General features: G+C 74.1%; 40 protein-coding genes and 1 pseudogene (2 of these 41 only partly in view). 27 read left to right on the forward strand and 14 right to left on the reverse strand.

The window, feature by feature from the left end:
- A protein-coding gene (locus ACZ5DC_RS25850) for an ABC transporter permease (RefSeq protein WP_468656462.1) crosses the window boundary here: on the reverse strand, positions 1–512 show its 5' portion. Its footprint begins 289 nt before the window's first position; only the first 512 of its 801 coding nucleotides appear in the window; its start codon is at positions 510–512; its stop codon lies off the left edge, out of view.
- A complete protein-coding gene (locus tag ACZ5DC_RS25855; protein ID WP_468656464.1) occupies positions 509–1,471 on the reverse strand; it encodes an ABC transporter ATP-binding protein in 963 nt (320 codons plus the stop codon). Before ACZ5DC_RS25855 ends, ACZ5DC_RS25850 begins: the two co-directional genes overlap by 4 nt.
- 230 nt (positions 1,472–1,701) lie before the next feature.
- Between ACZ5DC_RS25855 and ACZ5DC_RS25860 the strand changes: the two genes are divergently transcribed.
- From ACZ5DC_RS25860 to ACZ5DC_RS25905, 10 genes are all read left to right on the forward strand, one after another.
- Positions 1,702–3,483: a fatty acyl-AMP ligase gene (locus ACZ5DC_RS25860; RefSeq protein WP_468656466.1), complete on the forward strand. Its 1,782-nt coding sequence runs from the start codon at positions 1,702–1,704 to the stop codon at positions 3,481–3,483.
- Entirely contained in the window at positions 3,480–5,123 is a 1,644-nt protein-coding gene (locus ACZ5DC_RS25865) for an acyl-CoA dehydrogenase (protein WP_468656468.1), read from the forward strand. The genes ACZ5DC_RS25860 and ACZ5DC_RS25865 overlap by 4 nt, the downstream gene beginning before the upstream one ends.
- Positions 5,120–6,820 (forward strand): acyl-CoA dehydrogenase, encoded by a 1,701-nt coding sequence (locus ACZ5DC_RS25870; RefSeq protein ID WP_468656470.1) that lies wholly within the window; start codon positions 5,120–5,122, stop codon positions 6,818–6,820. The genes ACZ5DC_RS25865 and ACZ5DC_RS25870 overlap by 4 nt, the downstream gene beginning before the upstream one ends.
- Entirely contained in the window at positions 6,817–7,071 is a 255-nt protein-coding gene (locus tag ACZ5DC_RS25875) for an acyl carrier protein (protein WP_366752238.1), read from the forward strand. The genes ACZ5DC_RS25870 and ACZ5DC_RS25875 overlap by 4 nt, the downstream gene beginning before the upstream one ends.
- 2 nt (positions 7,072–7,073) lie before the next feature.
- Positions 7,074–28,151 (forward strand): non-ribosomal peptide synthetase, encoded by a 21,078-nt coding sequence (locus tag ACZ5DC_RS25880; protein WP_468656472.1) that lies wholly within the window; start codon positions 7,074–7,076, stop codon positions 28,149–28,151.
- Positions 28,148–29,386, forward strand: coding sequence for a cytochrome P450 (locus ACZ5DC_RS25885; RefSeq protein WP_468656474.1), 1,239 nt, complete (start codon positions 28,148–28,150; stop codon positions 29,384–29,386). Before ACZ5DC_RS25880 ends, ACZ5DC_RS25885 begins: the two co-directional genes overlap by 4 nt.
- Before the next feature lie 79 nt (positions 29,387–29,465).
- Complete coding sequence (locus ACZ5DC_RS25890) at positions 29,466–29,675, forward strand: MbtH family protein (protein WP_468656476.1); 210 nt, start codon at positions 29,466–29,468, stop codon at positions 29,673–29,675.
- A gap of 31 nt (positions 29,676–29,706) precedes the next feature.
- Positions 29,707–30,675 carry a TauD/TfdA family dioxygenase gene (locus ACZ5DC_RS25895; protein WP_468656478.1) on the forward strand — a complete coding sequence of 323 codons (969 nt, stop codon included), beginning with the start codon at positions 29,707–29,709 and terminating at the stop codon, positions 30,673–30,675.
- Between the two features lie 32 nt (positions 30,676–30,707).
- A complete protein-coding gene (locus ACZ5DC_RS25900) occupies positions 30,708–31,991 on the forward strand; it encodes a diaminobutyrate--2-oxoglutarate transaminase (protein WP_468656480.1) in 1,284 nt (427 codons plus the stop codon).
- A 49-nt stretch (positions 31,992–32,040) separates the two neighbouring features.
- The gene (locus tag ACZ5DC_RS25905; protein ID WP_468656482.1) at positions 32,041–33,387 is read left to right on the forward strand and encodes a SidA/IucD/PvdA family monooxygenase; all 1,347 of its coding nucleotides are present in this window, start codon (positions 32,041–32,043) and stop codon (positions 33,385–33,387) included.
- 185 nt (positions 33,388–33,572) lie between these two features.
- On the opposite strand, the gene ACZ5DC_RS25910 is transcribed toward ACZ5DC_RS25905, so the two are convergent.
- On the reverse strand, positions 33,573–34,226 hold the full coding sequence (locus ACZ5DC_RS25910; protein WP_468656484.1) for a LuxR C-terminal-related transcriptional regulator: 654 nt from the start codon (positions 34,224–34,226) through the stop codon (positions 33,573–33,575).
- A gap of 230 nt (positions 34,227–34,456) precedes the next feature.
- Positions 34,457–35,167, reverse strand: coding sequence for an HAD family hydrolase (locus ACZ5DC_RS25915; protein WP_468656486.1), 711 nt, complete (start codon positions 35,165–35,167; stop codon positions 34,457–34,459).
- Between the two features lie 404 nt (positions 35,168–35,571).
- On the opposite strand from ACZ5DC_RS25915, the gene ACZ5DC_RS25920 reads away from it, so the two are divergent.
- The 9 genes from ACZ5DC_RS25920 to ACZ5DC_RS25960 all read left to right on the forward strand — a co-directional run bounded on the left by ACZ5DC_RS25920 (position 35,572) and on the right by ACZ5DC_RS25960 (position 44,522).
- The gene (locus ACZ5DC_RS25920; protein WP_468656711.1) at positions 35,572–36,186 is read left to right on the forward strand and encodes a ScbR family autoregulator-binding transcription factor; all 615 of its coding nucleotides are present in this window, start codon (positions 35,572–35,574) and stop codon (positions 36,184–36,186) included.
- Between the two features lie 170 nt (positions 36,187–36,356).
- Complete coding sequence (locus tag ACZ5DC_RS25925; RefSeq protein WP_468656712.1) at positions 36,357–36,962, forward strand: ABC transporter ATP-binding protein; 606 nt, start codon at positions 36,357–36,359, stop codon at positions 36,960–36,962.
- The gene (locus tag ACZ5DC_RS25930) at positions 36,959–37,801 is read left to right on the forward strand and encodes an ABC transporter permease (protein ID WP_468656488.1); all 843 of its coding nucleotides are present in this window, start codon (positions 36,959–36,961) and stop codon (positions 37,799–37,801) included. Before ACZ5DC_RS25925 ends, ACZ5DC_RS25930 begins: the two co-directional genes overlap by 4 nt.
- A 114-nt stretch (positions 37,802–37,915) precedes the next feature.
- Positions 37,916–38,809, forward strand: a complete 894-nt coding sequence (locus tag ACZ5DC_RS25935) for a phytoene/squalene synthase family protein (protein WP_468656490.1) — start codon at positions 37,916–37,918, stop codon at positions 38,807–38,809.
- An 18-nt stretch (positions 38,810–38,827) separates the two neighbouring features.
- Positions 38,828–39,802 carry a polyprenyl synthetase family protein gene (locus ACZ5DC_RS25940; RefSeq protein ID WP_468656492.1) on the forward strand — a complete coding sequence of 325 codons (975 nt, stop codon included), beginning with the start codon at positions 38,828–38,830 and terminating at the stop codon, positions 39,800–39,802.
- A gap of 96 nt (positions 39,803–39,898) precedes the next feature.
- A complete protein-coding gene (locus ACZ5DC_RS25945) occupies positions 39,899–40,111 on the forward strand; it encodes a hypothetical protein (protein ID WP_468656494.1) in 213 nt (70 codons plus the stop codon).
- Between the two features lie 114 nt (positions 40,112–40,225).
- Entirely contained in the window at positions 40,226–40,498 is a 273-nt protein-coding gene (locus tag ACZ5DC_RS25950) for a hypothetical protein (RefSeq protein WP_468656496.1), read from the forward strand.
- 594 nt (positions 40,499–41,092) lie between these two features.
- Positions 41,093–43,531, forward strand: a complete 2,439-nt coding sequence (locus ACZ5DC_RS25955; RefSeq protein WP_468656498.1) for an SdrD B-like domain-containing protein — start codon at positions 41,093–41,095, stop codon at positions 43,529–43,531.
- 280 nt (positions 43,532–43,811) lie between these two features.
- Positions 43,812–44,522, forward strand: coding sequence for a hypothetical protein (locus ACZ5DC_RS25960; RefSeq protein ID WP_468656500.1), 711 nt, complete (start codon positions 43,812–43,814; stop codon positions 44,520–44,522).
- A gap of 4 nt (positions 44,523–44,526) precedes the next feature.
- Here ACZ5DC_RS25960 and ACZ5DC_RS25965 read toward each other — a convergent pair whose 3' ends face one another.
- Positions 44,527–45,864, reverse strand: coding sequence for a right-handed parallel beta-helix repeat-containing protein (locus tag ACZ5DC_RS25965; RefSeq protein ID WP_468656502.1), 1,338 nt, complete (start codon positions 45,862–45,864; stop codon positions 44,527–44,529).
- Between the two features lie 87 nt (positions 45,865–45,951).
- Between ACZ5DC_RS25965 and ACZ5DC_RS25970 the strand changes: the two genes are divergently transcribed.
- Positions 45,952–47,112, forward strand: coding sequence for a Dyp-type peroxidase (locus tag ACZ5DC_RS25970; RefSeq protein WP_468656504.1), 1,161 nt, complete (start codon positions 45,952–45,954; stop codon positions 47,110–47,112).
- Positions 47,113–47,189: 77 nt separating this feature from the next.
- Here the strand turns inward: ACZ5DC_RS25970 and ACZ5DC_RS25975 are convergent, their stop codons facing one another.
- The 5 genes from ACZ5DC_RS25975 to ACZ5DC_RS25995 all read right to left on the reverse strand — a co-directional run bounded on the left by ACZ5DC_RS25975 (position 47,190) and on the right by ACZ5DC_RS25995 (position 50,426).
- Positions 47,190–47,519 carry a MazG-like family protein gene (locus ACZ5DC_RS25975; protein WP_468656506.1) on the reverse strand — a complete coding sequence of 110 codons (330 nt, stop codon included), beginning with the start codon at positions 47,517–47,519 and terminating at the stop codon, positions 47,190–47,192.
- Positions 47,516–47,986: a DUF4240 domain-containing protein gene (locus tag ACZ5DC_RS25980; protein ID WP_468656508.1), complete on the reverse strand. Its 471-nt coding sequence runs from the start codon at positions 47,984–47,986 to the stop codon at positions 47,516–47,518. The genes ACZ5DC_RS25975 and ACZ5DC_RS25980 overlap by 4 nt, the downstream gene beginning before the upstream one ends.
- A gap of 145 nt (positions 47,987–48,131) precedes the next feature.
- Positions 48,132–48,839 carry a B3/B4 domain-containing protein gene (locus ACZ5DC_RS25985; protein ID WP_468656510.1) on the reverse strand — a complete coding sequence of 236 codons (708 nt, stop codon included), beginning with the start codon at positions 48,837–48,839 and terminating at the stop codon, positions 48,132–48,134.
- A 72-nt stretch (positions 48,840–48,911) separates the two neighbouring features.
- Positions 48,912–49,559: an FMN-binding negative transcriptional regulator gene (locus ACZ5DC_RS25990; protein WP_468656512.1), complete on the reverse strand. Its 648-nt coding sequence runs from the start codon at positions 49,557–49,559 to the stop codon at positions 48,912–48,914.
- A gap of 30 nt (positions 49,560–49,589) precedes the next feature.
- On the reverse strand, positions 49,590–50,426 hold the full coding sequence (locus ACZ5DC_RS25995; protein ID WP_468656514.1) for an EamA family transporter: 837 nt from the start codon (positions 50,424–50,426) through the stop codon (positions 49,590–49,592).
- A gap of 116 nt (positions 50,427–50,542) precedes the next feature.
- Here ACZ5DC_RS25995 and ACZ5DC_RS26000 point away from each other — a divergent pair, with 116 nt between their 5' ends.
- Positions 50,543–51,127, forward strand: coding sequence for a helix-turn-helix domain-containing protein (locus tag ACZ5DC_RS26000; RefSeq protein ID WP_468656516.1), 585 nt, complete (start codon positions 50,543–50,545; stop codon positions 51,125–51,127).
- A gap of 215 nt (positions 51,128–51,342) precedes the next feature.
- Here ACZ5DC_RS26000 and ACZ5DC_RS26005 read toward each other — a convergent pair whose 3' ends face one another.
- The 4 genes from ACZ5DC_RS26005 to ACZ5DC_RS26020 are packed head-to-tail and all read right to left on the reverse strand — an operon-like array spanning position 51,343 to position 53,645.
- A complete protein-coding gene (locus ACZ5DC_RS26005; protein ID WP_468656518.1) occupies positions 51,343–51,615 on the reverse strand; it encodes a hypothetical protein in 273 nt (90 codons plus the stop codon).
- 19 nt (positions 51,616–51,634) lie between these two features.
- On the reverse strand, positions 51,635–52,084 hold the full coding sequence (locus tag ACZ5DC_RS26010) for a hypothetical protein (protein WP_468656520.1): 450 nt from the start codon (positions 52,082–52,084) through the stop codon (positions 51,635–51,637).
- Positions 52,081–53,094, reverse strand: coding sequence for a metallophosphoesterase family protein (locus tag ACZ5DC_RS26015; protein ID WP_468656522.1), 1,014 nt, complete (start codon positions 53,092–53,094; stop codon positions 52,081–52,083). Before ACZ5DC_RS26015 ends, ACZ5DC_RS26010 begins: the two co-directional genes overlap by 4 nt.
- Positions 53,091–53,645 (reverse strand): cupredoxin domain-containing protein, encoded by a 555-nt coding sequence (locus tag ACZ5DC_RS26020; protein WP_468656524.1) that lies wholly within the window; start codon positions 53,643–53,645, stop codon positions 53,091–53,093. The genes ACZ5DC_RS26015 and ACZ5DC_RS26020 overlap by 4 nt, the downstream gene beginning before the upstream one ends.
- Before the next feature lie 534 nt (positions 53,646–54,179).
- Here ACZ5DC_RS26020 and ACZ5DC_RS26025 point away from each other — a divergent pair.
- From ACZ5DC_RS26025 to tatA, 6 genes and pseudogenes are all read left to right on the forward strand, one after another.
- Positions 54,180–54,779 (forward strand): sigma-70 family RNA polymerase sigma factor, encoded by a 600-nt coding sequence (locus tag ACZ5DC_RS26025; protein ID WP_366752265.1) that lies wholly within the window; start codon positions 54,180–54,182, stop codon positions 54,777–54,779.
- 25 nt (positions 54,780–54,804) lie between these two features.
- Entirely contained in the window at positions 54,805–55,602 is a 798-nt protein-coding gene (locus ACZ5DC_RS26030) for an anti-sigma factor family protein (protein ID WP_468656526.1), read from the forward strand.
- Between the two features lie 841 nt (positions 55,603–56,443).
- Entirely contained in the window at positions 56,444–56,986 is a 543-nt protein-coding gene (locus tag ACZ5DC_RS26035; RefSeq protein ID WP_468656528.1) for an ATP-binding protein, read from the forward strand.
- 2 nt (positions 56,987–56,988) lie between these two features.
- Complete coding sequence (locus tag ACZ5DC_RS26040) at positions 56,989–57,405, forward strand: hypothetical protein (RefSeq protein WP_468656530.1); 417 nt, start codon at positions 56,989–56,991, stop codon at positions 57,403–57,405.
- 64 nt (positions 57,406–57,469) lie between these two features.
- Positions 57,470–57,628 carry a hypothetical protein gene (locus tag ACZ5DC_RS26045; protein WP_468656532.1) on the forward strand — a complete coding sequence of 53 codons (159 nt, stop codon included), beginning with the start codon at positions 57,470–57,472 and terminating at the stop codon, positions 57,626–57,628.
- 2 nt (positions 57,629–57,630) lie between these two features.
- Positions 57,631–57,671, forward strand: a pseudogene (tatA, locus tag ACZ5DC_RS26050) (Sec-independent protein translocase subunit TatA); its annotated part runs 130 nt beyond the window's last position; the annotation flags it as partial.

Raw genomic sequence — 57,671 nt, forward strand, 5'->3', positions numbered from 1 at the left:
GCGGCGACCTGGACGTTGGGCGCGACGACCCCGATGAAGGCACCCACCCAGGACATGGCGAAGGCGAAGAGGACGAGCAGCGCGTAGCCCGCCAGGGCGTGCGGCACCCCGCTGTGCGGCCGCCAGCCCAGCGCGAGTCCGCACAGGGAGGTCACCAGCACGCCGGCGAAGCACGTGGCGAGGTCGGCGACGGTCCGGCCGAGCAGCAGGGACGCGCGGGAGATGGGCAGCGCCCGGAACCGGTCGACCATGCCCTCCTGGAGGTCCTTGGCCAGCCCGAGGGCCGTGACGGCGGTGCTGAAGGTCACCGTCTGCGCGAGCAGCCCCGCCACCATGTACTCGCGGTACGCCGCCCCGCCCAGGCTGTTGCCGAAGACGTACCCGATGAGCAGCGCGAACATGACCGGCTCGACCAGGTTGCCCATCAGGGCGGTCGGGGTGCGGCGCAGATGGAGGAGGTTGCGCCAGGCGAGGTCGGTGCCCTCGCGGCCGACGCGGATCAGCGCGTTCACCGCGTGACCGCCGGGTCGCGCCGGGCGGTCAGGGCCAGGAACACGTCGTCGAGCGTGGCACGGCCCAGCCCCACCTCCAGCGCCTCCACCCCCTCGTCCGCGAGGACGGACAGGGCCCGCGCCAGGGCGGACTGCCCGCCCGTGACGGCCGTCTCGACCCGGCGGGAGCGGCGGTCGACCGAGGGCGGGCCACCGCAGGCGGCCGCGGCCCGGACGGCCGCCGGCACCTCGTGGTCCTCGGCGACCACGATGACGAGCCGGCTCCCGGCGGCGGACTTCAGCGTGTCGCTGGTCCCGGCCGCGACGACCCTGCCGTGGTCGATCACCGTGATCCGGTCCGCGAGCCGGTCGGCCTCCTCCAGGTACTGGGTGGTGAGCAGCACGGTGGTGCCGCCCGCCGCCAGTTCGCCGACCGCGTCCCAGGTGTCGAGCCTGCTCTCGGGGTCCAGCCCGGTCGTCGGCTCGTCCAGGATGATCAGCGGGGGAGAGGCCACCAGGGAGGCGGCGAGGTCCAGCCGCCGGCGCATACCGCCGGAGTAGGTGTTCACCAGCCGGCCGGCGCTGTCCGCGAGCCGGAACCGGTCGAGCAGCTCCCCGGCCGTCCGCCGGGCCGCGCGCCGGTCCATGCCGCGCAGCCGGGCGACGAGGGACAGGTTCTCGGCCCCCGTCAGCAAGCCGTCGACGCTCGAGTACTGCCCGGCCAGCCCGGTCGCGGCACGCACCCGCGCGGGGTGCGCCACGACGTCCCAGCCGGCCACTCTCGCGTGGCCGGCGTCGGGGCGCAGCAGGGTGCTGAGGATGCGGACGAGGGTCGTCTTGCCGGCCCCGTTGGGGCCGAGCAGGGCGAGGATTTCGCCCGCGGATATGTGAAGGCTGACGTCCCGTAAAGCCCAGATGTCTTTATGCCTTCTTTGTATTCCCTCGACGACAACCGTCGGCCCGTCTTCTTTGGGATTCACGGGAGACCCACTCGTTTTCTGGTCCTTGCGTGCAGAAACGTGGTGCGGCCGGAACGTAGCAGGTTCCTTCCGGAAGGTGCAACCTGCAGGTGATGACGGGTCAGGTGCGGCGGAGACTAGTGATTTCCCTAGTTCCTTTCTGCATAGTCTCCAGTCGCCGGGGGCCGGTGTGATTCCGGGTGCCGGCACGGTCAGTGGACCTTTCCGAACATCAGGGTGGTGCTTTTCGCGTGAATGGCGGTCTGCTGTCCGGTGCCGACCTCGTGTCCGTTCTCAGGGAACGCGCGGGGAACGCCCCGGACCGGGATGCGGTCACCTTCGTGCGGGACCCGCAGGCCCGGGACCACGAGTCCCTCTCCTTCGCGGAGCTGGACGCACGGGCCCGCGGGATCGCGGTGTGGCTGGCGGGGCGTACGGAGCCCGGCGACCGGGTCCTGCTGCTGTACCCGCCGGGCACCGAGTTCACCGCCGCGTTCTTCGGGTGCCTGTACGCCGGGCTGGTCGCGGTCCCCGGCCCGCTGCCCGGACGCTACCGGCACGAGCGCCGGCGACTGGCCCGGATCGCCCGGGACGCGCGGGCCACCGTGGTGCTGAGCGACCGGCGCGGCCTGCCGGAGGTGGAGAAGTGGGCCGCCGACGAAGGTCTCACCCACCTGCTCCCGCACGCGACCGGCGAGACGGACGGCGCCCCCGGCGACTGGTGTCCCCGGGTGCCCGCCGACCCCGGCGCCCTCGCGCTGCTCCAGTACACCTCCGGCTCCACCGGCAGCCCCAAGGGCGTCATGGTCCGCCACCGCGACCTGCTGACCAACGTCGACGCCGTGGTGTGTTCGCTCGGACTGCGGCCCGGCCACCGCCTCGGCGGCTGGATACCCCTCTACCACGACATGGGCCTGATCGGCCTGATGCTGCCCGGCGTCCTGCGCTGCGCCGGCTACGTCCAGATGGACCCCATGACCTTCCTGCGCCGTCCGCACCAGTGGCTGGTGATGATGGACGCCTACGACGTCAACGGCACCGCCGCGCCCGACTTCGGCTACGACCTGTGCCTGCGCCGGGTCACCGGCGAACAGCTCGCCGGCCTCGACCTGAGCCGGGTGCACGCCGCCGTCGACGGCTCCGAACCGGTCCGCGCCGACACCGTGACCGGCTTCGCGGCACGCTTCGCCGCCGCCGGGTTCCCGTCCGACGCGCTCGTCCCCATGTACGGGCTCGCCGAGTCGACGCTGCTGGTCGCCGGCAGCGGCGGTCGCCCGCCGCTCGTGGCCGGCGTGGACACGGCCGCGCTGGAGGGCAACGTCCTGCGCCGTGCCGCACCCGGCGTCCCCGCCCGGCGTCTGGTGGGCTGCGGCACGAGCATCGGCCCGCAGGTCCGCGTCGTGGACCCGGACACCGGCGAGGTGCTGCCCGACGGCCGCGTCGGGGAGATCTGGCTGCGCGGGCCGAGCGTGACCGCCGGCTACTGGGACAACGCCGAGGCCACCGAGGCCGTGTTCGGCGCCGTCACCTCCGACGGACAGGGCCCCTTCCTGCGCACCGGCGATCTCGGCGGAGTGCTGGACGGCGACCTGTTCGTCACCGGCCGCCGCAAGGACGTCCTGGTCCTGCACGGCCGCAACATCCACCCGCAGGACATCGAGGCCGAACTCCGCGCCCAGCACGAGGAGCTGCGCGGGCTGCACGGTGCCGCCTTCACCGTCGGATGGGACGACGGCACCGGCCCCCGGGAGTCGGTCGCCGTCCTGCACGAGATCAGGGGGCACTGGGGCACCGCGCGGATGACCGAGCTGGCCGCGGCCGTGAAACTGACCGTGGCCCGGGAGTTCGGCGTGCCGGTCGCCGCGGTCGTACTGCTCAGGCCCGGCGGCATCCGCCGTACCACCAGCGGCAAGGTGGAGCGCTCCGCGATGCGCGCACGCTATCTGGAACGCGCCCTCGACCCCCTGCTGGTCAGCGAGGACCCCCACCTGACCGCGGCCCTGGACGCCCGCGCGCCCGAGGAGGCGCGGTGATCGGGGCGGCCGCACTCGAACGGCTCCTCGCCGGGCACGCGCCGGGCGCCTGGTCCGCCGAGGCGCTGGAAGCGCTGGACGCCCGCGAGGAGTTCCCCGCCGACGCCGTCGCGGTGCTGGACGCCGCCGGGCTGCCCGCCGGCTACGTCCTCACCCCGGACAGCGACTTCCCCGCGCTCGTCGGGCTGATCCGGACCGTCGCCCGGCGCGATCTCACGGTGGCCATCGCGCACGGCAAGACGTTCCTCGGGTCCGTACCCGTGTGGATCGCCGGCTCGCCCCGGCAGACCCGGAAGCTCGCGGAGCGGGTCAGCGCGGGGGACCCCGTGTGCTGGGGGCTGACCGAACGCGACCACGGCAGCGACCTCCTGGCGGGAGAACTCGCCGCCACCGCCACGGCGAACGGCGAGTGGCGGCTCGACGGCGAGAAATGGCTGATCAACAACGCCGGCCGGGCCCGGTTCGGCTGTGTGCTCGCCCGCACCGACCCCGCCGGCGGCGGCCGCGGTTTCAGCCTCTTCCTCGTCGACCGCGCACACCTGCCGCCCGACGCCTGGCAGGTGCTCCCCAAGGTCCGCACGCACGGCATCCGGGGCGCCGACATCAGCGGCTTCGTGCTGCGCGACGCCCGGGTCCCCGCCGACGCGCTGATCGGCCGGCCCGGCGACGGCATCACCATCGTCCTGAAGTCCCTCCAGCTCACCCGCACCGCCTGCGTCGGGCTCTCGCTGGGCGCCGCCGACCACGCCCTGCGGCTCGTCCGGGACTTCACCACCGGCCGCGCACTCTACGGACGCCCGCTCGCCTCCCTCCCGCACGTCCGCCGGACACTCGGCAGGGCCGCCGCCGCCGTGCTCACCGCTGAGGCCGTGAGCATCCTGGCCACCCGCTCGGTGCACGCCCTGCCCGGTGAGCTCTCCGTCACCTCCGCCATCGCCAAGGCGTACGTGCCCACCACCGTCCAGGACACGCTCGGCCGGCTCGCCGAGGTCCTCGGCGTCCGCGGCTTCCTCACCTCGCCGCCCGGCGGCGGCTTCGCCAAACTGGAGCGCGACCACCGCATCTGCGCCGTCTTCGACGGCAGCACCGTCGTCAACCGCACGGCGCTGCTCACCCAGATGCCCCGGCTGGGGCGGCTGCTGCGGCGGGGCACCGCCGACACCGCGGGAGTGCGCGCCGCGGCCGGCCCCGCCGTCCCGCCGGCCCCGTTCGACCCGGCCCGGCTCACCCTCGTCTCGGCCACCGGATGCAGCGTCGTACAGAGCCTGCCCGCCGCCGTCGAGGAGATCCGCGCGCGAGGCAACCCACGCCTGACCGCGCTCGCCGAGGCCGTACGGGAACGCGGCCGCGAACTGGCGGCCGACCTCGCCGGCTTCGTACCGGTCGGCGGCGGACTCCCCAGCACCGCCTTCACCCTCGCCGAACGCTACGAGCGCCTGTACGCGGCCGCCGCCTGCCTCCACCTCTTCCTGCACCGGCCCGGCCACGGCGCCGGGGCCCCCGACGAGGACGCCCACCGGCTGCGCGCCTGCCTCGCCCACCTCCTCGACCTGCCGGACCACCCGGCCTACGACGAGCTGGCCCAGACCCTCACCGACTGGGCCGGCCCCGGCTTCAGCCTCCTGGACGGTGCCCTGTGACCCCTCTCGTCCCCGAGCGCACCGCGGCTCTGGACCGTCTCCTCGGCGACCCCGCGGACCCCGCCAACCCCGTCGGAACCCGCGCGGTCCTCGAAGCGGACGAACGCGGGGAGACACTGAAGGCCGGCGAGCACGCCCTCGACGCCTACGGCCTCAACGCGGAGTTCGTGCCGCCCGAGTACGGGGGCCGGTTCACCCGGGCCGACCACCTCGTCGAGGTGATGCGCACCGTCTACCGCCGCGACCCCGTCCTCGGACTCGGCTACGGCGCCAGCTCGTTCATCGCCGGGGTCAACGTCTGGACCGCCGGGGACACCGGTCAGGCGGCGCGGGTCGCGGACCTGCTGCTCGGCGGCCACAAGGTCGCGGTGGCGTTCCACGAACTCGCCCACGGCAACGACATGGCCGGGACCGAGTTCACCGCGGCGGACGACGGCGACCACCTGCGGCTGAGCGGGCGCAAGGAGGTCGTCACCAACATCAGCCGGGCACAGGCCCTGGTCGTCCTCGCCCGGACCGACCCCCGGCCGGGCCCCCGCAGCCACTCCCTCGTGCTGGTCGACCGCACCGCCCTGCCCGGCGACGGCATCCGCGACCTGCCCCGGTTCGGCACCACCGGCATGCGCGGCCTCCAGCTCGGCGGTCTGGAGTTCGACGCCGTCCGCGTGCCCCGCTCGGCGGTCCTCGGACCGGCGGGCAGCGGACTGGAGACCGCCCTGAAGGCCCTCCAGATCACCCGCACCACCCTGCCCGCCATGGCCTCCGGGGTCCTGGACACCGCCCTGCGCACCGCCGTCGACCACCTGTCGTCCCGCACCCTGTACGGCGGCCCCGCCATCGGCATCCCGCACGTCCGCTCCGTCCTGGCCGGTGTCCTGGCCGACCTGCTGCGGGCCGAGGCGGTCGGCGCGGTCGGCACCCGCGCCCTGCACCTGCTGCCGCGGTCCGCGAGCGTCTACTCGGCGGTGGTCAAGTACACCGTGTCCAAGCTGCTGCTGGACGCCGTGGACCGGCTCGCCGAGCTGCTCGGCGCCCACTTCTACCTGCGCGAGGGCCCGAGCGCGATCTTCCAGAAGCTGCTGCGCGACCTGGCGCCGGTCGGCTTCGGGCACATCGCCCGGGCCGCCTGCCAGATGAGCCTGCTGCCCCAGCTCCCGCTGCTCGCCCGACGCTCGTGGACCGACGGCGCCCCCGCCCCGGACACGCTGTTCGCCCTGGACGCGGAGCTGCCGGCGCTGCGCCACGACCGGCTGGCCCTGCACGCCGGGGGCCGCGACCCCCTCGCGGCCTCGCTGGCGGCGGCGCTGGACGGACCCTGGGACGGCGCCGCCCGGCCCCTGCGGGCGGCCTGCGAGGCGGACCTGGCCGAACTCGGCGGACTCGCCCGGGCCTGCGCCGCGCTGCCCGTGTCGGAATGGAGCGTCGACGCCTCTCCCGCCGCCTACGACCTGGCCGACCGGTACAGCACGCTGCTCACCCGCATCTGCTGCCTCCAGGTCCAGCGCCACACCGGCGACCCCTTCCTGGCCGACCCCGCCTGGGTGCTGGCGGCCGGCCACCGCAGCCGCACGCCCTCCCCGCTCCCCGGTCCGGTCGAGGCCGCGCTCCTCGACGAACTCCTCGCCCGGCACCGCGATCACCGCTCCTTCGGCCTCGCCGCCCGCCCGCTGCTCCACCGAGAAGAGAACACACGATGAGTTCTGGCACCCAAGACGTCCGCGCCTGGCTGACCGGGCGGGTGGCGACCTATCTGCGCCGCACGCCCGAGGAGATCGACACCACCGTGCCCCTGTCGGAGTACGGGCTGGACTCGCTCACCGCGCTCGCCGTCTCCGCCGACATCGAGGACGAGTTCGGCCTCGTACTGCCGCCCGAGACGACCTGGGACCACCCCAGCATCGACCGGCTCGGCGTGGCGATCACCGCCCTCATCGAGGAGAAGGCCTGACCGTGGAGATGGCAGCAACCGCCGGCAGCGCGGGCCTCGCCCTGACGGCCGCCCAGCACGGCGTCTGGGTCGCCCAGCAACTCGAACCGGACTCCCCCATGTTCGTCTGCGGGGTCCACGTCGACACCACCGTCCCCCTCGACCCCCGGCTGCTCGACCGGGCGATCCGGCAGGCGGTGACGGAGACCGAGGCACTGCGGGTCCGCTTCACCGACGACGGACGCACGGTACGCCAGCACGTCGACCCGGCGATCGAGGGCGCGCTCACCGTCGTCGACCTGAGCGGCGAACCGGACCCGCGGGCCGCCGCGGACGCCTGGACCGAGGCCCGCCAGGCGGAGGCCCCGCCCGCGCTCACCGACGGTCCGCTCTTCTCCCACACCCTGCTCCGGCTCGGCCCCGGCCACGACCGGCTGTACTTCCGCTACCACCACATCCTGCTCGACGCCTACGGCCAGACGCTGTACGTGCGCAGGCTGCTGGACGTCTACGACGCGCTCGTCGCGGGCGACCGCCCGGCAGCCGCCGCCTTCGCGCCGCTCGCCGACATCGTCGCCGAGGAGGACGCCTACACCGGCTCCGCGCGCTGCGAACGGGACCACGCCTACTGGCTGCCCCGGTTCGCGGACCTGCCCGGCTCCACCGAGCTGGGCAGCGGACCCCCGACCCTGGCCCGCGCCCTGCCGCCGGTGACGGCACTGGTGCCCGCCGGCACCGCCGAGCGGCTGCGCGCCCTGCCCGGCGCCCGCTGGTCCCTGCCGGTGATCGCCGCCCTGGCCGCGTACACGCACCGCACGACCGGTGCGACGGACGTCGTCCTGCGGGTCTTCCTGGCGGCACGCACGACCCCGGACGCCCTCGCCACACCGGCGATGCTCGTCAACGACCTGCCCCTGCGGCTGACCGTCCGCCCCTCGGCCACCTTCACCGAACTCGTCGAACAGGTCCGCGCCCGGCTGGCCGAGGCCGTCCGCCACCAGCGCTTCCCCGGCGACCGCATCCGCCGCGAACTCGGCGCCGAGGGCCAGGGCGCCCTGGCCGGCCCCACCGTCAACGTGCTCTCCTTCGCACCCGGCCGGCTCCTGGCCGGCGGCGCCGAGGCCACCGCGCACCAGGTGGCCTCCGGCCCGGTCCGCGACCTCACGCTCAACGCCGTCGCCGACGACACCGCCTCCGACGGCATCCGGCTCACCCTGGGCGCCCACCCCGACCGGTTCACCCCGGCCGACGTGACGGCCCACCGGGACCGGTACACCCGGCTCCTCGCGGCCGCCGCCGAGACGCCCGCCGCGCCCATCGGCACCCTCGGCCTCCTCGGCCCGGACGACCCCAGCATCCTGGCCGGCTCCGACGACACCGCCGGCCCCCTCGACACCCGCTCGCTGGTGGAACGGATCGAGGCCCAGGACCCGGCCGCCGAGGCCGTGGTCTTCGAGGGCCGCAGCGTCAGCTACGGCGAACTCGACGCACGGGCCAACCGCCTCGCCCACGCCCTGCGCCGCCGCGGCGCCGGCGCCGAGTCCCGGATCGCCGTCCTGCTGCCGCGCTCCGTCGACCTCGTCGTCGCTCTCCTCGCCGTCCTCAAGGCGGGCGCCGCCTTCGTCCCCGTCGAGACGGGCTACCCCGCCGAGCGGATCGCCCACATCCTCGCCGACTCCGGCGCCGAGCTGGTGATCGCCGCCGACGACGTACCCGGCTTCGAGCGGATCGCCCCCGACGCGGGCGCCGACGAGCCGGCCGACCGCCCCGGCGTCCGGGTGCGCGGCGACAACGCCGCCTACGTGATGTACACCTCCGGCTCCACCGGCCGCCCCAAGGGCGTCGTCGTCCCGCACGAGGGCCTGCTCAACCGCCTGTCGTGGCTCCAGCGCGACCACCGGATGACCCCGGACGACCGCATCGTGCAGAAGACGCCGATCGGCTTCGACATCTCCGTGTGGGAGTTCTTCTGGCCCCTCGTCCAGGGCGCGACCCTCGTCGTGGCACGCCCCGAGGGCCACCGCGACCCGGCCTACCTCGCCGGGCTGATCCGCGAACAGCGCGTCACCATCGTCCACTTCGTGCCGTCGATGCTCGCCGCCTTCCTCGCCGAGGCCGGGTTCGGCCCCTCCGTACGGCTCGTCGCCTGCACCGGCGAGGCCCTGCCGCCCGAGCTGGTCCGCCGGTTCCACCAGCGCGTCGACGCCGAGCTGTGGAACCTCTACGGCCCCACCGAGGCCGCCATCGAGGTCACCTCGTACGCCACCGGACCGGACGACGAGACGGTGCCGATCGGACGGCCGGGCGCCCACACCCGCGCCTACGTGCTCGACTCGGGACTCAACCCCGTACCGGCCGGCGCGACCGGCGAACTCTACCTCGCGGGCGTCCAGCTCGCCCGCGGCTACCACGGCCGCCCCGCGCTGACCGCCGAACGCTTCACCGCCGACCCCCACGGCCCCGGCGGCTCCCGGATGTACCGCACCGGCGACCTCGCCCGGCTCCGCCCGGACGGCACCCTGGAGTACGCCGGCCGGGTCGACGACCAGGTGAAGATCGCCGGACAGCGAGCCGAACCCGGCGAGGTCGAGGCGCTGCTCGACGGCGCGCCCGGCGTCCGGCAGAGCGTCGTCGTGGCCCGGCGCACCCGCGGCGGCGCCCACCAGCTCGTCGCGTACGTCACCGGCGAACCCACGACCGATCTGCGGGCGTGGCTCGCCGCCCGGCTGCCCGCCTTCCTCGTGCCCGCCGCGGTGCTCACCCTCGCGGAGATCCCGCTCACCCCCAACGGGAAGGTCGACCGCAAGGCGCTGCCCGAACCCGCGGCGCCGGCGCCCGGCCGGGCGCCGCGCACCGAGACCGAGCGGATCCTGCGCGACCTGGCCGCCGAACTGATCGAACGGCCCGAACTCGGCGCCGACGACCAGCTGTTCGCCATGGGGATGGACAGCATCCACGCCCTGCGGCTGGCCGCCCGTGCCCGCGCCGCCGGAATCGGCCTCACCCCGCAGGACGTCTTCGCCCACCCCACCGTCGAAGCCCTCGCGGCCCTCGCCGAGGCGGTCCCGGCCGCCCCCGGGACACCCGCCGCGCACACGGCGAGCCCCAGCGCCCGCCTGACCCCGGCGGACGTCCCCCTCGTCGCCATCGACCAGCGAGAACTCGACCGCTACCCCGGCGCCCAGGACGTACTGCCGCTCTCCCCGCTCCAGGAAGGTCTGCTCTTCCTCGCCCTGTACGAGGACCACGACCCCTACGTCGGCCAGCTCGTCCTCGACATCGAGGGCGGCTTCGACCCGGCCCGCATGCGCGAGGCCGCCGCCGCCCTGCTGCACCGCCACCCGCTGCTGCGCGCCGGCTTCCGCAGCCGCTCCGCCGGCGCCCCGGTGCAGGTCGTGCCCGCCGAGACCACCGTGCCCTGGGAGGAGCGGGACGAGGAGCCGGCCGCGTTCCTCGCCCGCGACCGCGCCCGCGGCTTCAGCGTGCTGCGCCCGCCGCTGCTGCGCTTCACCGCGCTCGGCACCCGGCTCGTGGTGACCCACCACCACCTGCTGCTGGACGGCTGGTCCCTGCCCCTGCTGGTCCGGGAGCTGTTCGAGCTGTACGGCGGCGCCGACCTGCCCGCGCCCGCACCCCACCGCGCCTACCCCGCCTGGCTCGCCGGGCGCGACCGCGCCGCGTCCACCGCCGTGTGGCAGGAGGAACTGGCGGGCCTGCCCGGCCCCACCCTGCTCGCGCCGGCGCGGCGGACCCCGGACGGCCACGCCGAACACGAACTCGTCCTCGACGAGACCGTCACGGCGGACCTGACCGCGGCGGCGCGCCGCCGCGGACTCACCCTCAACACCGTCGTCCAGGGCCTGTGGGCGCTGCTGCTGCGCGAGTTCACCGGCCGCGACGACGTCGTCTTCGGCGCGACGGTCTCCACCCGCCCCGCCGACCTGCCCGGCGCCGAGTCGATGATCGGGCTGTTCATCAACACGCTGCCGGTGCGGGTGCGTATCGACCCCGGCGCGCCGCTGGCCGAGCTGCTGGCCTCGGTGCAGGCCCGGCAGGCCGTCCTGGCCGGGCACGCGGAGGCCGGCCTCGCCGACCTCACCCGTTCCGCCGGCGTGGACGAACTGTTCGACACCGTGCTCGCCTTCGAGAACTACCCGATGGACAGCGGCACGCAGGCCGGCGGGCTGCGGATCGCCGGCGCCGACCTCCTCCTGCACTCCCACTACCCGCTGTCGGTCGCCGTCTTCCCCGGCTCCGCCCTGCGGCTGCGCTTCTCCTACCGCACCGGGGCGTTCACCGCCGGCGCCCTGGCGGTCCTGGCCGGCCGGCTGGCCCGGCTCGCCGCCCTCGCCGCCGAGGACCTCGGCCGGCCGGCCGGTGACCTCGCCGTGGTCACACCCGAGGACCGGCACGCGGTGACCGGCGGCGACCGCGCCGCGGAGCCGGCCCTCCGGCGCGGCGCCACCGCCGCTCCCGCCGCCACGCCGGCACCGCGCACCGGTGCGGAGGACCGCCTGCGCGCGGTCGTCGCCGAGGTCCTCGGCCTGGACGACATCGCCGTGGACGACGAGTTCTTCGCCCTCGGCGGCACCTCCATCCTCATGATCCGGCTGGTGCACCGGGTCCGCGACGAGTTCGGCGTCGGCCTCTCCCTGCGCGAGGTGTTCGCCGCGCCGACCGTGGCGGGCCTCGCCGCCCTCCTGGCGGACGGCTCCTCGGCCTCCTCCACGATCGTGCCGCGCGAGCGGCCCGAGCGGATACCGCTGTCCTTCACGCAGGAACGCATGTGGTTCCTCCAGCGCCTCCAGGGCGGCAGCGGCACCTACAACATCCCGCTCGACATCCGCCTCAGCGGACCGCTCGACATCACGGCGCTGGAGGCCGCGCTCACCGATCTCGTCGACCGGTACGAGGCCCTGCGCACCGTCTACCCCGAGGACGCGCACGGCCCGCACCAGGTCGTCCTGGCGCCGGGCAGCACGGGCTTCGCCCTGGAGGTGATCCACGACCCCGCCCCCGACCTGACGGCCCGGGCCGCCCGCCCCTTCGACCTCACCACCGAACTCCCGCTGCGCGCCACCCTCTTCGACCTCGGCGGGGACGAGTACGCCCTGCTGCTCGTCGTGCACCACATCGCCACCGACGGCTCCTCCATGCAGCCGCTCGCCGCATACCTCTCCGCCGCGTACACCGCCCGCCTCACCGGCGAGACGGCCGCCCTGCCGGCGCCGGCCGTGGAGTACGCCGACTTCGCCCTCTGGCAGCGCGACACGCTCGCCGCCGAACTGCCACGGCAGATCGCCTACTGGAGCGAGGCGCTCGCCGGACTGCCCCAGGAGGTCACCTTCCCGGCCGACCGGCCCCGGCCCGCGGTCGCCACCCACCGCGGCGACCACGTCGGGTTCCGCGTGGAGCGGGAACTGTACGACCGGATGCTGGACCTCGCCCGCCGCACCCGGACCACGCCGTTCATGGTGCTCCAGGCCGCCGTCGCACTGCTGCTGACCGCCCACGGCGCCGGCGAGGACATCCCCCTGGGCGGAGCGATCGCCGGCCGGCCGGACTCGGCACTGGACGGGGTCGTCGGCGTCTTCATCAACACGCTCGTCTACCGCTTCGACACCTCAAACGACCCCGCCTTCACCGAACTCCTCGCCCGCGTGCGCGACACCGGCCTGGCCGCCTACGCCCACCAGGACGTGCCCTTCGAGCGGCTGGTGGAGGACCTCGCCCCGGAGCGGTCCCGCGCCCGCCACCCCTTCTTCCAGGTCATGGTCGCCTGGCTGGACTTCTCCGAGGCCCGCCTCACCCTGCCCGGGGTCGACGCCGGCACGGCCCCGGTCCTCAGCGGCACCTCCAAGTTCGACGTGCACTTCGACTGCGTCGTCGACGCCCGGTCCGGCGGCCTCGACTGCCGGCTGGAGTACGCCACCGACCTGTACGACCGGGAGACCGCCGAGGCCTTCGTCACCCGCTTCCTGCGCGTGCTCGACGCCGTCACGGACGACCCCGCGCGGCGGATCTCCGAGGTCGACCTGCTGGACGACGAGGAACGCGCGCTCATCCTCCACGGCTGGAACGACACCGCGAGCACGATGGACTCGGCGTCCGTCGTCGAGCTGATGGAGTCCCAGGACCCGGAACTGCCCGCCGTGGTCTTCGAAGGGGAGCGCGTCACCTACGGCGCCTTCAACGCGCGCGTCAACCGGCTCGCCCGCGCCCTGCGCCGGCGCGGTGTCGGCCCCGAGACCCGGGTCGCCGTCATGCTGCCCTACTCGGTGGACCTCGTCGTGGCGCTCTGGGCCGTCATCAAGGCCGGCGCCGCGTACGTGCCGATCGACACCGGGTACCCGGCCGACCGGATCGCCTACATCCTCCGCGACTCCGGCGCCCGGCTGATCCTGGCCGAGCACGACGTCGAGGGATTCGAACGGATACCGGTCGACGCCGGGGACGAGTCCGCCGGCAACCCCGGGATCACGGCACACGGCGCGAACACCTCGTACATCATCTACACCTCGGGCTCCACCGGCCGCCCCAAGGGCACCCTCAACACCTACGAGGGCATGACCAACCGGTTCTGGTGGATGCAGCAGGACCTGCACCTCGGCCCCGGGGACCGGGTGCTCCAGGCCACGCCGACCGGATTCGACGTCTCGGTGTGGGAGGTGTTCTGGACGCTGTCCCGCGGCGCCGCCCTGGTGGTGCCCCGGCCCGGCGGCCACCGCGACCCCGTCTACCTCTCCCGGCTCATGCACGACGAGTCCGTCACCGTGCTGCACCTCGGCGCCTCCCGGCTCGCCGCGTTCCTCGCCGAGGCCGAACTGCCCGCCTCGGTCCGCGCGATCGAGTCCGGTGACGAGATCATGCCGGCCGAGCTGATCCGCCGCTTCCACCAGGTCTCCCGCCACCCGGACCCGGTCCTCACCAACGCCTACGGCCCCACCGAGGCCGCGGTGGACGTCACCCGGTGGCCGACCCCCAAGGACCCCGGGACCGTGCTCATCGGCGGTCCGGTGCTCAACACCCAGGCCTACGTGCTCGACCGCATCCTGCGCCCCGTCCCGCCGGGCGTGACGGGAGAGCTCTACCTCGGCGGCGTCCAGCTCGCCCGCGGCTACCTCGACCGCCCCGCCCTCACCGCCGAACGGTTCGTGGCCAACCCCTATGGCACGCCCGGCAGCCGGATCTACCGCACCGGCGACCTGGTGCGCTGGACCCGCGGCGGCGAACTGGAGTACTTCGGCCGCGCCGACGACCAGGTCAAGCTGCGCGGCCAGCGCATCGAACTGGGCGAGATCGAGTCCGCGATGCGGGCGCACCCCGGCGTGGCCCAGGCCGCCGCCGCCGTCCACGACCAGCGGCTGGCCGGCTACCTCATCACGTCCGCCCCCGTCGACCACGAGGAACTGCGGGCCCGGCTCACGGCCGAGCTGCCCGAGTACATGGTCCCGCCCGTGTTCCTGGAACTCGACCGGTTCCCGCAGCTGACCAGCGGCAAGCTGGACCGGCAGGCGCTGCCCGTGCCCGACTTCACACCGGCCGCGGGACGCGCGCCGCGCACCCCGCGCGAGGAGCTGCTGTGCGGGCTGTTCGCCGAGGTGACCGGGGTACCCGAGGTCTTCCTCGACGACGACTTCTTCGCCCTCGGCGGCCATTCGCTGTCCGTGGCCCGGCTCGCCAACCGCATCCGCACCGTGCTCGGCGCCGACATCGAGCTGGTCACCCTGTTCGAGGCCACCACGCCCGCGCGGATCGCCGTCCGCCTCGACGGCGCCGCGCCGCGCCGGCCCGCCGTCACGGCCCAGCCGCGCGGCGAGCGCCTGCCGCTGTCCTACGCCCAGGAACGCCTGTGGTTCCTGCACCGCTACGAGGGCCCGTCCGCCACCTACAACCTGCCCGTCGCGCTGCGGCTCACCGGTGACCTCGACATCGCCGCCCTCGACGCCGCCCTCGGCGACGTCGCCGCCCGGCACGAGGCGCTGCGCACCGTCTTCGCCGAGGACGAGCAGGGCCCGTACCAGGTCGTAGGGGACTCCGTGCCGCCGCTCACGGTCCTCGCCACCGACGCGGCCGGGCTCGACGGCCGGCTCGCGCAGGCCGTCCAGGTCCCCTTCGACCTGGCCGCCGAACCCCCCATGCGCTCCACCCTGTTCGACCTCGGCTCCGGCGACCACGTGCTGCTGGTGGTGCTGCACCACATCGCCGGTGACGCCTTCTCGATGGCCCCGCTCGCCGAGGACCTGATCGCCGCCTACACCGCGCGCCGCGAGGGCCGCGCCCCGCACCGGACACCGCTGGAGGTCCAGTACGCCGACTACGCGGTGTGGCAGCGCGCGGTGCTGGGCTCGGCCGACGACCCGGACAGCGAGATCTCCCGCCAGCTCGGCTTCTGGACCGAGGCCCTCGCCGGACTCCCGGAACAGCTGGACCTGCCCACCGACCGGCCCCGGCCCGCCGTGGCCAGCCACCGCGGGGACACCGTCGCCTTCACCGTGCCGGCCGAGGTGCACACGGCCCTGACGGCGCTCGCCCGCGAGCACCACGTGACACCGTTCATGACGGTCCAGGCCGCCCTGGTCACCCTGCTGCACCGGCTCGGCGCCGGCGACGACATCGTCATCGGCTCGCCGGTCGCCGGCCGCCCGGACGAGGCCCTGGGCGCACTGGTCGGGTTCTTCGTCAACAACCTCGTCCTGCGCACCGACCTGTCGGGCAACCCCTCCTTCACGGAGGTCCTCGCCCGGGTCCGGTCGACCGACCTGGCCGCCTACGCCCACCAGGACGTGCCCTTCGAGCGGCTCGTCGAGGCGCTGAACCCGGCCCGCTCCACGGCCCGGCACCCGTTGTTCCAGACCAACCTGAACTGGGTGGACGCCGAACTGGAAGAGGTCGAGGACCTCGCCGGACACCTCCCCGGTCTCGACGGCCGAGTGCTCCCGCTCACCTCGCCGACCGCCAAGTTCGACCTCGCGTTCTTCGTGAACGAGCGGCGCGGGGGCGGGCTGACGGGCTTCCTGGAGTTCGCCACCGACCTGTTCGACCGGGAGACCGCCCAGCGCATCACGGAACGGTTCGTCGACCTGCTCAGCGCCGCCGTCACCGCGCCCGGCACGCCCATCGGCGACCTCGACATCGTCGGCCCGGCCGAGCGCCGGCAGCTGCTCACCGAGTGGAACGCCACCGCCCGCGAGCTGCCCGCGACCACGCTCACCGCGCTCGTCGAGACCCAGGCGGCCCGCACCCCGGACGCCCTCGCGGTCGTCTTCGGCGCCACCGGACTGACGTACGCCGAACTCGACGCCCGCGCCAACCGGCTGGCCCGCCGGCTCATCGAACTCGGCGCCGGCCCCGAGCGGTTCGTCGGCGTCCTGCTGCCCACCTCCGAACAGCTCCCCGTCACCCTGCTCGCCGTGCTCAAGTCGGGGGCGGCCTACCTGCCGCTCGACCCCGCGCTGCCCGAGGAGCGGATCGCGTTCATGCTCGGTGACATCGCCCCCGTCGCCGTGGTGACCACACCCGACCGGGCCGGCCGGCTCGGCGCGATCCCCGCCGTGCTGCCCTACGACCCGGCCGTGACCGCGCAGCCGGCCACCGCGGTCACCGGGGTGCCGGCCCTGCCCGGGCACGCCGCGTTCGTCATCTTCACCTCCGGCTCCACCGGCAGGCCCAAGGCCGTCGTCGTCGAACACCGCTCGCTGACCGCCTACCTGGCCTGGGCCACCGACACCTACCGGAGCCTGCGCGGCCGTGCCCTGGTGCACTCCCCGATCGCCTTCGACCTCACCGTCACCGGCCTGTGGGGACCGCTCGTCACGGGCGGCTGCGTGGAACTCGTGCGCTGGAACGCAGCCGGACCCGACACCGAGTACGGCGTCACCCGTCCCGACTTCGTCAAGGCCACCCCGAGCCACCTGACCCTGCTCGGCGCGGTCGCCGACAGCTACTCCCCGAGCGGACAGCTCGTCCTCGGCGGGGAGTCGCTGCTGGGCGAGGCCCTCGACACCTGGCGGGCCGGCCACCCCGGGGTGAGCGTGCTCAACGAGTACGGCCCGACCGAGACCACGGTCGGCTGCACCGTCTTCCGCATCGGACCGGGCGACAGCCTGCCCCCGGGCGTCATCACCATCGGCACCCCGGTGTGGAACACCCAGGTGTACGTGCTCGACGGCCGGCTGCGCCCCGCCCCGGTCGGCACCCCCGGAGAGCTGTACGTCGCCGGCGACCTGGTCACCCGCGGCTACCACGACCGGCCCGGCCTCACCGCCGGCCGCTTCGTGGCGAACCCCTACGGACCCGCGGGTTCCCGGATGTACCGCACCGGAGACCTGGCCCGCTGGACCAGGGCGGGTCTGCTGGAGTTCGTCGGCCGGGTCGACGACCAGGTGAAGATCCGCGGGTTCCGCATCGAACTCGGCGAGGTCGAGGCCGCGCTCGCGGCGGCACCGGAGATCGCCCGGGCCGCGGTGGTGGTCCGCGAGGACCAGCCCGGCGACCGGCGGCTCGTCGCCTATGTCGTGCCCGAGCCGGGAGCGCGCGCCGACACCGGGGCGCTGCGCGCCGGCGTGGCCCGCACCCTGCCCGACCACATGGTCCCGGCCGCGCTCGTCGTCCTCGGTGAACTGCCGCTGACCGGCAACGGCAAGCTGGACCGCAAGGCACTGCCCGCACCGGACCGGAGCCTCCCGCCCGCCGGCCCGGCCGCCCCGGACGCGGCGGCCGGAACGGCGACGGACCCGGCGGGGGAGCGGGCCGCCGCGGACCCGGCCGAGGAGCGGGTCGCGGCGCTCTTCGCCGAGGTGCTCGGCGTACCCGAGGCCGGGGCCGAGGACAACTTCTTCCTGCTCGGCGGGCACTCCCTGCTCGTCGCACGGCTGGTGAACCGGATCCGCGCGGAGTCCGGCGTCGAACTGTCCATCCGGGACGTGTTCGAGAACCCCACCGTCGCGGGGATCGCCCGGCTGCTCAAAGCCGCCCGGGACGCCCGGCCGCCGCTCGTGGCCAGGGAACGCCCCGAGCGGGTGCCGCTGTCCACGGCCCAGCGGCGGATGTGGATCCTCGACCGGCTCCAGGGACCGTCCGACACGTACACCATCCCGATCGTGCTGCGGCTGACCGGCGACCTCGACACCGACGCGCTGCGGGCGGCCTTCGCCGACGTGGTGGACCGGCACGAGTCGCTGCGCACCGTGATCGCCGAGGACGCCGAGGGCGCGCACCAGGTCGTCGTCGACGGCCCGGCCCCGTTCACCGTCACCGCCTGCCCGGCCGGCCGGCTGGACGGGGAGATCGCCCGTGCCGCCGCGCTCCCCTTCGCCCTCGACCGCGAACTGCCGGTCCGCGCCACCCTGTTCGACACCGGCGGCGGCACGTACACCCTGCTGGTGGTGCTGCACCACATCGCCGGAGACGGCGGCTCGATGGGCCCCCTGGCGGCCGACCTCGCCACGGCCTACGCCGGGCGGCTGGCCGGCACCGGCTCCGGACTCGCGCCGCTGCCCGTGCAGTACGCGGACTACGCCCTGTGGCAGCGCGAACTGCCCGGGGACCGGCTCCCGTTCTGGACCACGGCGCTCGCCGGCATCCCCGAACAGACCGACCTGCCCACCGACCGGCCACGGCCCGCGGTCCTGTCCCCGCGCGGCGACACCGTCGACTTCACCGTGCCCGCCGACCTGCGCGCCCGCGTGGAGCGGCTGGGACGCGCACGCGACGCGAGCCCCTTCATGGTGCTCCAGGCCGTCCTCGCGCTCCTGCTCAGCCGCCTCGGGGCGGGCGACGACATCGTCATCGGCAGCCCGGTGGAGGGGCGGCCCGAGGCCGCGCTGGAAGGACTCGTCGGCCTCTTCGCCAACACCCTGGTGCTGCGCGCCGACGTCTCCGGCGACCCCACCTTCGAGGAACTCCTCGCCCGGGTACGGCGGTTCGACGTCGACGCCTACGCGCACGCCGACGTGCCCTTCGAGCAACTGGTCGAGGCGCTCAACCCGGCGCGCTCGCGGTCCCGGCACCCGCTGTTCCAGGTGATGCTCACCCTGAACGCCGAGACGGCGCCGCCGGTCCTGCCCGGCCTGACCGTGCGGCTGGGCCAGGCCCCCTCCGGCGCGGCCAAGTTCGACCTGTCCCTGACCGTGTCGGAGCACGGCGGGCAGTGGGACGCGGTCCTGGAGTACGCCACCGACCTCTTCGACCGCGCCACCGTCCGGTCCTTCGCCGACCGCTACCTGCGGCTGCTCGCCGCGGTGACGGACGACCCGGCCCGGCCCGTCCACGCCCTGCCGCTGCTGACCGCCGCCGAGCGGACCGAACTGCTCGTCACCCGCAACACGAGCCCCCGCCGGGACCCCGGCCTTTCGCTGCCGGAGAGGTTCGAGGCGCAGGCCGCCCGCACCCCCGACGCCGTCGCGGTCGTCTCCTCGTCCACGACGCTCACCTACGCCGAACTCGACGCGCGGGCCAACCGGCTGGCCCGGCACCTGGCCGGCCGGGGCGCCGGCCGCGGATCGGTCGTCGCCGTCGTCCTGCCGCGCACCCCCGACCTGCTCGTGGCCCTGCTGGCGGTCCTCAAGACCGGAGCGGCCTACCTGCCGGTCGACGACACCTACCCCGCCGGCCGCGTCGGCCTCCTGGTCCAGGACGCCGGCGCACGGGTGACCCTCACCCCGGACACCTTCCCGGCCGGCCTGGACGACCACCCCGGCACACCGCTCGGCGTCCGGCCGCACCCGCGCGACGCCGCCTACCTCGTCTACACCTCCGGATCGACCGGACGCCCCAAGGGCGTCGTCGTCGAGCACGCCGCGCTGGCCGCGTACCTGGACGAGGCGACCGCCCTGTACCCGGCCGCCGCCGACGAGGCGCTGGTCCACTCCTCGATCGCCTTCGACATGCCGGTCACCGTGCTGTTCACCCCGCTCGTCACCGGCGGCCGGGTCCGGTTCGCCGCGCTGGACGAGGACACCCCGCGCCCCGGCCTGCTCAAGATCACCCCGAGCCACCTGCGGCTGCTGGAGACGCTGCCCGACCGGGCCGGTGCCGCCACGGACCTCGTCATCGGCGGGGAGGCGCTCGACGCCGAGCCGCTCAGGCGCTGGCGCGCCCGCCACCCGGACGCCGTGGTGACCAACGAGTACGGGCCCACCGAGACGACCGTCGGCGTCGTCGTGCACCGCGTCGAACCCGGCGACCCGCTCGCCGACGGGCCCGTCCCCATCGGCCGCCCCACCGGCGGCGCGCGGGTGTACGTCCTCGACGCGTACCTCCAGCCCGTGCCCGACGGCGTCTGGGGAGAGCTCTACCTCGCGGGCGACCAGGTGGCCCGCGGCTACGCCGGACGGCCCGGCCAGACCGCGGAACGGTTCGTCGCCGACCCCTTCGGCCCCGCCGGGAGCAGGATGTACCGGGTGGGCGACCGGGCCCGCTGGAACGCCTCGGGCCTCCTGGAGTACGGCGGCCGGGCCGACGACCAGGTCAAGATCCGCGGCTTCCGCGTCGAGCCCGGCGAGACCGAGGCGGCGCTGCTGGCCCTGGACACCGTCGCCGAGGCGGCGGTCGTGGCCCGCGAGGACCGCCCCGGCGACCCGCGCCTGGTCGCCTACCTCGTCGCCGCCGGCCCCGGCGTGCCGGTCGGCGACCCCCGCCCGGCGCTCGCCGCGACCCTGCCCGCGCACCTGATCCCGTCCGCCTTCGTGGTCCTCGACCGGCTCCCGCTCACCCCCAACGGCAAGCTGGACCGGCGCGCCCTGCCCGCCCCGGACACCACCGCGGCCGTCCCCGGCGGCCGGGCCCCGCGCACGCCCGCCGAGGAGATCCTGTGCGCGCTCTTCGCCGAGGTGCTCGGCATCGCCGACGTGTCGATCGACGACGACTTCTTCCTCCTCGGCGGCCACTCGCTGCTCGCCACCCAGCTGGTGAACCGCGCCCGGAACGCGCTCGGCGCACCGATCCGGCTCGGTGACCTGTTCGACACCCCGACGGTCGCCGGGCTCGCCGCCGGCCTCACCCCGGGCGGCACGGTCGAGCGCTTCACCCCGGCCCCGCGCCCCGACCGGCTGCCCCTGTCCTACGGCCAGGAACGGCTGTGGTTCCTGCACACCCTCGACGGCCCGTCCGACACCTACAACATCCCCGTCGTGCTGCGGCTGTCGGGCGCCCTCGACCCGGCGGCACTGCGCGCCGCCCTGGGTGACCTCGTCCAACGGCACGAGATCCTGCGCACGGTCTACGCGACCGACGCCCGCGGCAGCCACCAGGTCATCCTGCCGCCCGGCCACGGCCTGCCCGGGCCCGCCGTCACCGACGTGGACGAGGACACCCTGCCGGCGGCCGTGAGCGAGGCGGTGCGCCACCGCTTCGACCTCGCCCGCGAACTCCCGCTCCACGCCCGGCTGCTGCGCACCGCGCCCGACGAGGCCGTCTTCGTCCTGGTCGTGCACCACATCGCCGCCGACGCCGTCTCCATGGCGCCCCTCGCCCGCGACCTCGCCACGGCCTACCGGGCCCGGCACGCCGGTCACGCCCCCGACTGGGAGCCGCTGACCGTCCAGTACGCCGACTTCAGCCTGTGGCAGCGCCGGGTGCTCGGATCCGACCAGGAGCCGGACAGCGAGATCTCCCGCCAGCTCCGCCACTGGACCACCACGCTCGCCGGTGCTCCGGAACTGATCGCCCTGCCCACCGACCGGCCCCGGCCGGCCGTCGCCTCCCACCGCGGCGGCACCGTACGGTTCCCGGTCCCCCGGGCGCTGCACGAAGCGCTCACCGGACTCGCCCGCGACACCGGTACGACCCTGTTCATGGTGCTGCACGCCGCGTTCGCCGCGCTGCTGGCCAAGCACGGCGCCGGCGACGACGTCGTGCTCGGCGCCCCGGTGGCCGGCCGGACCGACGAGGCCGCCCACGATCTCGTCGGTTCCTTCGTCAACACCCTGGTGCTGCGCACCCCGCTGGGCGGCGACCCCACCTTCCGCGCACTGCTCGACCGGGTCCGCGCCGTCGACCTGGACGCCTACGCCCACCAGGACGTGCCGTTCGAGCGCGTGGTGGAGGCGCTCAACCCGGTGCGCTCCACCGCCCACCAGCCACTGGTGCAGGCGACGATCATGCTGAACAACACCGCCCGGCCCGTCACCCTCGACCTGCCCGGCGTCGCCGTGCGGGCGGAGGAACCGGTCGCGCCCGCCGCCAAGTTCGACCTCTCGCTGTCGTTCGCGGAGGCGGCCGACGGCGGCCTGGACGGCGGCCTGGAGTACGCGGTCGACCTGTTCGACGAGGACACCGTCACCGAGCTGACCGCCCGGCTGGTCCGCCTGCTGACCGCCGTCGCCCACGGCTCGGCCGGCCGGCCGCTCAGCCGCATCGACGTCCTCTCCGGCACCGACCGGCGCCACGTGCTGCACACCTGGAACGGCAGCCCGCGCCAGGCCCCGGCCGACACGATCACCACCCTCTTCGACCGGCACGTCCGCAGCACCCCGCGGGCCGTGGCCGTGGTGGCGGACGGCACCGCGACGACCTACGCCGACCTCGACGCGCGCGCCGAACGGCTGGCCCGCAGGCTGCGCGCCCTCGGGGTCGGCTCCGAGACGCCCGTCGCCCTGCACCTGGAGCGCTCCCTGGCGCTCGTGGTGGCGACACTGGCCGTGCTCAAGGCGGGCGGCGTCTACGTACCGCTCGACACCCGGTACCCCGCCTCCCGGCTGGAGCGGATCCTCACCGCCACCGGCGCCGCCGCCGTGCTGACGCACTCCCGGGCGGCACGGCTCGACCTCGACCACGGCCTGCCCCTGATCGACGTCGACGACCCGGGGCCGGACGACGGCGCACCGGACGAGGCGGACGGCACCGCCGCACCGGCCGGCGCGGCCCACCCGGAACGGCTCGCGTACGTCATGTACACCTCCGGGTCCACCGGCACCCCCAAGGGCATCGCCGTCACCCACCGCGACGTGGTCTCCCTGGCACTCGACCCCTGCTGGGAGGGCGGCGCGCACCGGCGGGTGCTGATGCGCTCGCCGCACGCCTTCGACGCCTCCACCTACGAGCTGTGGGTACCGCTGCTGACCGGCGGCCGGGTCGTCGTCGCTCCGCCCGGCGACCTCAGCCTCGACGCGCTGCGCACCCTGCTCACGGCCGAGGAGGTGACCTCCGTCTTCCTCACCACCGCGCTGTTCAACGTCATCGCGGACGAGGACCCGCGGTGCCTCGCCACCCTGCGCGAGGTGTGGACCGGCGGTGAGCAGGTCTCCCCGGCCGCGTTCCGCCGCGCCGTCACGGCCTGCCCGGACACCGGCTTCGTGCACGTCTACGGGCCGACCGAGACCACCACCTTCGCCACCGCCTACCGGGTGCCCCGCCCGTACGCGCTGCCCGGCACCGTCCCCGTCGGCCGCCCCCTGAGCGGCATGCGGGCCTACGTCCTCGACGCGGCACTGACCCCGGTGCCGCCCGGCGCCCCGGGCGAGCTGTACCTCGCCGGGCTGGGCCTGGCCCGCGGGTACACCGGCGCGCCGGCCGCCACCGCCGAGCGGTTCGTCGCCGACCCGTTCGGCGCCCCGGGCAGCCGGATGTACCGCACCGGGGACATCGTCCGCCACACCCGCGACGGGCAACTGGAGTTCACCGCCCGTGCCGACGGCCAGGTGAAGATCCGCGGCTTCCGCATCGAACCGGGCGAGATCGAGGCCGTCCTCACGGGCCACCCCGGCGTCGGCCGCGCCGTCGCCGCCGTCCGCGAGGACGCCCGGGGCGAACGCGCCCTGTACGCCTACGTCGTACCGGCACCCGGGCACCGGCGGCCGGAGCGGGAGGAGCTGCGGACCCTGCTGGAGTCCGCCGTGCCCGGCTACATGGTCCCGGCGGGCATCGTCGTCCTCGACGAACTGCCGCTCACCCCCAACGGCAAGGTCGACCAGCGCGCGCTGCCCGCACCCGAACGGGCCGCGCACCCCCGCGGCCGCCGCCCGCGCCGGCCCCAGGAGGAGATCCTGTGCCGGCTGTTCGCCGAGATCCTCGGCGTGCCGTCGGTCTCGATCGACGACGGCTTCTTCGAACTGGGCGGCCACTCACTGCGCGTGACCCGCCTGGTCAGCCGGGTCCGCTCGGTGCTCGGCGTGCAACTGCCGGTGCGCGACGTGTTCGAGGCCCCGACACCGGCGGGCCTGGCCGCCCGGCTCGACCGGGCCGCCGACGCGCCCCCCGCGCTGCGGGTGCTGCCGCGGCCCGACCGCCTCCCGCTCTCCTTCGCACAGGAACGGCTGTGGTTCCTGCACCGCTTCGAGGGCCCCTCGGCGACGTACAACATCCCGCTCGCCCTCCGGCTCCACGGCCCCCTGGACACCGACGCCCTGCGCGCCGCGCTGCGGGACCTGGCCGGCCGGCACGAGTCGCTGCGCACGGTGTTCGCCGAGGACGGCGACGGCTCGTACCAGGTGGTGCTGCCCGAGGCGGCGGCCGTGCCCGCACTGACGGTGACGGACGTGACCGCCGCCGAGGTCCCCGAGCGGCTGGAGCGCGCCGTCGCACACGCCTTCGACCTCACCACCGAGATCCCGCTGCGCGCCGAGGTCTTCCGGCAGGGCCCCCAGGAAGCGGTGCTGCTGCTGCTCATACACCACATCGCCGGGGACGCCGAGTCGATGGGCCCGCTCGCGGACGACCTGTCCACCGCCTACCGGGCCCGGCTGTTCGGCGAGTCCCCGCAGTGGACACCGCTGACCGTGCAGTACGCGGACTACGCCGTCTGGCAGCGGCACGTCCTCGGCGACCTCGACGACCCGTCCGGCCCCGGCGGCGCACAGCTCGCCCACTGGCTGACCGTCCTCGCCGGCGCCCCCGAGGAACTGGAGCTCCCCACCGACCGGCCCCGGCCCGCCCGGCCCTCCGGCTCGGGCGCCGCGGTCCCCCTCGACCTCCCCGCCGGCCTCCACCGCCGCCTCGCCGCACTGGGCGAGGCCGAGGGCGCCACCGTGTTCATGGTGCTCCACACGGCCCTCGCCGCGCTGCTGACCCGGCTCGGCGCCGGCACCGACCTGCCGATCGGCGCGCCGGTCGCCGGCCGGGCCGACGAGGCGCTCGACGGCCTGGTCGGGTTCTTCCTCAACACCCTGGTGCTGCGCACCGACACCTCCGGCGATCCGACGTTCCGCGAGCTGCTCGCCCGGGTCCGCCGCACCGACCTGGACGCCTACGAGCACCAGGCGGTGCCGTTCGAACGGCTCGTGGAGGCGCTCAACCCGGCCCGCTCACCCGCCCGCCACCCGCTGTTCCAGGTGATGCTGTCGTTCCGCAACAACGCCCGGACGGACCTGTCGCTGCCGTCCCTCACCGCCGAACCGGTCCAGGCCCAGCTCCCCGCCGCGAAGTTCGACCTGTCGTTCAGCCTCACCGAGGGCTTCGGACCGGCCGGCGAGCCCGACGGGGTGCGCGGCGAGGTGCAGTACGCCTCGGCGCTCTTCGACGAGGAGACCGTGCACGCCCTCGCCCAGCGGCTCCTGCTCCTCCTCGACCAGGCCTGCGACGACCCCGACCGGCCGCTGAGCGCGCTGGACGTCCTGCTGCCGGGCGAGCGGCAGCGGCTGCTCCAGGAGTGGAACGGCACCCGGCGCGAGCGCCGGACGGCCACCCTCGCCGACCTGTTCGAACAGGCGGTGCGGGCCACCCCCGACGCCGTGGCCGTCCGCGCCGACGGCACGCACCTGACCTACCGCGAGCTGAACGCCCGCGCCAACCGGCTGGCGCACCTGCTCATCGGCCTCGGCTGCGGCCCGGAGTCGGTGGTGGCGCTCGCCCTGCCCCGCTCCCTCGACCTCATCGTCGCCGCGCACGCCGTCACCAAGGCGGGCGCCGCCTACACCCCCGTCGACCCCGACGACCCCGCCGAGCGGACCGCCCGCGTCTGCGAGGACGCCGCCGTGGCGCTCGCCGTCAGCACGACCGGGCACCGCGGCCGGCTGCCCGCGGCGCTGCCCGCGCTGCTCCTGGACGACCCGGACACCGCGACCGCGCTCGCGGACCGGCCCGACACCGATCCCGCCGACCGCGACCGCACCGCCCCGCTGCTGCCGGACCACCCCGCCTACGTCATGTTCACCTCCGGCTCGACCGGCCGCCCCAAGGGCGTGGTGGTCTCCCAGCGTTCCGTCGTCAACCACCTGGGCTGGCTCCAGGACACCTACCGGCTGACCCCGGACGACCGCGTCCTGCAGAAGACACCCATCGGGTTCACCGTGTCGGTCTGGGAGCTGTTCTGGCCCCTGCAGACCGGCGCCTGCACGGTGGTCGCCGAGCCCGGCGGCCACCGCGACCCCGACTACCTCACCCGCATGTTCACCACACACGGCATCACCACCGTCCACTTCGTGCCCTCCATGCTCGACGTGCTCCTGGCCGAGACGGACCCGTCCCGGCTGGCCGGGCTGCGCCGGATCTTCGTCGGCGGCGAGGGACTCACCCGCGACCTGTACGAGCGGTTCACCGCCGCGTCCGGGGTACCGCTGCACTACAAGTACGGCTCCACCGAGGTCACCTGCGACGCCACCGTGTGGGACCCGCGGACCGATCCGGGCGCCCGGCCCGCCGTGACGATCGGCGTGCCCCTGCACAACACCCGCGTGCACGTGCTGGACGCGGCCCTGCGGCCCGTCCCGCCCGGCGTCCCCGGCGAGCTGTACGTCGCCGGCGACCAGGTCGCCCGCGGCTACGCCGGCCGCCCCGCACTGACCGCCGAGCGGTTCGTGGCCGACCCGTTCACCCCCGGCGGGCGGATGTACCGCACGGGCGACCTGGTGCGCTGGGACAGGGCCGGCCGGCTTCACTTCGTCGGCCGCTCCGACCACCAGCTCAAGGTGCGCGGCGTCCGGGTCGAGCCCGCCGAGATCGAGGCCGTCCTGACCGAACACCCCGCGGTCACCCGCGCCGCCGTCGTCCTGCGCGACGAGGCGCTGGTCGCCTATGTCACCGGCGACGCCACCCCCGACGAACTCCACCGCCGGCTGGCCTCCCGCCTGCCCGGGCACCTCGTGCCGCGCTCGGTGGTCGTCCTGGCCGACTTCCCGCTGACCACCAGCGGCAAGCTCGACCGCGCGGCCCTGCCCGCGCCCCGGGACGCCGCCCGGCCGGCCCCGCGGGCCCCGCGCACCGAGGAGGAAGCTGCCCTCTGCGGCCTCTTCGCCGAACTGCTCGGCGTCACCGAGGTGGGCATCGACGACGACTTCTTCGCCCTCGGCGGACACTCCCTGATGGCGGCGAGGCTGGCCGGCCGGATCCGCGCCGAACTGGGCCACCAGGTCTCGGTCCGCACCCTCTTCGAGGCCCCGACCCCCGCCGCGCTCGCCGAGGCCCTGCACACCGGCGACACCGCCGGAGCCACCGGTGTGCTGCTGCCGCTGCGCACCGGCGGCCCGGGCACCCCGTTGTTCTGCGTCCACCCGCTGGGCGGCCTGGGCTGGGCCTACCGGGCGCTGATCCCGCACCTGGACGGCCGCCACCCGGTGTACGGACTCCAGGCGGCCGGCTTCGACGAACCCGCGCCCCTGCCGTCCGCCGTCGCCGAGATGGCCGCCGGCTACCTCACCCGGCTGCGCGAGGTGCGGCCGAACGGCCCCTACCGGCTGCTCGGCTGGTCCTTCGGCGGGCTGGTCGCGCAGGAGATGGCCGTCCAGCTCCAGGACGCGGGCGAGGAGGTCGAACTGCTGATGCTGCTCGACGCCTTCCCCCGGGACCTCGGCGCCGCCCAGCCGACACCCGAGGAGGTGCTCGAAGGAGTGCAGGTCCCCGACGAGCTGCTCGCCGCCTTCACCGAGGACCAGCTCACCCATCTGAAAGCGGTGTTCCTGAACAACAGCGCGATCGCGGGCCTGCACGCGCCCCGCACCTTCCACGGCGACGTCGTGTTCTGCGCCGCGACCGACCTGGAGGAGGGCGAGTCGCGCCGCCGGCCCGCCCTCTGGGCCCCGTACGTCACCGGCCGGATCGAGGTCCACGACGTGGAGGCCACCCACAACACCATGCTCACCGAGCGCCCCGCCGCGGCCGTCGGCCGGCTGCTCGCCGACGTCCTCGGCGCCCTCGACGCCGCGGGAGAGCAGGAGCACGTGTCATGACCCCCGTGACGACACCCGTCCGCACCCCGCTGCCGCCGTCGGCGCTGCCCGGCCTCGACCTCGCGGACCCCGCGACCCACGCCCGCCACGACCTGTCCGAGATCTGGCGCACGCTCCGCGCCGAGGACCCGGTCCACCGGCACCGGCCGGCCGGGGGCGGCCCCGCCTTCTGGGTGGTGACGCGGTTCGCGGACGCCACCGAGGTCTACCGCGCCCCCGACCGCTTCACCTCCGCACGGGGCAACGTCCTCGCCTCGCTCCTCCAGGGCGGCGACTCGGCCTCCGGGGTGATGGCCGCCGTCACCGACGGGCCGCGCCACCGCGAACTGCGCAGCGTGCTGCTCAGGGCGTTCTCGCCGCGCGCCCTGAGCGCAGTGGTGGAGAGGGTGGAGCGGGCCGGCCACGACCTGGTCGCCGCGGCCGTCGGCCGCCCCGAGTGCGACTTCGCCGAGGACGTCGCCGGGCACCTGCCCCTGAAGGCCATCTGCGACCTGCTGGACGTCCCGGAACAGGACCGCGCCTTCCTGCTGCGCCTCACCAGGACCGCGCTCAGCTCGGACGCTCCCGACCAGTCGCCCTTCGACGTCTGGCAGGCCCGCAACGACATCCTCGCCTACTTCGGCGAGCTGGCCGCGAGCCGCCGGGAGCGACCGGGCACCGACGCCGTCAGCGTCCTGGCCACCGCGGAGACCGACGGCCGGCCGCTGACCATGGACGAGGTCGTCGCCAACTGCTACAGCCTCATCCTGGGCGGCGACGAGACCAGCCGGCTGTCCATGATCGGTGCCGCGCTCGCGTTCGTCGAACACCCCGCCCAGTGGCGGGCGTTCAAGAACGGCGAGGTGTCCCTCGACGCCGCGGTCGACGAGGTGCTGCGGTGGACGACACCGGCCCTCCACTTCGGCCGCACCGCGACCGCCGACACCCGGCTGAACGGCGTCCCCATCGCCGCCGGCGACATCGTCACCGTGTGGAACGCGTCGGCCAACCGGGACGAGGCGGTCTTCACCGAACCCGACCGCTTCGACCTCGCCCGCACACCCAACAAGCACCTGTCCTTCGGACACGGACCGCACTACTGCGTCGGCGCCTACCTCGGCCGGGCGGAGATCGCCGGCCTGCTCAGGGCGCTGCGCGAACAGGTCGCGCGGATCGAACTCACCGGAAGACCCGAGCCCATCTACTCCTCCATGCTCAGCGGCTTCAGCTCGCTGCCCGTGCGGCTCGTCGCCTGACCGCCGCCCTGGCCGCACCGCACACGCCGGCGACCGCACCACCCCGGCACCACCTCCCCACGGAACAGGAGACACCACCATGACCAACCCCTTCGAGGACCCCGACGCCACCTATCTGGTCCTGGTCAACGACGAGGGCCAGCACTCGCTGTGGCCCGAGTTCGCGGCCGTGCCCGACGGCTGGGTGCCGCGGTTCGGCCCCGACGGCCGCACGGAGTGCCTCGCGTACATCGAGCGGGAGTGGACCGACATGCGCCCCCAGAGCCTGATCGAGGCGATGGGCGCATGACAGCGCGTCGACACCGGGCGGGAGGACCGAGGTGACGGCCACCGAACAGCGCGCGGCGGAGCTGACCGGCCCCGAGCTGGCGGACCTCGCGCGGATCGCACAGGGCCTGCTGGACCGGGCGCCGGGCCGGGTCGACGACCCGGCCTGGGTCGCCGACGCCCGCCGCGCCTGGGAGGAGACCCCCGGCCGGCTGCGCGGACGCGTACGGGAGTTCCGCCGGGACTCGGGCGCCGACGGCAGACTGCTGCTCAGCGGACTGCCGATCCGCCCCGAGCGGCTGCCCGGCACCCCCACCGTCATGGGCTCGGCGCAGCGGACCCCCGCGCTGCCCGCGGCGCTGCTCCTGCTGCTCGCCCACGGACTGGGCGACCCCGCCTCGTTCGCCGCGGAGAAGAACGGCGCCCTGGTGCAGGACGTCGTCCCCGTGCCCGGCCAGGAGGAGTTCCAGGGCAACGCGGGCTCGGTGGAGCTGACGTTCCACACCGAGAACGCCTTCCACCCGCACCGGCCGGACTACGTCCTGCTGCTCTGTCTGCGCACCGACCACGAGGGGCAGGCGGAACTGCGCACCTGCTGCTCGCGCCGGGTGCTGCCCCGGCTGACGGACCGCACCCGCGAGGCGCTGGCCCGCCCCGAGTTCGTCACCGACCCCCCGCCCTCCTTCGGCGGGGGCGGCACCGGAAGCCTGCACGGCGTCCTCACCGGCGACCCGCAGGACCCCGACCTCTGCTACGACGAGTCGGCCACCCGGGCCCTGACCCCCGCCGGCCGCGCCGCGCTCCAGGAGCTGAGCGCGGTGATCCGGACCAGCTACGACGGTGTGCGGCTGCGCGCCGGGGACCTGGCCGTCGTGGACAACCGCGTCACCCTGCACGGCCGGTCCTCCTTCGTCCCGCGCTTCGACGGAGGGGACCGCTGGCTCCAGCGGACCTTCGCCTTCACCGATCTGCGCCGGTCCCGGGACCACCGCCCGGCCGACGGAAACGTGCTGGTGAAGTGAGCGACGAAAGCGAAGGACAGGGAGTGCCGAGCATGACCGAGCCCGACCCGACCACCGTGTTCACCCGTCACGAGTCCCGTGTGCGCAGCTACTGCCGCGGGTTCCCGGCCGTGTTCGAGCGCGCGTCGGGGCACCACCTGTGGGACGTCGAGGGACGGCGGTACACCGACCTGCTGTGCGGCGCCGGCGCGCTCAACTACGGTCACAACCCGCCGGACATGGTCGCCCGGGTGATCGAGCACCTCGCGGGCGGCGGACCCGTCCAGTCCCTGGACCTGCACACCACCGCGAAGGCAGAGTTCCTCACCCGGCTCGCCGAGTCGGTGCTGGCACCGCGCGGTATGGACGACTACGTCGTGCAGTTCCCCGGCCCGGCGGGCACCCTCGCCGTCGAGGCGGCCCTGAAGCTGGCCCGCAAGGTGACCGGACGCTCACGGGTCATCGCCTTCCGGGACGGGTTCCACGGCGTCTCCCTGGGCTCCCTGGCCGCCACCTCCTCACCGCTGCTGCGGTCCGCGGCCGGCACCGCGCTGCACGACGTGACGATCCTGCCCCGCGACGACGAGCGCGACCGGCAGGCCTCCCTCGACGCGCTGGAGCGTGCGCTGCGGCCCGCCCCCGGCACGCGGGCACCGGCCGCCGTGCTGCTGGAGACCGTGCAGGGCGAAGGCGGCCTGAACGTGGCGAGCCCCGCGTGGCTGGCCCGGGTGCGGGAACTGGCGGACGACGCCGGCGCACTCGTCATCGTCGACGACATCCAGGCCGGCTGCGGCCGTACCGGCACCTTCTTCAGCTTCGAGCACGTCCCCGGGCTGCGGCCCGACCTGGTGTGCCTGTCGAAGTCGCTCGGCGGGATGGGCCTGCCCATGGCGGCCCTGCTGATCAGCCGCGACAAGGACGTCTGGGAACCGGGCGAGCACAACGGCACGTTCCGCGGTCACAACCTCGCCTTCGTGGCGGGGACGGTGGCGCTGGAGTACTGGTCCGACCCGCGGTTCACCGGCCAGGTGGCCCGGCTCACGGAGGCGGTCCGCGCCTCGCTCCGGGACATCGTCGCGCGGCTTCCCGAGGGCGCCGCCCAGGTCGCCGGACGCGGCGCGATGAGCGGGCTGCGCTTCACCGGGCCCGAGCCGGTCGAGGACGTGCGCCGCGCGTTGTTCCAGGCCGGGATCATCGCCGAGAGCGCGGGGGAGGGGCGGGTGCTGAAGTTCCTGCCGCCGCTGACGATGCCCGTCGCCGACTGGGAGGAGGTGGCGCTCACCATCGGCGACGTCGTCGTCAAGACCGTCGACACGGCCGTCCACCGGGCCGCCTGACGGCCGGTCACCCCCCCACGCACACACACGACACAGACGAGGACCCACTGTGACCATCGACAACGGCCGCACGGCGCAGGACACGCTCCACGACGTCATCGGCGTCGGGTTCGGCCCGGGCGGCATCGCGCTGGCCGCCGCCCTGGAGGAGGAGGCGCCTGACATCGACTGCCTCTTCCTGGAGAGCCGCGGTGAGGCCGCCTGGCAGCCGGGCATGCTGCTGCGCGGCTCCGACACCCAGCACCACCCCAGCCGCGACCTCGCCACCCTGCGCAACCCGCGCAGCCGCTACACCTTCCTGAACTACCTGCACGAGACCGGCCGGCTGCTGGCCTTCCTCAACGTCCCGGCACACTTCCCGCTGCGCCGCGACTACGCCCGCTACGTGCGCTGGGTGGCCGAACAGCTGTCCTCGTCCGTCGCGTACGACCGCAGGGCCACCACCGTCTCCATCGCGTCCGACCCGGTCCCGCACTACGTCGTGGGCACCGCGTGCGGCCGGACGTACCGGGGACGCGCCCTGGTCGTAGGCACCGGCCGGACCCCGTACGTCCCCGCGGACTTCCGGCCCCACCTCGGCGACCGCGTCTGCCACAGCAGCGAGTACACCTGGCGGCTGGAGAAGCGGCGGGCGGCCGAGGGCGGCCCGCTCGACGTCGCGGTCGTCGGGGCCAGCCAGAGCGCGGCGGAGATCGCGCTCGACCTGCACTCCGCCGCCTCGGGCGACCGGGTCCACGCCGTCATGCGCGGCTTCGGCTACCGGCTGAAGGACACCAGCCCCTTCTCGGAGGAGGCCTACTTCCCCGAGTTCACCGACTACTACTTCAACGCCTCCCGGGAGGCCAGGGCCGACCTGAGCGCCCAACTGCGCCCCAGCAACTACTCCTCCGTCGACCAGGACGTGCTGGAGAGCCTCTACGTACGGCGCTACGAGGACGCTGTCGACGGCGAGGAGCGCATCGTGCTCCACCGCAACCACGAGGTCACCGGCGTCGAGACCGGTGAGGGCCCGGTCCGGCTGGCCCTGCGCGAGCGCCACACCGGGGAGGTGAAGGAGGTCACGGCCGACCTGGTGGTCCTCGCCACCGGCTACCGCGACCTCGGCCCCGCCGAACACGACGAGCCGTACCCGGAGATCCTCGGCCCGGTGGCCGACGGGCTGGCCCTGGACGACACCGGTGTGCTGCGCGTGGAGCGGGACTACTTCGTGCCGCCCCGGCCGGGAGCCGGCGCGCTGCCGCCGCTGTTCCTCAACGGCCTGTGCGAGAACACCCATGGACTCGGCGACGCCGGCTCCTTCAGCCTGCTGTCACTGCGCGCCCGCACCCTGCTGGAGGGTATCCGGCACCGGCTGGGCGCCGGGCGGACGGCGGCCGGCGGCGGCACGCGCGACTGACCGGCCGGGCACGTCCCCGGGGACGGCCGGAGCAACGAAGGCGGCCGGAACGACGAGGGCGGCCGGAAGACGAGGACCGGTGCGTTTCGGGCCGGGCCGGTCCTCGCCCGGCGACCGGGGCGACGCACCACCACGCCTCACCGGTGGAGCCGGGCCCGTGGGGGCCCGGCCGTACTCCTGGGCGGTCAGGAGGCGATGAACTCGGGCTGTACGCGAGGGGGCCACTCGCCGACCGCGAAGACTCCGAGGGCGTAGCCCTTGGAGATGAGCGCGGGCCGGTTGGACACCTTCATCTTCCGCAGGAGGGACGCGACGTGGTACTCGACGCCGCCGCGGCTGAGGAAGAGCCGCGCGGCCAGCTGGACGGTCGAATCGCCGGCGGCGACGCCCTCGAGGACGCGGGCGTGCACGGGGCTGAACAGCTTCTGCCGCGCGGGGGCCACGTCGGGTCTGCGGGTGCCGTCGGGCCGCAGGAGCACCACGATGACCTCCACCCGATCGCTGGCGCTGCCGCGTACGGCGACGCCCGTCAACTCGGCCTGGAACGGCTTGCCCCCGGCGTCCACGACGATCACCTCGTCCGCGAAGCGCGCACTCCGTCCGTCGGCGAGCCGGCCGAACTCGCGGCGGCACCTCTCCCGCACACCCGGGTGCAGGTAGTCCAGGACGTCCCGGCCGAGGACGTCGGCGGGCGACGCGCCGATGTGGCCGCAGAACGGGCCGTTGGCCGCCGCGATGCGCAGTTGGGGATCGAGATGGGCGATACAGATGCCGGACTCCACGAAGACCGACCGGCAGATGTCACTGAAACGTTCCGTGGTGCGGTGGTCGGGTACCACCGTGGTTAATTCCTGGGAAGCGTGACCGGAGTTCACCATGATCGAGAGCGGCCTCTCCTGCCCTGGGAACGGGCGCGATGTGCGGTACGGGGAGCTTCCGGTGCCGACGCCTGCCGCACTCGGAAACGTGTTCGCCAGGCTAATCGGCAGGGGGCCGGAAAGATTGCTCCCCGGTGCACGGTCACTGACCCCAAAGCGCACGAACGGCCCGCCCCACGGCGGCGCTCTCCCTAGGGCTCCGGCGCCGGACCCGGGATGCCGGGGGAGTGGGCCCAGGCCAGCAGTTCGGGGGTGTCCAGTGCCGGTAACCACAGGTCGGCCCGGACGGCGCCGTCGCCCGGTGGCCGGGGGCCGACGCCCAGGACCCGGAGTCCGGCGCGGCGGGCCGCCTCCACGCCGGTCAGGGAGTCCTCGACGGCCAGCGCCCGGTGCGGGCGGACACCGCAGAGCCGGGCCGCCTCGGCGTAGAGGTCCGGGTGCGGCTTCGGACGCAGGCGGTCCCCGCTGTCGGGCGCGACGATGTGCCGGAAGTGCGTGCGCAGCCCGGCCCGTTGCAGGCTGCCTTCCACCACCACTCTCGGGCAGTTGCTGGCCACCGCCAGCGGCAGCCGGGCGGAGAGCAGCCGGACGATCCGGACCGCCCCCGGCATCGTCACCGGGTCGTCGGTGACGAGCTCCAGGAAGTGGTCGAGGAGCGCGGCCGTCAGGCCTTCCGCCAGTTCCGGCTTGTGCACCGACCGCGCCATCAGCCGGCCGCAGTCCTCGTAGTGCAGGCCCGCGGCCTGCTCAGCGAACCCGGGCGGCGGCTGGAGCCCGTACTCCCGGAAGGCGCGGTTGCGGGCCTCCCGCCAGTGGCGTTCGCTGTCCATCAGGGTGCCGTCACAGTCGAAGACGACGGCTTCGGGCGACCATTCGAGAAGATCGTGGGCCGTGGTGTTCACGAGGGCCTCCTACGCGTCCGTACGCATGGCATACGTCTTTCGCGGCCATCCGCAGGAAACGGGAAAGATAGTGGCGGCTACGTTATTTCCGTCACGTCACCTCGGGCAATGACACTATTCAGTGACTCGACGGCACCCGGATCCCGGCGTATGGCCGCGCGCCGGCGACAGCGTGCGGCCGGCGATCGGGGAGCGTCAACACTGGTTCCACCGCACACCAGTTGGCACACGCACGCGGCCGTGCCGCACCCGGCACGGACCGGTGCCCTTTACCACTCGACCGCATTCCCTCTCGAAAGAAATGCGCAATTTACCGCACGCGTGTGACCTGTTTTGCGCCAGGCGTACGCTGGCGCACTAAATTCATGGCCGGCGGAAGAAACCGAGCGAGGGCGGACGGTACGTTGCAGGAACGGGCCAAGGCAACCCGTAGATCACTGCTGGAAGCGGCTGCCCAGCTCTTCGCCGAACAGGGGTACGCGGCCACCAGCGTCAACGACATGAGCGCCCGGTCGGGCCGCACCAGCGGCGCCGTCTACTTCCACTACGCCGGCAAGGAGGGCATCGCCGTCGCCGTCGTCCAGGACCGGTTCGCCTCGTGGTCACAGCTCTCCGCACGCTACGCGGACGAGGCGGTCCCCCCGGTCGAGCGGCTCGTCGCCCTCAGCTACGACATCGCCCGTGCCCTCGCCGAGGACCCGGTCACGCGGGCCGGCGCCCGCCTGTGGGCCGAGCGCGCCACCATCAACGCCCCCCTTCCCGACCCCTTCGCGCTGTGGACCGCCGCCGCCACGCGACTGCTCGCGCAGGCCCGGCTCGCCGGCCACCTGCACGCGCACATCCGCCCCGCCCGCACGGCCCGGACCTTGGTGCGCGCGTTCTTCGGCCTCTGCGCCCTCACCGAGGCGCTGGAAGGCACGGCCGTCCTCGCCGACCGCCTGACGGACTGGTGGCAGCTCACGCTCCCCTCCCTCCGCCCGCACCCACCGCGTGACGAGGACCTGCCGACGGGGCGGTGACGCCCGGCGACCGCGACTCCCGGTGGCCGCGTTTACGACGACGCGTTCACCCGTGCGAGCTAACCGGCCGTCCCGGCTGTGCTTTTGACCATATGGGATGCCTAACCTGGGTGTGCCAGCGGGGAGTCGGCAGCGAGGGCGTCGCACGGTCCGCGGGCTTGGGGGGTGCGGTGGAGGTCAGCGGTGTGCGGCACGCGTACGGCCGTCGTGAGGTCCTGCGAGGCGTGGACCTCCTGCTGCGGCCCGGTGTGCTGGCCGGGATCGTCGGGGAGAACGGTGCGGGCAAGTCGACGCTGCTGAGGATCCTGTCCGGCGAACTGCGCCCGCAGCACGGCACGCTCCGCCATGGAGGCCGCTTCGGCTACTGCCCGCAGGACGTGGTGATCAACGACGCGCTCACCGTGCGCCAGCACCTGGAGTTCTTCCGCGTCGCGCGGGGGCTGCCGGACCTGCGGCATGCCGGGGACGTCATGGACGCGCTGCGGCTGACGGAGTACGCCGACGAGCGTGCCGGCCTGCTCAGCGGCGGGACCCGGCAGAAGCTGAACCTGACCCTGGCCCTGATGCACGACCCGCAGGTGCTGCTGCTGGACGAGCCCTACCAGGGTTTCGACTGGGACACCTACCAGCGCTTCTGGGACCTGGCGGCACGCCTGCGTGACGCGGGCCGCTCCGTCCTCGTCGTCTCGCACCTGGCCTACGACGCCGAGCGCCTGGACGAGCTGTGGCGGCTGAAGGACGGTGTCCTGCACCCCGGGACGGTGGTGCCGGCGTGAGGCGACACCTGCGTCTGTTCGTCACGGCAGCCCGCTTCGACCTCATCGAGCACGCCCGCAACAGACTCGCCACCGTCCTGGTCGCCCTGTTCATCCCCTCCTGGATCAGCCTGGCCCACGCCGTCATCCCCGCCAGGACCGTGACCTTCAGGCTGCGCGCGACCGGCCGGCTCCTCGAGCCCGCGGGCAACCAGATCACGCAGATCACCGGTGCCATCAACGCCGTCACGCTGATCACCGGGTTCATGATGTTCGCCGTCACGTTCAACGGCGGACGCTTCGACCGCCGCCTGGCCATGGCCGGCTACCCCCGCGCCCACCTCGTCCTCGCCAAGACCGCTTCGCTCACGCTGGCCTCCGCCACCATCGCCGCCTATGCCACCGCGGTGATCTGCACCGCCTGGAGCCCGCGCCAGCCGGTGCGGCTCGCCGCGGCCCTGTTCTGCGGAGCCATGACCTACGGAGCCCTGGGCGTCGTCTTCGGCTCCCTTCTGCGCCGGGAGGTGGAGGGCATGTTCGCCCTGGTCATGACCAGCCTCGTCGACGTCGGACTGCAAAGCCCCCTGGCCGGCGGCGGCACCGGAAGCGCGGCCGTACGGTTCCTGCCCACCTACGGGACCATGCAGGCCGCCACCGCCGCGGGCTTCACCCGCACACCCCTGCCCGGCGAACTGGCCGTCCAGATCCTGTGGTTCGCCGGCGCCGCCCTCCTGGGCCTGCTCGCCTTCCACCGCCGCACCAAGGACGCCCTGACCGCAAGACCAGCCTCCCGTCCGCCCTGGCCACGCGGACGCCGGCAGCCGGTGCGCCCGACCCGGGCCACGTCGACGTCCCGCTGACCGACCGTCCCGGTGCGACAGCTCACGAGCGCCTCGCGGGGACACCCCGCGCCCTCGTCGCAGAGCGAAGTCCCGGCCCCCCGCGGGAGCCGGTCGAGCAGAAAGAGTGCACAGATGCTGGTAGGGCGATGGCTGGACGCGGCGGGTGTCACCGATCCCGTCCTCAGGCACTGCTACACGGTGTGCGTACGGGAGCTGGCCGGCGCTGACGGAGGGACCGCCCGCTGGCACGGCCTGCGCAGCGCCCCCGCCGACGCTCGACCGCACGTGGCGGCACTGCTGGCGCACGGCCACCGTGCCGACCTCTGCGTGGACAGGGGACCGGTCGCGGAACGCCGGCGCCGCTTCACCGACTTCGCGGACGCCACCTGGGCGGCCTTCGCCGCCGGCGGCTCCCCCGACCCCGTCCTGCACGCCACGGTCCACACCTACCGGGTCTTCGGTCTGCCGCCGACGGTGGTCGAGGACATGTTCGGCGCGATGCGGCGGGACCTCGACTTCCGTGACTTCGCCACCTTCGAGGAACTGCGCCGGTGGTGCGTGCGGATGACCGGGGGCTCGCTGGCCATGGTCTACCGGGTGACCGGCGCCGTGACCGGACCGGCGGACGAGCCGGCGGTCCGCGCGCTGTCCGTGTGGGCACAGCTGACGGACGCGCTGCGCGACCTGTCGGAAGACCTCGACGACGGACGCCTCTACCTGCCGCTGGAGGACCTCGACCGCTTCGGCGTGCGCGCCGAGGACCTCAAGGCCAAACGCTGGACACCGGCCGTGGCCGACCTCATCGCCTTCGAGGCGGGGCGGGTCACCGAGCAGCTGGCCGAGGCCGCTGAAGTGGACCACGGCCCGGTGAGCGCCCTCCGGCACGCCCAGCAGGAGCACATGGCGCTGGTCATCGCCGCGGTGCTGGCCGCGGGCCGGGACGTCCTCACCCGACCGGTGCAGCCGCCCCTGGGCGCGCTGCTCAACGTGTGGCGCCCCGTCATGCGCGCCGTGATCCCCTGCTGACCTGTGAAAGGACGCGTCATGTCCCGTGCCGTGACCCCCACCGGCGACACGTACGTTCCGCTCCTGGAAGCCGAACTGCTGCGCTGGGCGGGCAGCGGTGACAGCATGCTGGAACTGGCCTGCCTGGACGCGCTGTTCCCCACCGGCAAGCTCCTGCGCCCCGTCCTGTGCGTGGAATCCGCCAAGGCCGTCGGCGGCACCGCCGACCAGGTGCTGGCCTTCGCGGCCGGCATCGAGTGCCTGCACGTCGCCAGCCTCGTCCACGACGACATCGTCGACCAGGATCCGGTACGTCGCGGGCGGGCCTCCACCGCCGAGCAGTACGGCCTCGCCGAAGCCCTCGTGGCAGGTGACGGACTGTCGATGGCGGGAATCGCGGCCCTGCTCGGCTCCGGCCCCGCCGACCGCGTACTGCACGCGGTTCGGGTCACCGTCCAGGCCCTGCGACACATGTGCCAGGGCATCATGCGCGAGACCGAGATCCGCGGCGACCTGACCTGCGGAGTGCCGACCGCCCTGAACGTCATGGAGGCGAAGACCGCCGCGCTGACCGGTGCCGCGTGCCAGGCCGGGGCGATCCTGGCCGGCGCGACCCCGCGACAGCACCAGGCCCTGCGCCGCTACGGGGAACAGCTCGGCATGGCCTTCCAGATCCGTGACGACCTGCTCCCGTACACCGCCGAGGACCAGGCCACCGGCAAGACGGCCACCAGCGACGTCGCCAACCTCCAGCCCACCCTGCCCGTCCTGCTCGCCTACGAAGCAGCCGACGAGGCCGGCCGGCACCGCCTGACCACCGTGTTCCGCGGCGGGACCGACCCCGTCACCGCACACCGGGACCTCCTCGCCGTGCTGACGCGCACCGGTGCTCTCACCGAGGCCGCCCGGATGGCGACCGACCGCGCCGAACGAGCACGCGCCGAACTCACCGGTCTGCCGGCCGCCGGCCAACTGGCCGAACTGGCCACATCAGCGGCCGACCGCCGGCGCTGAGACCGGCCCGGCCGCCGGGAGACAGGAACGGCGCCGTATCGGTACGTCAAGGGACTCGGTCTCATCGGCCGGCCGATTGCGGGCAGACTGGTATCCATGGACACCGCCAAACTCGAACTCGCCGCTCAGCGCTACCTGGAAGCCGAAGCCGCCCTCGACGCGGCGCGCACCGACCTCCAGACCGAAGCCGTCGCCTACCTGCGCACGACCGACGAACGCGGCGCGCAGGCCACCGTCGTCCGCATCACCGGCTGGACCCGCGAGTACGTGCGCAGGCTGGTCATGCACAGCGACGACACCACCGCATGAGCGCGCGCCCGGCCTCTTGCCGCCCCTGACCCGGAGCGGCGGCCGGGAACCGTGGTCCCGCCACAGCCGGCGCCGGCCACCCGCGCTGTCAGTGGCGGATGCGAGGCTGAGCGGATGGACCGTTACGAGGAGCAGCTGCTACGTCGCCGGGTCTACGGCGCCGACCCCGACCAGCCGGGCCCGCGGCCGGACCGGCGCTACGCCGAACTGGTCGGCGGACCGCTGGACGGCCTGCTGCTCGACATCACCGGCTGGACGCGCGAGGAAATCGGCGCCGGCGTCGCGCTGGCCACCGAGCTGGGGCAGTTCGGCGCCGGTGGCCGAGCGCTGTACGACCCGCGTCCCGGCGCCCCGGACCGCCTCGACTGGGCCGGCGACACTCCATGACCTGATCCGTCGTACCGGTGGCCGCATTCGGATGCCCGCGGCAAAGCGCATCGTCCGCAATCACCGGGCGCGGGGATCGCGCCGTCTGGCCTGTTTCAGCCCTTACGTGGCTGTCGCACATTCTTACGGCCGCCATTTACCGAGTGCTCTGAGAATAGGGCGGGTCCCCGTGGATGCGCGGGGTTCCGGAGTTCTGCTGGTGGCCCCGAGACTCCGGGGATAGGATATCGCGCGACGCACGGGAGGGCGGTCGGAGGGGGCGGGGGTGGGGGCGAAGGCACCGTGATCGAGCTGGGAGAACGCGCGACTCGGTGCCGTCCTGCCCGAGTCCGTGAACGCGTGTTCGCGCTCCCTGGTCCGCGGCGGTCACAACTCACCCACAATCTCTTCGCGTGATCGCCGCAAAAAAGCGGTCCACGCGACAGCAGTGGGCTCCTTTTTCTTCCGCGCCGTCCCCTTCGTTTTTCCGACGAGAGAAGTGTGGAGTGTGATGCCGTGAACCGAATCGGCAGAGATTCGCGCCGGTTACCCTGGAGGCTCGCGGAGCCGCCGGCGCGTATCGCGTTATCCGTTCTCTTACTGGCAGGCGGCGCCGTGGGAGCAACGGCCGGGCCTGCCGCCGCCTCGAACGCCGACGGCACGCTCACCGTCGAGGTGCTGCGCGACTTCTTCGGCACCGGCGTGATCAACACGACGATGGACGTACCGCAGCGGGGCATGAAGGTGGAGATCTCCGACCCCGCGGGCCACGTCGTCACCGGCGTCACGGACGCCACCGGGAAGGTCGTGGTGTCACCGTCGACCGTGCTGGACGGCGGCCGGTACCGCGTCGACGTCGGCATCCCGGCGCCGTACGACGGCCATCTGCGGGCGGCGCCCGCGTCGACGGCGGAGAACCACTTCGACAGCTTCACGTCGTTCGTGGACGTGTCGGACGGCAAGAACGCCTCGGTGGTGACCGGGGTGTGGGATCCGGCCGACTACGCGCTGCCGGACACGCGGTACTTCGTACCGGTCCACAGCGGCCCCAACAGCACCGACACCCGCGCGTTGGTGGCGTTCGGGACGAAGACCCGGGGCACGTGTCCCACCGATGTGGCGTGCCCGGCCACGCTCGCCACGCAGGACCAGGTGGGCACCACGTTCGGGCTGGCGTACGACACGCAGCGGGCCCGGCTGTTCCAGAGCGCGTTCGCCCGCCGGTACGCCGCGTACGGGCCGCAGGGCGGAGGCGCGATCTACACGGTGCCCGTCAACGGCTCGGGTGCGCCGGCGCTGTTCGCGCGGGTACCCGACGCCACGGTGACGCGGCACGACACCGCGAACATGGTCAAGGACGCCGCCTTCACCGACGCCCCGGGCAAGGAGAGCATCGGTGGCCTCGCCCTGTCGGAGGACGGCTCCACGCTGTACGCGGTGAACCTGAAGACCCGCAGCCTGGTGAGCTTCGACGCCACCGGGGCCACCGCCGCGGCGCCCGAGTCGACGGTCCCCATCCCGGACCCCGGATGCGCGAGCCCCGACGACTGGCGGCCGTTCGGTCTCCAGTTCCACGACAACACGCTGTACGTGGGCGGCGTGTGCAGCGCGGAGAGCACGCAGCAGCGCGCGGACCTGAAGGTCTTCGTCTCCACCTACGACGGCAAGCGGTTCACCACGGTACTGAGCCACCCGCTCACGTACGAACGCGGCAGCGTCTTCGGTTCCTCCGGCGACAAGGCCATCCACTGGAACCCGTGGAACACCGGCCTGGACACGTGGGACGACCGGAAGGCGGGCAACGTCTTCATCGATCCGCAGCCGGAGCTGTCCTCCCTCGCCTTCGGCCGTGACGGCTCGATGGTCCTCGGATTCCGCGACCGGTTCATGGACGTCCTCAGCTGGGGCGGGCTGGACCCCCGCCCGGGGAACGACACGGCGGAGAACGGCATGTCCGGCGGTGACATCACCATGGTCTGCGCCACCCCCACCGGTGAGTACCAGTGGGAAGGCACCGGGAGCTGCCCCAACCACGCCACCCCCGGCAACAACGGCGGTCAGCCCGCCGATGTCGTCGAATACTTCCCGGGCGACTCCTACGCCAACGTGCACCAGGAGACCGCGCTGGGGTCGGTGGCCTACATCCCGCAGCAGCAGTGGGTCGTCAGCACGGAGTTCGACCCGGTCGTCAACGTCGCGACCTCGGGGACCGGGTACCACGACATCACGACCGGTGAGGGCCCGGGCAACAACCCGACCGCCAACGGGTTCCAGTTCGTCAGCCAGGCGCAAGGCGGCTTCGGCAAGGCCGGCGGGCTCGGTGACATCGCGTACGCCGCGGCGAACGCGCCGATCCAGATCGGCAACGTCGTGTGGTTCGACGGCGACCACAACGGCATCCAGGACCCGGGGCACGTGCTGCTGCCGGGGGCGACGGTCAACCTGCTCGACGCGGACGGCAAACAGGTCGCCACGACCAGGACCGATGCCGCCGGCGAGTACTACTTCGGTGGTGTCGGCGCCGCGTACGAGCTCACGCCGGGCGCGAAGTACACGGTGCAGTTCGACGTGTGCACCGCGGACACGAGCCAGGTGCCCGAGCAGCCCCCGGCCAGCGCACTGAGGTTCACGCTCCCGCGGGCCGGTGCCGACCGCGCGCACGACTCCAACGTGACCCCGCCGACCACCGGACCGCTGTGCAACGGCTACGCGCCCGTCACGGCGCCGGACAGGCCGGGCGGCGTCGATCACACCATCGACGCCGGGGTGTACATCCCGAAGGAGACACCGACACCGACTCCCACCCCGACACCGACTCCCACATCGACGCCGACTCACACACCGGCGCCGACTCCGACGCCGCCCGGGGCCTCCACGCCCCCGTCGTCCGGGCCCTTGCCCAACCACCCGGCCCCGGCCGGTGGAGGCGGCGGTTCGATGGCGGACACCGGTACGTCCGGACTGGCGGAGATGATCGGCATCGTCGGACTGCTGGTGGGTGCGGGCCTGGTCATCGCGTTCGTGACCCGGAACCGTCGCGCCCGGCACCACTGATCGAAACCGCACCACGGTGATCCGCTCGTCCGCGAACCGGACGGCGCGGACGAGCGGAGCACGTCCCGGCCGGTCCGCGAGGGCCGGCCGGGACGTGCTCCGCACCGGACTGCCGAGTGCCCCCCCGCAGCCCGCGACGGCCCGATGATGGGTGAGCGAAAGGATGAACCGGACAGTGTCAGCGTCGAACCGCCTGCGGAACGTGAGGACCCGGCCGGCTCCACCGGACCGTCCGGCCGACCGGCGCCGATGGCCGCGCTCGCGCCGGGGAGCGGCCGTCATGGGCGTCGCGGCCGCCGCCGTGGCCGCCGCGGTCGCGTTCCTGATCGCCGGCGGCGGCTCCGGCGCCGGCGGTCCGCGCTCGCTGACGACGGATGAGGCGAGCCGGCTCGCGATCACGCGGTTCCGCAACTACCAGGCGCGGGGCCGCGCCGTGACGATCACCGTGCCGGGCACGGCCGGCGGGCTGACCGTCACCGGGTCCGTCGACTACCGGCGCAAGGTGGGGTACGGCGTGGTGCACGGCACCGGGCGCGACAGGTCCAGCGACGGGCTGATCCAGTGGACGCCCACCTCGGTGCACGTCCGCCCGATGCCGGACGCCCCCGCGCACGCACCCGCGTCGCCGCCCCGTTCGGGCTGGTACGACCGTCCGCTGCTGTCGTCCGGCAGCGCGCTGGACACCTCCCTGTCCATCACGCTCGGTCTCGGCGGCGACCGGCCGGACAACGCCGAACTGCTGCCGCAGAACGGCGCCGCCTGGTGGGGGCGGGAAGAGGTGGACGGGCGCCGGGTGGACGTCATGACCGGGCCGTCCGCGCCCGGCCGTTCGGGTACGACGGGCAACGTGCGCTACTGGATCGGCTCCGACGGCACCATGTACCGGGTCCGCGTCGAGGTGGGTTCGCAGCCGGAGCCGGTGGTCATCGCGTTCGGCACCCACCGGTACGTTCCGATCGAGCCGGTACCCGGGATCACCCCGGCCCGGTGAGCGTTCAGGACGTCCGCACCCGGGCGTTCGCGGCGAGCAGGGACGCCGGCGGCACCCGGATGTCCTCCGTCCGCGGCAGGGCCGGGACGGGCGGGACGACGGTGGCGCCCGCGGTGGCGGCGTCGGGGAACTGCGGCTGCGGAGCAGGCGCCGCGACCTCGGTGAAGGGGATGCCGCCGGGTGCCGTCGGCGCCGCCCACCTGGCGCCCGGCGAGGACGACCCGGCCGGCGCCGGGCAGGCCGCGGTCGTCGCGAGCCGGGCGGGCACGGTGGTGCGCAGCACGTTGCCCCGCAGGCAGTTGCCGCGTCCCCGCGTGGCGGTGGGGAACGTCCAGCCGACGTCGACGCCGTTGCCGGTGAACGTGTTGCCGACGATCTGGTTGCCGACCGGAGGGATGTCGGCGGTCGCGGTGATCACCAGCCCGGCGGTGCTGTTGCCGGCGATGCGGTTGCGGACGAACCGGTTGCCGCTGCCGCCGTCGATGCCGGCGCCGGTGCCCCATCCGCCGTCGGCCTGCTCCGGCGTGGCCGTCCGCTGGTTGGCGGCGATCAGGTTGCCCGCGACGACGGAGCCCTTCTGCGGGAGCAGTTTCTCCTGGTGGTCGGAGTTGGTGGTGAGCCCGACCCGGTTGCCGGCCAGGCGGTTGCCGACCACGTACATGTCCTCGCTGGCGTTGGTGCCTTCGTAACCGACCGCGTTCAGTTCGGCGACGTTGTCCCGTACCACGATGGTGCAGGGCTTGCACTGGCCGACGTAGATCCCCGAGTCGGCGCCTCCCGACGCGTACGAGTGCTCGATGACACCGTTCTGGGCGGAGAACGCGTAGATGCCGTACAGGCCGTTGCGGGTCGCGGTCACGTGGGAGACCAGGAACGACTTCAGGAAGGTGACGGGCTCGTCGCCGGTGTCGTAACCGCCGCTCGCCCCCGGCAGGCCGGCGGCCGCCTTCGCCGAACCGGTGACCAGGACCCCGTTCTGCGTGTTGTTCCGCACGGTCAGGTTCTCCACGGCCACCCCGGGCGCGGAGACGACGACGCCGTTCGGCTGCCGCAACCGCCCGTCGATGACGACCTTGTTCCGGGACAGACCGCGAAGGGTGACGCGCTCCGTGTCGATCTTCACCGACTCGTGGTACACGCCCGGCGAGACCAGCACCAGGTCGCCTGGCCGGGCCACGGACACGGCATCCGAGATCGTCGGGGCGTCGGCGGGTACGCGGATCGTCACATGCGCGCCGGCCGGACGCCGTGCCTTGCCCGATCCGCCATCGCCGCCGCAGCCTGCCACCAGGGTCAGCGTGCCCACTACAGCCGCCAGCACGCGAAGAGCTAATCGAGGCATGATCCCAGTCTGGCATGACGCCCAATTCCACGCCAGAATACCGAGGTTGACCCGCGCGTGCGAAGCGGATGTGGCACCCTGCACCCCATGCGCCGAGCCGATCCCCACCCGTCACGCCGCAGGTTCCTCGATGTCACCGGCGCGATGATGGCCGCCGGGCTGACCGCCGGGTGCACATCGGACTCCGCCCGGCCAGGCCGGCACGGCGGCCCTGCCGCACAGGCCGCCCCGGAGCCGGTCCCGGCGACGGGCCGCCATCAGGCGGGCATCACCCTTCCCCAGCCGGCCCAGCCCCATCTGCTCGCCGTGGTGGCCGACCTCGACGCCACCGCGGCTCCCGGTCCGTTGCTGGCCGAACTGGGGCAGGCCATCAGCGCACTCACCTCGGGAACCGACTCACGGCTGCTGGGCCTGCCACCGGGCGACCTGACCGTGACCGTCGGGGTGGGCCCCCGGCTGGTGCGCGCGGCCGGTGCCTCGCTGCCCGGCGCGGCCGACCTCCCGCGGTTCTCCCGCGAGCGGATCGCCCCGCGCGCACGCGGCGGTGACCTGCTGTTACAGATCTGCGCCGGCGACCCGCTGCTCTTGCCGGTCGTCGCCGCCGCGCTCCTGGACCACGCCGGTGACCGCGTCCGCGAACGCTGGCGTCAGTCCGGCCGCCGCGGTACGAACGTGTCCGTCGGCGACGGCCTCACCGCGTCTCGCAACCCGCTCGGTTTCATCGACGGCATCGTGGGTCCGCACACGTCCGCCGAACGAGAGCGCGACCTGTGGCTGTCCGGGCCCCCCGCGGTCGCCGGCGGCACCCTGGCCGTGCTGCGGCACATGGAACTCGACCTGCCGCGGTTCGCCGCCCTGTCCGTGGCCGACCAGGAAGCGGTCTTCGGGCGGCGCCGGGCCAGCGGCGTGCCCCTCTCCGGAGGCACCGCCGCCTCGGGCCCGGAACTCGGGGCCAAGACACCGGACGGGCGCTATCTCGTCCCCGCGGACGCCCACGTGCGCCGGGCACACGCCAACGTGGTCGGGGTCGGGCTCATGCTCCGCCGCTCCTACAGCACCGACCAGCCCGCGCCCGGCCTGCTCTTCATCAGCTTCCAGAACGACCTGCGGACCTTCACCGCCACCCTCACCCACATGGAGACCTCCGACGCGCTGCTGCCCTTCACCACCACCACCGCCAGCGCGACCTTTCTGGTCCTCCCCGGCTTCGACCGCCGGCACCCGCTCGGCTCCCCGCTGTTCGGCTGAACGGGCCCCGCTCGGCTCCACAGGCCGGCGTCGTCCGGCTGACGCGGCGCCGGCCGCGACCTCCTCGGCGCCCCCGGTCACCGCGTGGCGGACGGGGGGCCGAAGGCGCGGACGGCGATCGCGTCCAGCTTCGCGGCCAACGTGGCGGCGGGATCGGGGCTGAAGCTGTGCAGTGCCACGGCGGCGGTGACGATCACGTCGCACAGCTCGTCGGCGACGTCGGCCGCCGTGTGGGTGACGCCCTTGCGGGGATTCTGCCCGGTCAGACCGACGTAGGCCTGCCCGACCTCGCCGACCTCCTCGGTGAGCTTGATCAGGCGCATCGCCCGCTCGTGCTCGCCCCGGCCGTTCTCCCTGTCGAGCCAGCCCACCAGACGGCCGACGGTCTCCCACTGCTCCGGGGTCATGTACGGGTCCCTCTCGTGTCCTGCGCGTGATCGTGCTGGGCTGCCTGGTCCGGGCAGAGAGCTGCCAGGCGTGGCAGACGGCGCGTCATTTCATCGCGATCGCCGAAGTCGACGTCCCAGGCGGGGTCCGGCTCCGGGTACCGGATGGTGAACGCGTCGCCCGGAAGCTGCGTGCCGGTCGCCACGAGGTGCGCGTTCCAGGCGATGCCCAGCGCCTCCTCACAGTCGAGATCGACGCCGTCGGCCGCTGAAGCACGCACGATGGGCACTTCCACGGCGGCCCGCAGAGGAGTCGTGTAGGAGCCCGCCATCAGGTCCCACAACACCTGCTGAGCGGCGACGATCTCCTCGGCCGGGCGTGTGGCCAGAAGCGCGGTCGCCCGACCGGCTACCTCTCCTGCGTCGTCCGGGTCGCGCGCCTGGGCGCGGGCCGCCGCGATGAGCTGCCAGAACCGCTGTTCGTCCATGGTCGCAGAGCATGCCAGCCGGCACTGACATCGATGCTGATACTCGGTGTCGCCGGGGAGGGCGAAGGAGGGCCGACGAGGTCGCGGCAGCCGTCCTGTGGCTGTGCGGCCCCGGCGCCGGTCTCGTCACCCGACGGACGGAGCGTCAGGCGGTGACCTGGGGCTGTTCCCGGGACAGGTGGTGCACCTCGGTGCGGTCGCCGTGCGGGGCCAGCAGGTCCCGCAGTTCGCCCGCGGCGGCCTTGAGGAGGTGTCCGTCGCGGGCGGCGTGCAGCGTTTCCAGGACGAAGGCGACGCGGGTGGAGTCCTCGGTGACGCGGGTGCGGTGGGCGTCGCGGTGGTTCCAGTGGCGGGTCAGTACGTCGGTGGCGTCGGTGTAGACGATCTCGCCGGGCCTGGGGTGCTCGGTGGTGCCGGGTTCGCCGAGCGGGGTGAACGTCTCGCTGCCGTCCGCGGGCCGGATGTCGACGTCCCCGGTGACGCGGTCGAGGTCGAAGGCGCCGGCGGGCAGCCCGTGGCGGACGGAGACGGCGTTGTAGGAGTCGACGGCCGGGTTGATCCGGGGCAGCGAGCCCTTCTTGGCGAGCCGGCGTCCGAGGGCGTCGACGCTCGGCCGGATGCGGCGGGGGTTGGTGCCGAAGGAGCGGTAGGCGTCGTGCCACGCCTCGATGCGCGGATCGCTCTCGTCGGCTGGCCGCCAGACACCGTCGGCGAGCTGCCGCTCCAGGTCCGCGAGGGCGGCGGTGGTCGCGGGCCAGGGTTCGTGGCCGCGCAGCCCGGTGGCGGTGACGATGGCGATGAGGGTGTCGGGGAAGGCGTCGGCGACGGCGGCGCCGAGGCGGAAGGCGGTCATCGTGAGGGGTCCGTTCGAAGGGGCTGAAGGGGCTGAAGGGGCTGAGGCGCCGAGAGGGCCGAAGGGGCGGGGTCAGGCTTTCCAGGTGCCGATGCGGTCCAGGCGGCGCATCTGCTGGGCCGCGGTGGGCGCGTCCAGGCCGGTGCCGCGTTCGGTGAGCCGTCGGGCGGTGTCGGTGCGCTGCTCGACGGGCTTGTGGTCGTCGTACTTGAACTTCGCGCGGACCTCGGTGACGTCCAGGCGCAGGCCCCGGATGCCGGGCAGCATCCGCCCGTACGGCGGCCGGCCGGGGTCGACGGGGGCGTGGTCCCCGTCGGGCTGGAAGTGGGCCAGCTGCCGGCGCAGCAGCTCGGCCTTGGCCCCGGGGTCGTCGATGACCGTGGCCCGGCAGGTGAACTGGACGGCCGCGTAATAGCTGGTCGGAACGCCGTCGGTGGGCGGGACGCCGGGCCGGGCGCGCCAGGGGCCGGGGATGAAGGCGTAGTCGCCGGTGACGGTGAAGGTGACGTCCGGGCCGGCCTCGATCGCCTTCCAGACCGGGTTGGGCCGGGCCAGGTGGACCAGCAGGGTGCTGCCGTCGACGGTGAAGTGGGTGGGTACGACGACGGGCGCCTGGCCGGGCAGGCCGTTGACGCTGAGGATGCCGAAGTCGTGGCCGTCGGCGATCCAGGTCTGCCACTCGGCGTCGTCCAGGGCGGCGTCCCAGGGCTGGATGAACATGCGCGGGTCCTTCGGGGGCTCGGTGCGGGGTCAGGTGAGGGCGAGGAGGCCGACGGCGACGGCGGCGGTGCCCAGGCCGATCAGCTGCCCGCGGTGGACGCGCTCGGCGAGGACACCGCGGGCGAGCAGGACGGTACCGGCCGGGTACAGGGCTGTGATCACGGCGACGACGGCGAGGTCACCGCTGCGGGCGGCGAGCAGGAACAGCAGGTTGGCGACCGAGTCGAGCACGCCGGCCGCCGCCGACAGCGCGTACGCCGGCTTTTGCGGCCCCAGCCGCCGGAACATCAGCCCGACCGCGGCCAGGGTGACGGCGGAGGACACGGCGCGGCCGGTGATCAGCGGGCCGACGCCGCTGCCGGAGGGAGCTTGGTGCAGGAAGACCAGTTGCAGGGCGATGGCGGTCCCGGCGCCGAAGGCCAGCAGCAGCGCGGTGCGCGAGGGACGGGCGCTGCCGGCACCGTGTCCGGCGCTGACCAGCACCACGGCCGACAGCGCCAGCGGCAGGCCGATCAGCCCGGCCGGTCCCAGGTGCTCGCCCTGCAGCAGCCCGACGCCGACCGGCAGCATCGCCGAGACCAGCGCGGTGACCGGGGACAGGACGTTCATCGGGCCGATCGCCAGCGTGCGGTAGAGCAGGGCGAACGCGGCCGCCGAAGCGACGCCGGACGCCGCGCCCCAGGCGAGGGTGGCGGGGGAGAAGGAGGCGCCGAGGAAGGGCCACAGCAGGAGCTCCACGGTGAGCGAGGCCGGGGCGGCGATCATCACGGTGCGCAGGACGTGGGCCTTGCGTGCGCCGAGCCCGCCGAGGAAGTCGGCGCATCCGTAGGCGAGGGAGCTGCCCAGGGCCAGCAGCAGAGCGATCACGGTACATCCCTTACTATCAATGGAACGACTACACCGTACAGCGCACCGACCGGGAGTCGTCAACCGAACGACCGCGCGGTGCAGTGCACTGATCCACTGTCTGAAGGGTGAGGGTGATGGCCGAGACTCAGGCGGCGCTGCGGACGCTCGCGCACAACGTCCGTGCGGCCCGTACCCGCGCCGGGCTGTCCCTGGACGAGCTCGGCCGGCGCGCCAAGGTCAGCAAGGGCGCCCTGGTCGCCCTGGAGAAGGCCCAGGGCAATCCGAACTTCGCCACCCTGGTCCGCCTCGCCGACACCCTCGGCATCTCGGTGTCCGCGCTGATGGAAGGCCCTGCCGAAGGCCGGGTCCGGGTCGTGTCCGCCGATGCCGTCATGCCCTTGTGGAGCGGGGAGAAGGGGGGCGAGGCACGCCTCATGCTCACCACCTCGGGACCGGCCCCCGTCGAGGTCTGGCGCTGGCGACTGGAGCCGGGGGAGGAGTACCCCAGCCATCCGCACCAGGCCGGCGTCGTGGAGACGGTCAGCGTCACCGCGGGCGAGATGGTGCTCGTCGTCGACGGTAGCGAGCATGTCGTCGAGGCCGGGCAGACGGCCGCCTTCGACGGCGACGCCCCCCACACCTACCGCGGCGCGGGCACCGGCACCTGCCACCTGATCATGACCGTGCACATCCCGCCGGGCCCCGGCCCGGCGAGCTGACCGGTGCGGGGGGCCGCCACGGCGGGCCGCGCCCGTCAGGCTCCGGCGGCCGACGGCCGGGGAGGTCCGCGGCGCCCCGGAGACCGCTGCTCGGCCCCGTGCCCGGCGGCATGCCGCACGCCGGTGCACATGCCTGCACGCCGGTGCACACATGTGCACCGGCGTGCAGGCGAGACCAAGCGGTGCTCGCGAATTCCGCGGCAGCCGGGTGCCGGTCAGCCCGGCGCGCGGCCGAGCAGGGTGGCCCGCAGCTCGTGCTCGGTGATCTGCTCGGCGGGGCGGTGGAGCACCCAGCGGCGGGGTTCGCCGTCCATGGGCAGCACCGCGACGACGGTCTCCAGCCGGGGGCGGCCGGCCGCGCCACGGCTGAGCTGGCGGATGACGACGGCTGTGTCGTCGTCCAGGGCGAGCAGGGCGCGTACGGCGTCGTTCAGTTCCCGCAGGCGCGGGCTCGGCCAGGCGATCCCTGGGCGTGGTTGCAGGTGCATGGGGGGTCCCTCGGGTGGTTCAGCCGGGTGGTGTGCGGGTGGTGGCCCAGGCGGCCGCCCCGACGGGCGGCCGGGCGGCGCGGGGGCGTCCGGCCAGGGCCAGCTGCCAGACCGCGAGGAGCAGCAGCGTGCCGGTCTCGGCGACGAGGCTGAGGACGGCTTGCGGCGCGGGTCGCAGACCGTGCTCGGTGAAGCCGAACACCCCGACGGTGCGCGAAGCGGCGAAGCCCGCCAGAGCGCCGAGCGCGACGCCTGCCGCGGCGATCCTCAGCAGCAGGGGCGGTGTTCCGATCAGCAGCAGGACGGCGAGGGCCAGGGAGGCGCCGGCCTGGAGCAGGAACAGGGGGCCGATGACGGGGACGGAGCGGTAGCCGTCGAGGTAGAGCTGGGCGTGGAGGTATCCGCCGGCGGCGAGGCTCGCGGCGGTCGCCGTCCGCAGGGCGGGGGCGAGGAGCCGTCGGGCGTTCATGTGAGCTTCCGGTCCGTGATGGCCAGTTCGCGCTCGCCCCGGCGGTAGCCGACTGTGCGGATGCCGAGCGCCTCCTTCAGCTGCCGGGCGGGGACGACCTGCGGGGTGGGGGCGGGAGCGCGGCCCGGGTGGGGCAGCGGGTAGGCGGTGGTGGTGGCGGAGTGGAAGGTGATGTTGCCCTCCGTCTTGGTGAAGAGCTGGTGGACGTGCCCGTTGAGGCAGGTCACGGAGGAGAAGCGGCGCAGGAGGGCGATGACCTTCAGTGCGTCGTCCGTGCTCCAGCCCCACCGCGGGTACATGGCGAACAGCGGGATGTGGCTGAAGACCACGATGGGGGTGTCCGACGGCACTCCGGCGAGGTCCTTGCGGACGAAGTCGATCTGGGCGTTGCCGAGGTGGCCGAGCTTCTCCAGGCTCAGGGTGTTGACCAGGGCGATGAAGTGCACGCCGTGGGTGTCGAAGCTGTACCAGCCGTCGCCGAGCGTGCCCGCGCCGAAGGTCCGCCGGTAGGCGCGGCCCGCGTCGCCGATGGAGTCGTGCTCGCCCGGCACGGTGAAGACGCGGTCCGTCCGCAGACCGCTCATCATCTGCTTGACCTGGTCGAACTGCCCGGCCGTGGACAGGTGGGTCAGGTCGCCGCTGTGCATCACGAAGTCGGGCCGGAAACCGAGCGTGTTGACCTGGTGGATCGCCTCGGAGAACGAGCCGGCCACATCCGTGTTGGCCGGGCCCTGGAACCCGATGTGGCTGTCGGAGACCTGTACGAACCGCAGCGCCCCGCTCTGCGCGGCGGCGGCCCCGGCGATGCCCCGGGAGGCGCCCGCGGCGGTGCCGTCGCGGGCGTCGGCGATCTGGCTGATCACCTGCCCACCGGCCACGGTGAGCACCACGGCCCCGCCGAACCAGGCGGTGTGCCGCATGAGTTGACGCCGGGTCATACCGTGCTCGCCGTCGGTCCGGCCGGTGTCGTCGGCCGGTGCTCCGTCGTGGTTGTTCCAGTGTTCGGTCATCGGGTCACCTCCACGGTGGCGGTCATGAACGGATGGATGGTGCAGAGGTAGGAGTAGGTGCCGGGCTCGGTGAACGTGTGCCGGTAGGTGGCGTGGGTGGCCAGGGCGGCCGAACGCAGCGGGCCGCCCGGTCCGGTGCTGGTGACGGTGTGGGCGTCGGTGTCCTGATTGGTCCACGTCACCGTCGTGCCCGCCTTGATCTTCAGCGTGGCCGGGGAGAACGCGAAGTTCCTGATCGCCACCGCGTCGCCGGTGACCGGCGCGGTCCGCGGGGCCTTGGCCGAGGGGCTCATGGGCATGCTCATGCTCGGCATCGGTGAGGCGCCGGGAGCGGAGCCCGCCGCGCCGCCCGGCCCCGTGGCGCCGGACATCCCCGCCATCCGGTGCTGACCCGGGCCGGGTGTGAGGGCACCGGCTCCGGTCGCCTGGGCATGCGACGAGTGGCCGCACGCGCTGAGGAGCCCCAGGGCGCCGCCGGTGGCGACGATGACGACGGCCATCCCGGCCGCAGCGCGTGACTGGCGGCCCGGCGCGCGAAGTTTCAGGTACATGGTGTGTGTTCCTCGGTGATCAGGCGGAGACGTGGAACGCGCCGGTTCCGGCGCGCGCCCCCGCGCACATGTGTGGTGGATGCCGTGTTCGTGGGCGCGTTGCCCGCAACGGCCGGCCGGCGGACGGGCAGAGTGTGGCCGCGTCGCCGTCACTCGCCCCGGCGTTCCCCGCGCCGCACTTCCGCCGGGTGGCGTGTCCCGGCGGCCTCTGCCCCCTCCTTTGCCGTGTGGGGAACCGGTGAGGGATCGCGCCGGGGTCGGCTCTTGTCGGGCTTCACGGACGACGGGGGCCGCACGGTTCGACGGATGCGCACCTTTCCGGGAAGAAATGTGCGCCCTTCCGGGACGAGCCGGTATCGGCGCAGGTCGGCCACGGTTCCGGACGTCACGCACGCCGGGCCGCCGTACGGCGGTGCCGCACGGCGGTGCCGTACGGCCCGGCGGGTGCGCCTGGCCCGCGAGGCGCGCGGAACATCATCCGGGTTCTCTGGTGCATTACAGGACAAAGCCGTGCATGTGCGCGACGATCGATTCATGCCCTGGAACCAAAAACGTGGCCCGCGGACCCGTCCGGATCGCTCCGCAGACCGTGTCTCTGGTGAAGGGACCCTTTCGACCGCGGACGAGGAACTGCTGCGCACTCTGTACGCCGAGCACGCGGGACCTCTGTTCCACTACGTACTGCGGCTGACCTCGGGAGACCGGCAATGGGCGGAGGACGTGGTGCAGGAGACACTGCTCCGGGCGTGGCAGCACCCCGCCGCGTTCGACCCGGCACGCGGCCCGGCCCGGGCGTGGCTGTGCACGGTCGCCCGGCACCTGGTCATCGACGCCCACCGGGCCCGGCAGGCGAGGCCGGCCGAGACCGGCGGCGAGGCGCTGGAGCGGGCCGCCGAGCGGAACCCGGGCGAGGACGAGATCGATCAGGCACTGCAGAGCTGGGCGGTCGCCGACGCCGTCCGGTCGCTGTCCCCGGACCACCGCGCCGTCCTGCTGGAGACCTACTACCAGGGCCGGACCATGGCGGAGGCGGCACGCGTGCTGGGCATCCCGCTCGGCACGGTGAAGTCGCGGACGTACTACGCCCTGCACGCCCTGCGGCTGGCGTTGCAGGAGCGCGGGATCGAGCCATGACAGAGGGGTGCGGGAGGTGGCGACCGTGAGTACGGAGCACGACGATCTCCGGCTGGCGCTCGGAGCGTACGTCCTGGGCACCCTGCCGCCGGAGGAAGCGGAGCTGGTGAGTGCCCACCTCGCGCACTGCGCGGAGTGCCAGGCGGAACACGCCCGGCTGGCGGGACTGCCCGCGCTGCTGGCGACGGTGACCCTGGCGGAGGCTTCGGGGCGTACGGCGCCGGCGGCCGACGATCACCTGGCCGACCGGCTGGTGGCACGGGCGGGCGAAACCGTGCGCGGCCCCGCACCCGAAGGGCCCGCGGCACCCGCCGTGCCGGTGACACCTCGGACGCCGGAGACAGGCGTGCTGGAGAGGCTGCTCCAGCAGGCCGCGACCCGGCGGCGCAGAACCCGGCGCCTGCAACTGGCCGGCGCGGCCGCCTCGGCGATGCTCGTCGCGGCGGCGGCCGGCGGCACGTGGCTGGCCACCGTCGGCACCGTGGGCAGCGTGGCGGCGCCGCCGGGGCCGAGCGCGCCGACGTTCACACGCACCTTCTCCGGAAGCGATCCCGCCACCGGGGTCTCCGCCTCCGTGAAGGTCTCGCCCTCCGTCTGGGGCAGTGTCGTGCAGGTCTCGGCCAAGGGGGCGCCCGCCGGGACCACCTGTCGGCTGCAAGCGGTCGGACCCGGCGGAGTCAGGGCGGACGGCGCCACCTGGTGGGCCGGCAAGTACCCGTCCGGCACCACGATCCCCGGAACGGTCGCCATGGCCCCCGAGGCCATCCAGCACTTCGAGATCATCGCGGACAACGGCCAGAAACTGGTCACGATCCGTGCCTGACCGACGGCGGCGGCCGGGTGTGGGCGCGGAGCGGGGGCCGGGAGGGGTCCGGGTAGCCGGTGTTGGGCGGGCCGCGTAGGACCGGTGGCCGAGCGTGACGACGGTGGCCGGGCGGGGTGCGGGGCCGGGCAGTCGGCGTGGGCTGAGCCGCGCAGGACCGGTGGACGAGCCTGACGGCGGCCGGACGGAGGGCGGGGCTGGGAGGGTTCTGGGCGTCGGTGTGGGGTGGGCCGCGCACGACCGGTGAACCAGTCTGATGGCGGGGGCCGGGCGTGGGCGGGGCGTGGGGCCGGGGGCCGGGCAGTCGGCGTGGGCTGAGCCGCGCAGGACCGGTGGACGAGCCTGACGGCGGCCGGACGGAGGGCGGGGCGGGACCGAGGGACCGGAGGGGTCCGGGCGGCCGGCGTGGGGCGGCCCGCGTACGACCGGTGGACCAGCCTGACGGCGGCGGCTGTTGGATGCGGGCGCGCGGTGGGACGGGGGACTTGGCGGGGACCGTGCGGCCGGCGTGCGGTGAGCCGCCCCTGACCGGTGGACCAGCCGGAGGCAGCGCGTACAGGACCTCCGGCGTACGGCCTTCGAGGGGGCCGGTGCTCAGGGCGCACCGGCCCCCTCGGCACGCGCATGGTCCCCGTCGCCACCCGGCACCGGTACCTCCGTGGCGGAAAGGCCGACCGCCCCGGTCCCGGGCGGGGCGTTCCTCCCGGGCTCGTGGGGCGATGGTCCGGCAGAGGGGCCGCGTGAGCCCGGCCCATGCCCGCTCCCGGATATGCGTCGCAAGAAGTCGGGCAAAAGGGGCCAATCACCCGAACCGTTCGGCATGCGCCACCCGTGGAACCACATGAGCGCGCCCTTGCAGGACCAGCCCGCCGACAACCCGAAAGGTTGCTGCCGGCAGTCCACCTTCCCGGTCTCCGCACCCTCACAGAAGAGCCTGAAGGCCATGTTCGTGACCGACTCCCCCCGCACCAGTCCACAGCCCGGCCGGCCCTGCCGCCACGAGGCGCTGCTCACCCTGCCCGCGCGGGAGGCGCACGTCTGCGCCCTCCGCCACTTCACGGCGGACCTGCTGGAAGCCTGGCAGGTACCCGCGAGCGAGCGGGACTCCGCCATCCTCATCGTCGACGAACTCGCCGCGAACGCCGCCCAGTACGGCCGCGAGCGCATGACCCTGCGGCTCGACCTCGACGACGGCACGCTGCACATCGTGGTCACCGACTCCGGCAGGGCGGTGGAGCGCCACCGCCCCGACATCGCCCCCGACGAACACGGCCGCGGCACCGGCATCGTCCAGTACCTCGCCCAGTCGACCGAGGCCCATCAGACGGGCAGTGGCCGCGAGGTCCGCGCCTGCCTGAGTGCTCGTCACGACCCGCAGGAGTGACCATGGACACCACCCCGGACCCCGGTGAGGGCGTCGACGTCCCCCCTGTGCACGAGGCGTACGCCGACGCGCCGGACCTGCGCCGCGAGATGCACCAGGTGCTCGCGCTGGAAGCCGAACGCGACGGCCGCCGGGCCGGGCGGGGCACCGGCCCCCCGGCCGATGCGACGGCCGCCGAACGCGCCCGACTGCTGCGCCGGGCCGCCCTCATGGACCGGCTGGCCACCGCCGCCCCCGGCCCCGGCCCGGTCGCGGCCGCCGCGGAAACCGCCGGGCAACTCGTCCAGCACGACCGCCGTCATCCCGGCCTCGTGGCCGGTCCGCACCATCCCGACGCGATCACGCTCGCCCGCGGCAGCCGCCTCTACGTCCGCCAGGAGTACGCCGCCTGGACGGCCGCCGGGCGCCCCGGAACCTGACCGCCCCCGACCCGGCCCCCACCCGGCCAGGGAGCCCGCTCCGACCCCACCGGAAGAAGGAAACATGACCAGCGACGACAACGGCACCCGGCACGTCTCCGCGCCGGCCGGCCGGCCCCGCTCACCTCGCCCGCCCCGCCCGGCAGCCGTGCGGGAACGCGCCGGCCGGCGACACGAACGGTCACGCGGTACGGGCGCCGACGCCTTCGAAAGGGCGGTGTGACGATGTTCCGCAACGCACTGGAGCCCTGGCACCTGCTGGTCCT

It is taken from the genome of Streptomyces sp. NPDC031445, assembly GCF_055581365.1.

What these genes read in the sequence shown, in the direction of transcription:
- ACZ5DC_RS25885 (WP_468656474.1), top strand. Translation starts at nt 28,148, where the DNA reads ATGACCCCCGTGACGACACCCGTCCGCACCCCGCTGCCGCCGTCGGCG.
- ACZ5DC_RS25890 (WP_468656476.1), top strand. Translation starts at nt 29,466, where the DNA reads ATGACCAACCCCTTCGAGGACCCCGACGCCACCTATCTGGTCCTGGTC.
- ACZ5DC_RS26040 (WP_468656530.1), top strand. Translation starts at nt 56,989, where the DNA reads ATGGACACCACCCCGGACCCCGGTGAGGGCGTCGACGTCCCCCCTGTG.
- ACZ5DC_RS26025 (WP_366752265.1), top strand. Translation starts at nt 54,180, where the DNA reads ATGCCCTGGAACCAAAAACGTGGCCCGCGGACCCGTCCGGATCGCTCC.
- ACZ5DC_RS25950 (WP_468656496.1), top strand. Translation starts at nt 40,226, where the DNA reads ATGGACCGTTACGAGGAGCAGCTGCTACGTCGCCGGGTCTACGGCGCC.
- ACZ5DC_RS25940 (WP_468656492.1), top strand. Translation starts at nt 38,828, where the DNA reads ATGTCCCGTGCCGTGACCCCCACCGGCGACACGTACGTTCCGCTCCTG.
- ACZ5DC_RS25935 (WP_468656490.1), top strand. Translation starts at nt 37,916, where the DNA reads ATGCTGGTAGGGCGATGGCTGGACGCGGCGGGTGTCACCGATCCCGTC.
- ACZ5DC_RS25975 (WP_468656506.1), bottom strand. Translation starts at nt 47,519, where the DNA reads ATGACCCCGGAGCAGTGGGAGACCGTCGGCCGTCTGGTGGGCTGGCTC.
- ACZ5DC_RS25945 (WP_468656494.1), top strand. Translation starts at nt 39,899, where the DNA reads ATGGACACCGCCAAACTCGAACTCGCCGCTCAGCGCTACCTGGAAGCC.
- ACZ5DC_RS25875 (WP_366752238.1), top strand. Translation starts at nt 6,817, where the DNA reads ATGAGTTCTGGCACCCAAGACGTCCGCGCCTGGCTGACCGGGCGGGTG.
- ACZ5DC_RS25980 (WP_468656508.1), bottom strand. Translation starts at nt 47,986, where the DNA reads ATGGACGAACAGCGGTTCTGGCAGCTCATCGCGGCGGCCCGCGCCCAG.
- ACZ5DC_RS25900 (WP_468656480.1), top strand. Translation starts at nt 30,708, where the DNA reads ATGACCGAGCCCGACCCGACCACCGTGTTCACCCGTCACGAGTCCCGT.
- ACZ5DC_RS25985 (WP_468656510.1), bottom strand. Translation starts at nt 48,839, where the DNA reads ATGACCGCCTTCCGCCTCGGCGCCGCCGTCGCCGACGCCTTCCCCGAC.
- ACZ5DC_RS25960 (WP_468656500.1), top strand. Translation starts at nt 43,812, where the DNA reads ATGGGCGTCGCGGCCGCCGCCGTGGCCGCCGCGGTCGCGTTCCTGATC.
- ACZ5DC_RS25990 (WP_468656512.1), bottom strand. Translation starts at nt 49,559, where the DNA reads ATGTTCATCCAGCCCTGGGACGCCGCCCTGGACGACGCCGAGTGGCAG.
- ACZ5DC_RS26010 (WP_468656520.1), bottom strand. Translation starts at nt 52,084, where the DNA reads ATGAACGCCCGACGGCTCCTCGCCCCCGCCCTGCGGACGGCGACCGCC.
- ACZ5DC_RS26035 (WP_468656528.1), top strand. Translation starts at nt 56,444, where the DNA reads ATGAGCGCGCCCTTGCAGGACCAGCCCGCCGACAACCCGAAAGGTTGC.
- ACZ5DC_RS25965 (WP_468656502.1), bottom strand. Translation starts at nt 45,864, where the DNA reads ATGCCTCGATTAGCTCTTCGCGTGCTGGCGGCTGTAGTGGGCACGCTG.
- ACZ5DC_RS26005 (WP_468656518.1), bottom strand. Translation starts at nt 51,615, where the DNA reads ATGCACCTGCAACCACGCCCAGGGATCGCCTGGCCGAGCCCGCGCCTG.
- ACZ5DC_RS26015 (WP_468656522.1), bottom strand. Translation starts at nt 53,094, where the DNA reads ATGACCGAACACTGGAACAACCACGACGGAGCACCGGCCGACGACACC.
- ACZ5DC_RS26045 (WP_468656532.1), top strand. Translation starts at nt 57,470, where the DNA reads ATGACCAGCGACGACAACGGCACCCGGCACGTCTCCGCGCCGGCCGGC.
- ACZ5DC_RS25970 (WP_468656504.1), top strand. Translation starts at nt 45,952, where the DNA reads ATGCGCCGAGCCGATCCCCACCCGTCACGCCGCAGGTTCCTCGATGTC.
- ACZ5DC_RS26020 (WP_468656524.1), bottom strand. Translation starts at nt 53,645, where the DNA reads ATGTACCTGAAACTTCGCGCGCCGGGCCGCCAGTCACGCGCTGCGGCC.
- ACZ5DC_RS26000 (WP_468656516.1), top strand. Translation starts at nt 50,543, where the DNA reads ATGGCCGAGACTCAGGCGGCGCTGCGGACGCTCGCGCACAACGTCCGT.